This window comes from Stenotrophomonas maltophilia group sp. SKK55 (genome assembly GCF_057179845.1).
Genome location: NZ_JBXUHP010000004.1, coordinates 1 through 57,671 on the forward strand (window position 1 = coordinate 1; position 57,671 = coordinate 57,671).

Genomic DNA, 57,671 nt, shown 5'->3' on the forward strand with positions numbered 1-57,671 from the left:
AGCTGCGCCGATGGTAGTGTGGCTCAAGCCATGCGAGAGTAGGTCATCGCCAGGGTTTACACCCAAAACCCCGCTGCTGACGCAGCGGGGTTTTTCTTTGTGCGCAGGAAACGTGGGTAGTGCCGACCGCTGGCCGGCAACCCGATGGCGTTACATCGCCCGGTAGATCCACGCCATGCGTGGATGCCGTCCACGAGGAAGCATTGCGCCAACCAAGGTTGGCCGCTACCAATCGATTGCCGGCCAGCGGCCGGCATTACCGGTAGATCCACGCCGTGTGTGGATGCGGCGCCAAGCAGGGCTGGCCGCTCCTCACGGCAGGTCCGGAAGCGGACTTTTCCTGACCCATCACGCAAAAGCAGGCAAAAAAACGGCGCCCTGCGGGCGCCGTCTTGACCGGGATCGCATTGCAGGCCCGGATCAGGCGGCCCGCGGGACCTCGTGCGGTTCCTGCTGGCGGAACACCGATACCGCCTCGGTAAGCGTCCCCGCCTGCGACTGCAGCTCGCGTGCGGCCGCGGTGGCTTCTTCCACCAGCGCCGCGTTCTGCTGCGTGGCCTGATCCATCTGCACCACGGTCTGGTTGATCTGCTCGATGCCGGTCGACTGCTCCTGCGAGGCCGCCGAGATCTCACGCATCAGATGGCTGACATTCTCCACGCCGCCGACAATGCCCTGCATCCGCTTGCCGGCGTCGGCCACCAGCTGGGCACCTTCGCCCACCTGCCGGCTTGCCTCATCGATCAGCTTCTTGATTTCCTGTGCAGCGGCGGCGGAGCGCTGCGCCAACACGCGCACCTCGCTGGCCACCACGGCGAAGCCACGACCCTGTTCACCGGCACGCGCGGCTTCCACCGCCGCATTGAGCGCGAGGATATTGGTCTGGAAGGCGATCCCGTCGATCACGCCGGTGATGTCGCCGATCCGCTTCGAGGCGCCTTCAATCGCCTGCATGGTGTCGACAACCCGCTGCATCGCGGTGTTGCCATCACTGGCGGCGCTCTGCGTGGACGCAGCCAGCTCACTGGCCTCGCGCGCATGCGCAGCATTCTGGCGCACGGTGGCGGTCAGCTCCTCCATCGAGGCTGCGGTTTCCTGCAGGTGCGCCGCCTGGCGCTCGCTGCGCTCGGACAGCGCACCATTGCCTGCAGCGATCTCGCTGGCGGCGGTACTGATCGAGGCTGCGCACTGCTGGATGCGGCCCACCATGCGCGCCAGCTGACCGGCGGTGGCGTTGGCATCGCGCTGGATCGCGGCGAAGGCACCGTGGTACTCACCGCGCATGCGCCGATCGAGATCGCCGTTGGCCAGCGCCGAAAGCATCTGCCGTACTTCATCGACGGTGCTGCCCAGCGTATCGAGCAGCTGGTTGATGCCACCGGTCAGGCCATCGAGGAAGCTGGCGCCTTCGGTCGCCTGCAGGCGCTGGCCCAGATCGCCGGCAGCGGCAGCAGCGACGATGCCGGCCACGGCGTTCTCAAGCGCCAGCTCCTGGGTACGGTCATGCCATTCCACGGCGAAGCCGAGGCGCATGCCCTGTGCATCGAACACCGGGGTGACCACCTGGGCGAAGTGCACCGGGCCGATCTGTACCTTGCCGTTGTGACTGGCCTGCAGGCCATTGAGGATGGCGCGGATGCGGTCCGGGTTGGCATGGAAGCGATGGATGCTGCTGCCGACCAGGCGTTCGGCATCGAAGTCAGGGAAGGCCTGGCGCAGTGTCGCCTGCTGGTTGCGCAGCAGAGCCACCACCGAGCGGTTCACATAGCGGATCACGTGATCATTGTCGGCGATCATCATCGCGGTGCGCGAGGCATCCAGCGCCTGGCGGATCTGCGCATTCTCGGCATGCACCGCCGCCTCGAGACCATGCTGGGCCTGCACGTGGCGTGCAGTGTCGGCCAGGGCGTGGGCGAGTGAACCCGGTGCATAGGCGCTGGTGTCGGCATGTGCACCAAGATCGGCACCGGTGGCAATGTCGCGTGCCAGCGCGGCAAGCCGACGCGGGCCGTGGCCAAGGGCCTCGGTCTGCTGCCGAAGGCGCAGTGCGACCTGGCCGAGGAACAAGGTCAGGCCCGCGAACATGCCGGCCTGCAGCAGCGTTGGCCACGCGGCAGCGCCCGCCTGCAGCGGTGCCAGCAGCGCGAGCGTGCCGACGCCACCGGCCAGCCACACCGGAAGGCGATCGCGGTGGCCCAGCAGCACGCCCAGCAGCAGGGCAATCGGCAACGCCGGTGACAGGCCGGCGATCGCGCACAACACGGCCAGCTGCAGCGACAACAGCAATGCCAAGCCGTTGCGGGCGACGGCCCGGCCCGCCTGCGGTCCGCCGAACCACGCGGCTGGCAGCACGGCGACGGCCACCAACGCGGCGGCCTGCAGCTGCGGACCCCGCAGGGCCAGCACCAGGCCGGCCACCGCCAGTGCCGCACTGCCGATCAGCAATCGGCGGTCAGCGCGGTGGGCGAGCTGCTGCAGATGCGGCAGGCAGGCGGTATCGGGGGGACGAGTGGATGCAGCGGACATCGACGACTCCTGGATCAGCAGACGGCTACGGCCACACGGTGGCGCACGCACGAGTGCGTGGCCAGGGCATGGACCGGGAATTCGGGGAATGCGACGCAATCAGCGTCGCGCAGACAGGGCGCCGTGACCACATCCTGTGGGTGACGGAGCAATGGAGCGGGCATGCGGACTTCCTTGCAGGACCAGACACACGCCGCAGGCCCGACCGGGCCCACGTGCTGCGGACGCAGTGGCCCGCAACCGATGTATCGGCCGCAACTGCGCAGAATGAAGTGCGCGGACGCTGCGACTCAGTCGGCGTTGTCGTTGCTGAAGAAGCGCAGGATCACCCCGGCGATGCGTGCCGGGTCTTCCATATGCAGGTGGTGGTTGCCGGGAAACACGGCCAGCCGTCCATCACGCAGGTGCTGCAGGCGATCGCTGCGCATCGGCTCGGGATAGTAGGACTGTGCCGGCGTGGCATAGATCACCTGCGTCGGGCAGGCGATGGCCTGCAGCAGGTTGTCGATCTGGCCTTCGCTGAGGCGGATCGCGGTGGGCAGCATCAGGCGCGGGTCGCTGCACCAGCGGTAGCCACCTTCGACCGGTTCCACGCCGCGCTCGACCAGCAGCCGTGCGCAGGGTTCGCTGAGCTGGTTGGTCATCATCCGCGCGCGGATCGGCGCTGCCAGATCGGGAAACACGCGCAGCTGCTTGCGTGCCAACGCCCGCGTGGCGTTCACATGCTCGCGCAGGCGATGCGCCGTTTCTTCCTCGGGACCGCGCAGGCCGCCGAGTGCTTCGATCGCCACCAGCCGATCGACACGGTCGCTGACCGAGGCGGTAAGGCTGGCAATGCCGGCACCCATTGAATGGCCGAGCAGGCTGAATCGGTCCCAGCCCAGCGCGTCGGCGACATCGAGTACGTGGCAGATCGCGGCGGCCGTGGTGTAGCTGGCACCCGCCGGCAGGTGTGCGCTGTGACCATGCCCGGGCAGGTCGATGGCCACCAGCTGCAACGGCGACAGGTGCGGCGCCAGCGGCACGAAGCTGGCGGCGTTGTCGAGCCAGCCATGCAGGGCCAACACGCGCGGGCCGTCGCCGTGGTTGCGCAAGCCGGCGACGCGTGCGCCCCCGACCTGGAATTCAAACGGTTGCAGGCTCATGCCAGCGAGGACACGGCCAGCCGTGCCAGGGCGCGTGCATGCTCCGGCTCGGCGTTGAGGCAGGGGATGTAGCGCATCGTCGCACCGCGCTCGGCCAGTGTTTCGGTGAAGCCCAGCGCAACCTCTTCCAGTGTCTCCAGGCAGTCGGTGGCGAATCCGGGGCAGACCACGTCGATCTGCTTCACGCCGGATTCGGCCAGCGCCCACAGGCTGGGCTCGGCATACGGCTGCAACCAGCGCTCGCGGCCGAAGCGCGACTGGTAACCCATCTGCCAGTCGTCCTTGTCCAGGCCCAGTGCATTGGCGATGGCCTGCGCACTGGCCTCGCAGCGCTGCGGATACGGGTCGCCCGCGTCGGCCAGGCGCTGCGGGATACCATGGAAGGAGAACATCAGTTTCTGACCGCGACCGTGCTGTTCCCAGTAGCGGCGGATCGATCCGGCTACGGCCTCGACCCAGCCGGGATCGACCGAGTAGTCGCGCACCAGGCTCACGGTCACGCCCGGGTTGCGGCGCTGCCACGCATCGACCCGGTCTTCGACCGAGGCGGTGGTGGTGGTGGAGTACTGCGGGTACAGCGGCAGCACCACGATCCGGCGCGCGCCGTCGGCGGCCAGACGGTCGAGCTCGCCCGCCAGCGCCGGTTCGCCGTAACGCATCGCATGGCGCACCGTCAGGGTCGGCAGCAGGGCCTGCATGGCCTGCGCCAGCTGGCGCGTATGCACCATCAGCGGTGAGCCGTCGGGCAGCCAGACCTGGGCGTACTTGGCCGCCGACCGGCCGCTTCGCAGCGGCAGGATCAGCCCGCGCAGCAGCGGCTGCCAGAGCAGTGCCGGAATCGCGACCACGCGCGGGTCGGACAGGAATTCGGCCAGGTAACGGCGTACGGCGGGGGCCGTCGGCGTCTCGGGCGTGCCTAGGTTGACCGCCAGCACGGCGGTATCGGGTGCGTCGAGCATGGGCGGTATTGTCGCCTATCCGGCGCCGCACCGGGATGCAGGGTTCGGATTGCAGGCATAGCGCGCATCAATGCGGGCAGGGAACGCTCATTGGGGATTCATGGCAACACCACTAATTTCAGTCACTTGCTATATCTTCCTATGGACTGACTTCTGGAGCCTGCCATGCGTCGCCCGATCCAAGCCCTGCTGATCGCCGCCAGCCTGCTGTCCAGCCAGGCCATGGCCGGACCGCAGGAAGACCAGCGCGCCCGCAACGCCGTGCGCGTGCTGGCTGAAATCCAGGAAATTCCTGAACAGGGCATTCCGGATAAATTGCTCGACGAAGGCCGCGCGGTCATCGTCATTCCCGACACGATCAAGGCCGGTCTTGTTATTGGCGGTCGTCGTGGCCACGGCCTGATGTCGGTGCGCATGCCCAATGGCGCATGGTCCAACCCGGTGTTCGTGAAGCTAACCGGTGGCAGCATCGGCTTCCAGGCCGGCGTGCAATCTTCGGATGTGGTGCTGGTGTTCCGCAACGACCGCAGCCTGGACAATCTGGTCAACGGCAAGTTCACGCTCGGCGCCGATGCCGGCGTTGCCGCCGGTCCGGTCGGCCGCAATGCCGCCGCCGCCACCGACGGCCAGCTGAAGGCCGAGATCTGGTCCTGGTCGCGTGCCCGTGGGCTGTTCGCGGGCGTCGCGCTGGATGGTGCGGTGCTGCAGATCGACGATGCCGCCAACCTTGACGCCTACGGCAGCAACACCACGCCGCGCATGATCTTCGAAGGTCGCGCCGCCGGTGCGCCGTCGATGGACGTGGTCGCCTTCCGTGATCGTCTGGAAGAGGCCACCTACGCCGCCCGCAACAACCGCAACGGCAACGGTGGCAGTGCACCGCGTCCGGCGGCGACCCCGGCGGTTGCGCCGGCGCCTGTTCAGGCAGCGCCGGCCGCCCCAACCGAAGCCACCACCGCGCCGCTGCAGAACGTGCCGCAGAACCCGCCGCCGCAGCAGCAGGGCTTCCAGCCGGTCAACGACGGCGAAATCCGCACGGAAACGCTGGGCGGAAACTGACTTTCGTCACGCGCGCCGGCTAACACCCGGTGCGCTATGCTCGACAGCCTGATCACTAACGTAACGAGCGTCTTTATGGGCAGTTTCAGCATCTGGCATTGGTTGGTCGTGCTGGCCATCGTCCTGCTGGTGTTCGGCACCAAGCGCCTGACCAGTGGCGCCAAGGACCTCGGCTCGGCGGTCAAGGAATTCAAGAAGGGCATGCGCGACGAAGACAAGCCGAACGCGCAGCTGGGCGATGAGTCGCGCAGCCAGGACGCCTCGCGCACCGCGCAGGACGAGCACGACCGTAACGCTCGCTGATCCGGAGCGGTTGCGGTGTTCGATATCGGCTTCAGCGAACTGCTGGTGATCGCGGTGGTCGCCCTGGTGGTGCTCGGTCCCGAGCGCCTGCCCAAGGCGGCCCGCTTCGCCGGCCTGTGGGTGCGCCGTGCCCGCAATCAGTGGGATTCGGTGAAACAGGAACTGGAGCGCGAACTGCAGGCCGAGGACATCAAGCGGCAGATGCAGGACGTGCGCCAAGGCATGCAGGACACCGAGAACCAGCTGCGCGCCAGCGGTGAAGCGATCCGTCGCGAAGCGCAGCAGGCGCAGCAGCAGGGCGATACGCTGGCGCAGGAGGTTCGCGCACCGGCGCCTGCGGATCTGCCGCCGCATATGAGCGCTGCGCCCGATGCCGATGCGCCGGCACAGGAGAGCGTTGCTCCCGAGCCTACGCCGGCGACACCCCCTGAAGCCGGTGCTCCGACGCCGCAGCGCACGGAGCGCCAGCCATGAGTGAACAGGATTTCGGCGAAAGCTCGCTGGTCGAACATCTGGTGGAGCTGCGCGGCCGCCTGGTGCGCGCACTGCTGGGCCTGGGCGTGGTGCTGCTGGCGCTGCTGCCATTTACCCAGAAGCTGTACAACGCGCTGGCCGAACCGCTGGTCTCGCAGCTGCCCAACGGGCAGACGATGATCGCGACCAATCCGGCCGGAGCCTTCTTCGCGCCATTGAAGCTGACCTTCTTCGTGGCCCTGTTCGTGGCGGTGCCGTGGCTGCTGTACCAGCTGTGGGCCTTCGTCGCCCCGGGGCTGTACGCGCGTGAGAAGCGCCTGGCGGTGCCGCTGCTGGTGTCTTCGGTACTGCTGTTCTACACCGGCTGTGCCTTCGCTTACTTCCTGGTGCTGCCGGCGGTGTTCCATTTCCTGACCACCTTCAGCCCGGACGTGATCGCGATCACCCCGGATGCGAATGCCTACCTGGATTTCGTGCTGGCGATCTTCTTCGCCTTCGGTGGCAGTTTCGAACTGCCGGTGGCGATGGTGATCCTGGTCCTGCTGGGCTGGGTGACGCCGCAGCAGTTCAAGGAAGGCCGTGGTTACGCGATCGTCGGCATCTTCGTGCTGGCGGCGGTGCTGACCCCGCCGGACGTGGTTTCGCAGCTGATGCTGGCGATCCCGATGTGCCTGCTCTACGAGCTGGGCATCCACGCCGCACGCTGGCTGGTGCCATCGTCGGCGGTGAAGAAACCCGCCGCCTGATGCGGTAGCGCCGGGCCATGCCCGGCGTGCCGGGTTCGATGTGATGCCACCGCCGGGCATGGCCCGGCGCTACCGGTGGGGCCGGTCAGGCGTGGAACACGTCGCTCGAGGTCGGCGTGGTCGGGACCGGCGGTGCGGCGCGGCTGCCACGGTGCACGAACATCTGCTTCCACGCGGCGTAGACCGCGCCGACATACAGCGGCATCAGCACCGTGGTCAGCACCAGCTGGGCGATGAAGGCGGCAGCCAGCGGGCCTCCGATCAGCATCGCGATCTGGATCACGATCACGAACAGGATGTAGATGCAGAACGCAGCGATCAGGCCGAGCACGGCGAACACGATCATCGCGCCGATGTTCTCGATGCAGCCCTGCAGGCTCAGGCGCAGCGCGTGCATGCCGCTCTGCTTGTCGAACACCACCAGCGCCGGCTGGGTGAACATCGCCAGCGAGAGCGCCACCGCGCTCAGGAACACCAGCAGCATCCACAGCGCGATGCGCTTGGCCGGCAGGTTGGCGACCAGCGCCGCGGCATCGTCCGGCTTGATCTGCTGGCCACTGCGGCTGATCTCTTCCATCTTGGTCATGACGTCGCTGAAGGCGGTGAAGCCTTCGCGGCCGATCATCATGAACAGCAACGCGCCCAGCAGCAGCACCGCCAGCACCTGGATCGCCAGCGGCACCAGCAGGTGGCTGACGCGGTGGTCGCGGATCGGCTGCAGCAGGTGCGAGGACAGGCCCGGGCGGCCTTCGTCGATCTCACCCACGGCGTAGAGCATGCCGCCGAACATGATCGGCGAGATGGCCAGGGTCATCAGCTGCACGGCCATGCCGGCGGCGCCGGGAATCAGCGTCGACAACAGGGTGACCACCCAGCTCACCAGCAGCCAGGCCAGGCCGATCCGGGCCAGCTGCAGCGGCGCACGCCGATACAGCGAGAACGTATCCAGCAACCACTGGGCGCCCGCCGAGGCCGGCAGCTTGCGAATCTCTTTCATGGACATCCGGGAAGGACAGGAGGGGACGGGCGGTTGCCCGTGCCGCTGATTATCCCTGTTTTGCCACCGGCTGGGCTGAAGACAGCCGCGCCTGTCGGACGAAGCGGCGCAGCAGCTGGCGGGCCAGCGGTGCGGCGCTGACTGCGCGCTCGATGCTGCGCGCGCAGCCGCCGTGGCGGCCGATGCAGTCGGCGCGGGCGCGCACGTAGCCGCGCATGTGGTGGGTGGCGAATTCGGGGTGGAACTGCACGCCCCACGCCTGGCGCCCCCAGCGGAACGCGTGGCAGCCATCCAGCGGCGAGCGTGCCAGCACCTCGGCACCGTCGGGCGCGCGCAGCACGGTCTGCAGGTGGGTGGCGTGGGCGGCAAAGTGCTGCGGCAGGCCCTGGAACAGCGGATCCTGTGCCGCCTGTGGCTGCAGCTCCAGCTCGATCGTGCCGGACTCGCGGCCGGCCGGGTTGTAGGCCACCTCACCGCCCAGCGCATGCGCCAGCAGCTGGTGGCCGTAGCAGATGCCGAACACCGGCAGGCCGGCGTGGACGGTCTGGCGCAGCCACGCCGCGCTGCGCTCGCTCCAGTCGGCGTGGTCAGTAACGAAGGCGGCCGAGCCGGTCACCAGTACGCCGGCAAAACCGTGCGGATCGGGCAGGGCGCCACCGTGTTCGACGTCGACCACCACCGTCTCATGCTCTTCCAGCCCGGCGGCGACGCGGATCCAGTGCGGAAAGCGCCCGTAGCGGCGCAGCGACGGTACCGGGCGGCCGGTTTCAAGGATCAGGAAGGGGGCTGGGTTCATCCGGGGGCGGCAGCACTGACAGGACTTCCTCGATTGTAGTCAGCCCCTGCGCCACCTTTTCAAGCCCGGCCTGGCGCAGGGTTCGCAGCCCTTCAGCGCGCGCGGCACGGGTGAAACCGGCCAGATCCATGTCGGCGCGGATCTGCCCGCGCAGCCGCGAGCCCAATGGCAGCAACTCATACAGGCCGATGCGGCCGAGGAATCCGGTGCGCCGGCACTCCAGGCAACCGACCGGACGACAGGGCGTGGCGGCATCTGGATATGCAGCCTGGCTATCAGCGAGCACCGCCCAGTCGGCTGCACCAAGGGTGTGCGGCTGCTTGCAGTGCGGGCACAGCGTGCGCACCAAGCGCTGGGCGAGGATGCCGTTGAGGGTGCTGGCCAGCAGGTAGTGCGGCACGCCCAGGTCGAGCAGGCGGGTGACCGCCGACGGTGCATCGTTGGTGTGCAGGGTGGACAGCACCAGATGGCCGGTCAGCGACGCCTGCACCGCCATCTGCGCGGTCTCCAGATCGCGGATCTCGCCGATCATGATGATGTCCGGATCCTGCCGCAGCAGGGTGCGCACGCCGCTGGCGAAGTCCAGGTCGATGTTGGCCTGCACCTGCATCTGGTTGAACTCGGGCGCGATCATCTCGATCGGGTCCTCCACCGTGCACACGTTCACGTCCGGCGTGGCCAGCCGCTTCAGCGTGGAATACAGGGTGGTGGTCTTGCCCGAGCCGGTCGGGCCGGTGACCAGCACGATGCCGTGCGGGCGCTCAACCAGTGCATTCCAGCCAGCGGCCTCCTGCGGGCTGAAACCGAGCTGGTCGATGCTCTTGAAGGCGGCATCGGGGTCGAAGATGCGCATCACGCACTTCTCGCCGAACGCGGTGGGCATGGTCGACAGGCGCATCTCGACCTCGCGGCCACCCGGCGAGCGGGTCTTGATGCGGCCGTCCTGCGGGCGCCGGCGCTCGGCCAGGTCCATTCGGCCGAGTACCTTGATGCGGCTGACCACCGCGGTCATCACCGCCGGCGGCACCTCGAACACCTTGTGCAGCACGCCGTCGATGCGGAAGCGCATGCGTCCCATCTCGCGGCGCGGTTCCAGGTGGATGTCCGAGGCGCGCTGCTCATAGGCGTACTGCAGCAGCCAGTCGACGATGTGCACGATGTGCTGGTCGTCGGCATTGACGTCGCCGGTGCGGCCCAGCTCGACCAGCTGCTCGAAGCTGGGCAGGGTGGTGTTGGCCTCGCCGCGGACGTCGCCGCGCGCGCCACGCACCGAACGGGTCACCCCGTAGAACTCCATGGTGTAGCGGTGCAGGTCGAGCGGATTGACCACCGCCAGCTCGATGCGGCGGCGGGTCAGGTGCTGCAGGTCGCGGCGCCATTCCTGCACCAGCGGCTCGCTGGTGGCCACCAGCACCCGTTCGGCATCCACTGCCAGCGGCAGGAAGCGGTGGCGACGGGCATAGGCGTGGGAGACCAGCGCGGTGACCGCAGCGACGTCGACCCGGGTCGGATCGATGCGCAGGTAGCGGCTGCCGGTGCGTTGGGCCAGCCATTCGGTCAGGCGTTCCAGGGTCAGTTCGCCGCCGTCGCGGGTGGCCAGCTTGAGGTTGGACAGCAGCACCAGCGGGTGCACTTCACTGGCATTGCGCGCGCCCTGTGCGGAAAACCGCATGCGCTCGCCCTCGTGCTCGGCAACCAGGCCGTCGGCCAGCAGCGCCGCACCGACCTGCTCGAAATGCAGGCGGCCCCACGGCAGCGGGACGCCGCCTGGCTCGCCGGGCGTGCCCACCGGCAGCCGATGTTCCATCTGCCTGCTCCTCCCGGGTACGGAATGCCCCGCAGGTCGGCCGTTATACTAGCGCACCCCCTTGCCGGCCAAGACTCGTACGCATGTCCGCGACCCCGACCGTTCCGATCACCTTCCAGGGCCTGATCCAGACCCTGAACCAGTTCTGGGCCCAGCAGGGCTGCGTGCTCATCCAGCCGCTCGACCTGGAGGTGGGCGCCGGTACCTTCCACCCGGCCACCTTCCTGCGTGCGATCGGTCCGGAAAGCTGGAACGCGGCCTATGTGCAGCCGTCGCGGCGCCCGACCGACGGCCGCTACGGCGAGAACCCGAACCGCCTGCAGCGCTACTACCAGTACCAGGTGGCGATGAAGCCGGCGCCGGACAACATCCAGCAGCTGTACCTGGATTCGCTGAAGGCACTGGGCATCGATCCGCTGGTGCACGACCTGCGCTTCGTCGAGGACAACTGGGAATCGCCGACGCTGGGCGCGTGGGGCCTGGGCTGGGAAGTCTGGCTCAACGGCATGGAAGTGACCCAGTTCACCTACTTCCAGCAGGCCGGTGGCCTGGAGTGCCGCCCGGTGCTGGGCGAGATCACCTACGGTCTCGAGCGCCTGTGCATGTACCTGCAGAACTGCGACAACGTCTATGACCTGGTCTGGACCTACGGCCCGGACGGCCAGCCGGTGACCTACGGCGACGTCTACCACCAGAACGAGGTGGAGCAGAGCACCTACAACTTCGAATACGCCGACGTGGACGAAATGTTCCACCGCTTCGATGCCTGCGAGCGTGAAGCGCAGAAGCTGGTGGAAGTGGGCCTGCCGCTGCCGGCCTACGAGCAGGTGATGAAGGCCAGCCATACCTTCAACCTGCTCGATGCGCGCCGCGCGATCAGCGTGACCGAGCGCCAGCGCTACATCCTGCGCGTGCGCGCGCTGGCCCAGGCGGTGGCCAAGGCGTATTACGAGCAGCGCGAGAAGCTGGGCTTCCCGGGCGCGAAGAAGGCCTGACCGCCTTCCTGCACCGTCCCGCTTTTCATCAACTACCCGGGGCGCCGGACGCGTTGCGCGCTGCGCCCCCACCACAGGATCGAACCGATGAGCCAATTGTCCCCCCTGCTGATCGAACTGGGCACCGAGGAGCTGCCGGTCAAGGCGCTGCCGGGCCTGGCCCAGGCGTTCTTCGACGGTGTTGTCGAAGGCCTGCGCAAGCGTGGCGTCGCGCTGGAGCTGGGCGATGCCCGCCCGCTGTCGACCCCGCGCCGGCTGGCCGTGCTGCTGCCGGGCGTCGGCCTGGAACAGCCGGAACAGCACAGCGAAGTGCTGGGCCCGTACCTGAACATCGCGCTGGACGCCGAAGGCCAGCCGACCAAGGCCCTGCAGGGCTTCGCCGCCAAGGCCGGGATCGACTGGACCGCGCTGGAGAAGACCACCGACAACAAGGGTGAGCGCTTCGTGCACCGCGCGGTGACCCCGGGCGCGAGCACCGCCAGCCTGTTGCCGGACATCCTGCGCGAGGCGATCGCGGCGATGCCGATTCCCAAGCCGATGCGCTGGGGCGATCACGCCTGGGGCTTCGCCCGCCCGGCACACTGGCTGGTGCTGCTGCACGGCGCCAATGTGGTCGAGGCCGAACTGTTCGGCCTGCAGGCCGGCCGCGCCAGCCGTGGCCATCGTTTCCACCACGACCAGGCCGTGTCGCTGGCGCAGCCGCAGGACTACGTTGAAGCGCTGCGCGCCGCGTTCGTGCTGGTCGACCCGAGCGAGCGCCGCGCGCGCATCGTCGCCGAGGTCGAGGCCGCCGCAGCCGGGGCCGGTGGCAGCGCCCGCATCACCGAAGACAACCTGGAGCAGGTGGTTAACCTGGTCGAATGGCCGTCGGCGGTGCTGTGCAGCTTCGAGCGCGCGTTCCTGGCGGTGCCGCAGGAAGCGCTGATCGAGACAATGGAGATCAACCAGAAGTTCTTCCCGGTGCTGGATGCCGCCGGCACGCTGACCGAGAAGTTCATCGGCATCGCCAACATCGAATCGAAGGACGTGGCCGAAGTGGCCAAGGGCTACGAGCGGGTGATCCGGCCGCGCTTCGCCGATGCCAAGTTCTTCTTCGACGAGGACCTGAAGCAGGGCCTGGTGTCGATGGGCGACGGCCTGAAGACGGTGACCTACCAGGCCAAGCTGGGCAGCGTGGCCGACAAGGTGGCGCGCGTGGCCGCACTGGCCGAAGTGATCGCAGCCCAGGTCGGTGCCGATCCGGCGCAGGCCAAGCGGGCTGCCGAGCTGGCCAAGAACGACCTGCAGTCGCGCATGGTCAACGAATTCCCGGAATTGCAGGGCATCGCCGGCCGCCACTACGCCGTGGCCGGTGGCGAATCGGCCGACGTGGCGCTGGCCATCGACGAGGCCTACCAGCCACGCTTCGGTGGTGACGACATCGCGCTGTCGCCGCTGGGCAAGGTGCTGGCCATCGCCGAACGCGTGGATACGCTGGCCGGTGGTTTCGCTGCAGGCCTGAAGCCGACCGGCAACAAGGACCCGTTCGCGCTGCGCCGCAACGCGCTGGGCCTGGCCCGCACGATCATCGAAAGCGGCTTCGAACTGGACCTGCGCGTGCTGATGGCCAGCGCCAATGCCGGCCTGGCCGCGCGCAACGTGCAGGCCGATGTCGGCGAGCTGTACGACTTCATCCTCGACCGCCTGAAGGGCTACTACGGCGACAAGGGCGTGCCGGCCACGCACTTCAATGCGGTGGCCGAGTTGAAGCCAGCCTCGCTGTACGACTTCGATCGCCGCCTGGATGCGATCGGCACCTTCGCCGCGCTGCCGGAGGCAGAGGCGCTGGCCGCGGCCAACAAGCGCATCCGCAACATCCTGCGCAAGGCCGAGGGCGAGATTCCGGCGCAGATCGACGCGGCACTGCTGCAGGAAGATGCCGAGCGCGCGCTGGCCGAAGCGGTGACCGCCGCCATCGATGACACCGGCGCCAGCCTGCACCAGAAGGATTATGTGGCGGTGCTGGCACGCCTGGCGCGCCTGCGTCCGCAGGTCGATGCGTTCTTCGATGGCGTGATGGTCAACGCGGAAGATCCGGCACTGCGTGGCAACCGCCTGGCGCTGCTGACGATGCTGGGCGAGCGCTTGGGCAAGGTGGCGGCGATCGAGCATCTGTCGAGCTGACGCCCGTATCGGTAGTGCCGGCCGCTGGCCGGCATTGCCCCCGATCTGTGGGTTGCCGGCCAGCGGCCGGCACTGCCGGAGCATCGCCGGCGGATGTCTATCGGGGTCATTGCCGACATCGTGGACGATGCCGGCATCCTGATTGGTCGATTGCGACAATCGACGCCTTGCGGTGTATTTTGACCGCCACTTAACAACCGATTCCCAATGACGTGATGCATTTCGCATCGTCACCTCCGGTCGGTATGCTGTGCCGCATGCAGCCAAAGAAATACGCCCTGCCGCTGATGGTCCTGTCGCTGGCCGCCACTTCCGTGGTCCATGCGCGCGGCACCATCGACAAGGTGGACATCAAGGGATTGGACAAGGGCGACGACGCCGCAATCATCGAGAACATCCAGGAATCGCTGTCGCTGTACGACACGATCGGCAAGGAGCAGGGCGAATCGCGCCTGGAGTACCTGCTGTCGCAGGCCAAGCGGCAGACCCGCCAGGCGCTGGAGCCATTCGGGTACTACAACCCGGTGATCAAGGTCGAGGCGCCGCGCGAGGATGAGCACGTGCGCGTGCTGATCCATGTCGACAAGGGCGCCCCGGTGACCGTGCGCCGCGAGCACATCGACATCACCGGCCCGGCGATGTACGACCAGTACCTGCAGGACGACCTGGCCGCCTTCAAGCCGCGCAAGGGCCAGCGCTTCGAGCACACCCAGTACGAAGCCAGCAAGATCACCATCACCCGGCGCCTGGCCGAGCGTGGCTACTTCGATGCCGACTACACCCAGCGCCAGGTGCAGATCACCCGCGCCGACAACGCCGCCGACATCGACCTGACCTGGGACAGCGGCCGCCGCTACAACATGGGCCCGGTGCGCTTCGAGCAGGATTACTTCGTCGACAAGCTGTTCGATCCACTGGTGTACTGGGACCAGGGCAGCTACTACCACGAGGGCAAGCTGGACCGGCTGCGCGAGTCGCTGACCAAGCTGGACTACTTCAGCGTGATCGACATCCAGCCGCGCCCGGACCAGGCCGATGAAAACGGCGAAGTGCCGGTGGACGTGAAGCTGACCCGGGCCAAGCGCACCATCTACACCGCAGGCCTGAGCTACGGCAGCGAGAGCGGCCCGGGTGTGCGCGGTGGCATCGAGCGGCGGTTCCTGAACAACCGCGGCCACAAGATGAACACGCAGCTGGACTATGCGCAGAAGCGCAAGAGCCTGGTCACCAGTTACCGCATTCCGGCCTTCAACTGGCTCGACGGCTGGTACACCTTCGCCGCCAGCGCGTACGACGAGCAGACCGACTACATCGATCTGCGCAACTTCAAGCTGATCGCCAGCCGCAGCGGCGAGATCAACGAGCACTGGACCGCGATCGCCTCGGTCAATGCGCTACGCGAGCGCTGGCGCTATGCCTCCGGCACCGAATTCACCGACGCCGTCTACAACACCTCGACGCTGGTGTACCCGCAGATGGTTGCCGACTACGTCAACGTCGACGACGAGATGTTCCCGCGCAAGGGCATCAGCGGCGCGGCGACGGTGCGTGCCGGCGTGGAAGGCGCCGGCTCGGATACCAGCTTCGTGCAGGCCAACGCCGTGTTGCGCTGGTACATCCCGGTGGGTGAAAGCAATCGCCTGATCCTGCGCGGCGAGGGCGGCACCACCTGGACCAGCGATCTGGTGGCGATGCCGCCGAGCCTGCGCTATTTCGCCGGTGGTGACCGCAGCATCCGCGGCTACGCCTACCGTGAGGTCGGCCCGCGTACGCCGAAGCCGGACAAGTACGCGCTGGGTGCCAAGAACCTGGTGATCGGCTCGGCCGAGTACGAGCACTACTTCAACGGTGGCCCCTGGGGTGCGGCGGTGTTCGTCGATACCGGCAGTGCCTTCGACAACACCATCGACCTGCATACCGGCGTCGGCTTCGGCGTGCGCTGGAAATCGCCGGTGGGCCCGGTGCGCATCGACGTGGCGCACGGCCTGAACAACCCGGATTCGCAGTTCCAGCTGTACCTGAACATCGGAGCGGACCTGTGAGCACGCCCGCACCGACCCCGAACACCCCGCCGCCACGCGTGCGTTTCTATCGCCGTCGCCGCTTCTGGGCATGGTCCGGCGCCGGCGTGATCGGCCTGGTGCTGCTGGCCCTGCTGGCGGTGTACTGGCTGCTGCAGACCGTGGCCGGCCGTGACGTACTGCTGGCCCAGGTGGTGGCGCGGCTGCCGGTGGGTGCCAGCTTCACCTGGGACAAGGTGGAGGGTCCGGTGGCCGGACCGCTGACCCTGTACAACGTCGACTTCCGCTATGACGACATCCATTTCCACGCCGAGCGTGCGCACCTGGAGCCGGACCTGCGCCCGCTGCTGGGCCGCAAGCTGCTGCTGGACAAGCTGGAGCTCACCAACGCGACGTTGAACCTGGCCAAGAGCGATGAGCCGTTCAAGCTGCCGTCCTGGCCCGATTCCCTGCCGCAGATCGAGATGCCGCTGGCGATCCAGGCCGATGCCATCGCCATCGATGGCTTCCGCATCAGCCAGGCCAACGAACCGGTGATCGACATCAGCCGCGTGCGTGGTGGCATCGAGATCGCCAACGGCGAGTTCCAGGCGCACAAGCTGGTGGTGGACAGTGACATGGGCAACTTCACTGCCCAAGGCCATTACATCCCGGCCAAGGACTACGACACCGACGTGACGGTGACGGCGGTGTTGCCGGCACCGCGTGGGCGCACGGCCGCTACCGTCGGCCTGGTCGCCCGCGGTGACCTGTCGCACATGGAAGTGGCGGTGGCCGGGCGTGCACCGAAGCCGCTGCACGCGATGCTGGTGTTCGATGGCCGCACCGACCCGACGTGGAATGCCAGCGTGCGCAGCGACGAGCTGGATCTGGCGCTGCTGTCGTCGGCATTGGCGAGCTCGGCGATCACACCGTTGTCGCTGGATTTCACTGCTGCTGGCAAGGGCGGCAATGCCAGCCTGCGTGGCAAGGTGAAGCAGGGCGAGCAGGAACTGGAACTGGCACCGTCCGTGGTGTCATTGCAGGACCAGGTGCTGAAGGTTTCGCCGCTGCTGCTGAAGGGTCTCGGTGGCGAAGCCCGCCTGGAGGGTACCGCCGATTTCAGCCAGGAAGACCAGCAGAAGCTCAACTTCTCGGTGGTCGCGCGTGACCTGACGTATGTACCGGCGCCTGATCCGAACACCGCCGGCAGCGCGCCGGTGCCGGTCACTCTGAAGGAAGCACGCTTCGGCCTGGCCGGTACCCTGAAGGCCTGGGCGGCGATCGGCCGCGCCGAGGTCGAACGCGAAAAGCAGAAGGCGCAGCTGCACTTCGATGTGCGTGGCAATGACCAGGCCGCGTCGATCCACCAGCTGCAGGCGCAGACGCCCGGTGGCCAGCTGCAGGTGGAAGGCCAGGTGGCCTGGGCGCCGCAGCTGGACTGGGACGCCAAGGCCACGCTGAAGGACTTCGACCCCGGCTATTTCGTGCCAGGCTGGAATGGCCGCCTGTCCGGCAACCTGGCCTCCAAGGGCCGCCAGCTGCCGCCGCCGGCCAATGCCGCACCGGGCACCGCCGGTACGCTGGAAGCCACGGTGGACCTGCCCTCGCTGAAGGGCATGCTGCGCCAGCGCAATCTCGACGCACAGGGCAAGTTCGCGCTGCAGGGCGCGCAGGGCCAGGGTGACCTGAAACTGGCGTTGGGCAGCAGCCGGGTGACCGCGTCGGGCAAGGTCGGCGACCGCCTCGACATCGATGCGCGTTTCGAGCCATTGCAGTTGAGCGACCTGCTGCCGGGCGCAGACGGTGGCCTGCGTGGCCAGGTACAGGTGAAGGGCCCGCGCGATGCGCCGGACATCACCGCCGACCTGGTCGGCAACAACCTCAACTGGGATGGCTACGGCGCCGAGAGCGTGAGCATCAAGGGCCGCCTGCCGTGGCGCGGCGACAGCGGCACGCTGGCGGTGCAGGGCCAGCAGGTCAACGCGGGCATGCTGCTGGAGCGGCTGAACATCGACGCGCAGGGCAGTGTGTCCAACCTGCGCCTGGCTGCGCAGACCCGCAACGAGATGGGTGCGATCGAGCTGCAGGGCAGCGTGCGCCAGCAGGGCACGCAGTGGCGTGGCGAGCTGGCGTCGCTGCGCATCGCACCGGTGAAGGGTGATGCCTGGGCGCTGCGTGCACCGGCGGCGTTCGCGATCAACGGCAGCACCTACACGCTGTCCGAAGCCTGCCTGGCCGCGGCCAGCAGCGGCGCGCTGTGCGCACAGGCCAACTGGCCGCGCGAAGGCCTGGTGGTGCGCAGCGACGCGCTGCCACTGGCGCTGGTGCAGCCGTGGTTGCCGCCGCAGTCCGGCCGCCGCATCTACCTTCGCGGCGATGTCAGCCTGGACGCGCACATCCGCCCGCGCGGCAACGCCTGGGAAGGCCATGTGGAAGTGCGCTCGAAGGAAGGCGGCGTGCGCCTGGGCGAGAACCGCAACACTGTGGGCGATACCACCCGCGGCGAGCTGGTGCGCTATGACCAGTTCTCGCTGAAGCTCGACATGACCCCGGCCAGCATCAAGGGCTACCTGGGCATGGGCTTCCAGGGCAATGGCTTCGTCGACGCCAAGATGCAGACCGGCTGGGAAGCCAGTGCGCCGCTGAATGGTGAGCTCTACCTCAACATGTCGCGGCTGTACTGGCTGGAGCTGTTCTCGCCGGACATCGTGCGACCGACCGGCCTGATCGAAGGCCACGTCAGCCTGCGCGGGACGCGAGGCCAGCCGTCGCTGGGTGGCGACGCACAGCTGAGCAACTTCAAGGGTGAATTCCCGGCGCTCGGCCTGACCTTCGACCAGGGCAAGGGCAGCTTCGTGGCCCAGCCCGATGGTTCGGCCAAGATCACCGCGCAGGCCAACTCCGGCCAGGGCACGCTGTACGTGGATGGTGGCCTGTCGTGGTTCGGCGATGCGCAGCCGCTGCAGCTGAAGATCCATGGCGAGAACGTGCTGCTGTCCAGCACCAGCGAACTGCGCATCGTCGCCAACCCCAACCTCGACTTCACGTTGGCCAAGGCAGCGATGGAGCTGCGTGGCACCGTGCACGTGCCCGAGGCCGACATCGACCTGGAACGCCTGGACCGCGGCACCTCGGTATCCGAAGACGTGGTGGTGCTCGACCCGGCCGATCCGGAAGAGTCGCGCACCTCGCCGCTGGACATGGACCTGACCGTCAGCCTCGGCGACAAGGTGAAGATGACCGGGTTCGGCCTGAAGGGCGCGCTGACCGGCAAGATGCAGGTCTGGGCCAAGCCCGGCCGCGAGATGACAGCCAATGGCGGCCTGGAAGTGAGCGGCCGCTACAAGGCTTACGGGCAGGACCTGACCATCACCCGCGGCAACCTCAACTGGAACTACAACGCGGTGTCCGACCCGCGCATCAACATCCGCGCCGAGCGCCGCATCGGTGATGTCACCGCCGGCATCGACGTGACCGGGCGTGCCCAGCAACCGCGTGCCGACGTGTGGTCCGATCCGGCGATGTCGCAGTCCGAGGCACTGGCCTACCTGGTGCTGGGACGCAGCCTGACCGGCGCCAGCAGCGACCAGGCGCAGCAGGTCAACGCGGCCTCGGCGGCGCTCTCGGCTGGCAGTGGCCTGCTCGCCTCGCAGCTGGGTGCCAAGCTGGGCCTGGATGATGCCGGCGTAAGCCAGTCGCGCGCGCTGGGTGGTTCGGTGATCGGCGTCGGCAAGTACATCTCACCCAAGCTTTACGTGGGTTACGGCGTGTCGCTGGTGGGCGCCGGTTCGGTGATCACGCTGAAGTACCTGCTGCGCCGCGGGTTTGATGTGGAAGTGGAATCGAGCACGGTGGAAAACCGTGGTTCGATCAACTGGCGGCGGGAGAAGTAACCCGCCGTGGCATCCCTGTAGAGCCGAGCCATGCTCGGCTTCTGCGCGCGGCGCGGGTTGAAGGAAGAGCAGCCGAGCATGGGCTCGGCTCTACCCGTCGGGTCCCCAACCATCGGCCGTTGCCCCATCCGGCCCCAGCGGCTATGGTCCCGGGCTGTTCTGTCGTACCGGATTGCCTCATGTCGCCACGCAAAGCCCTTCCCACCGCCCTGGCCCTGGGCCTGACCCTCGCCGCCGGTGCCCACGCCGATGAAGGCATGTGGATGCCGACCCAGCTGCCGGACCTGGCCAAGCCGCTGCAGGCCGCTGGCTTCAAGGGCAATCCGGCCGACCTGGCCAATGTCACCGCGCCGCCGCTGAGCGCGGTGGTGCGCGCGGGCGGCGGCACCGGCTCGTTCGTGTCCAGCGACGGCCTGCTGCTGACCAATCACCACGTGGCGATGGGCGTGATCCAGTACAACAGCTCGCCAGAGCACGACCTGATCAACGGTGGCTTCATCGCCAGGGACCGTGCCGACGAGCGCCCGGCCAACCCCGACTTCCGCGTGCTGGTCACCGTTGGCTTCGACAAGGTGACCGATCAGGTGCTGGCGCAGGCCCGCGGCAAGACCGGCCGTGCCTACTTCGATGCCGTCGATGCGGCCAGCAAGCAGATCGTGGCCGAGTGCGAGAAGGATGGCAGCGTGCGCTGCTCGGTGGCCAACATGTACTACGGCACCGACTTCTACCGCATCGCCCAGCTGGAACTGAGCGACGTGCGCCTGGTGTACGCGCCGCCGCGTGCGATCGGCAACTATGGCGATGAGATCGACAATTTCATGTGGCCGCGCCACACCGGCGACTTCACCCTGCTGCGCGCCTATGTGGGCAAGGACGGCAAGCCGGCCGCCTACAGCAAGGACAACGTGCCCTACCAGGCGCCGGCACACCTGCAGATGTCGGTAGAGGGCCCGAAGGAGGGCGACTACGCGATGCTGGCCGGTTATCCGGGCATCACCTACCGCCACCGTACTGCGGCAGAATTCGCCGGCCAGATCGACACCGTGCTGCCGCGCCGCGTTTCGGTGTTCCAGCAGATGATCGACACCATCGAGGCGGCAACCGCCAAGGACGCGCAGGCACGTACCCGTTACGCTTCGCAGCTGCAGTCGCTGAAGAACAACCGCAAGCGCGCCGCCGGTGAGCTGGAAGGCCTGCTGCGCAGCGATGCCAAGGCCCAGCGTGCCGCCGACGAGACCGCGATGCTGGCCGCCACCGACCGCAGGTACCAGGGCGACATCAAGGCGCTGCTGGCCAACCTGTCACAGGGCGCGGCGGTGGGCGAGCGTGACCTGCTGCTGGACCAGATGGCCGCACAGAGCCAGTTGCTGCGCTCGGCGCTGCTGCTGGAGCGCCTGCGCATCGAATCGGCCAAACCGGACGCGCAGCGCGAGAGCGGTTACCAGCAGCGCGACCAGGCGATGATCGAAGGCGTGCTCAAGCAGGTCCAGCGCCGCTACGCACCGGAGGTCGAGAAGGCCCTGCTGACCACCCTGCTGACCCGTTACCAGCAGCTGCCGGACGCGCAGCGCGTGGCCGAGTTCGACGCCGCCTTCGGCCGTACCCCGCAGCAGTTGGCCAAGGCACTGGACACCCTGTACGCCGGCACCCAGCTGGGTGACGAGGCGCAGCGCCTGTCGCGCTTCGCGGCCGCGCGCGAAGGCAAGGCCCTGGCCGCCGATCCGTTGATCGCTGTGGCCGGCCCGCTGGTGGCCGCGCAGCTGCGCATCGAGAACGAAAGCAAGACCCGCGAGGGCGAGCAGCTGCGCCTGCGCCCGGCCTACATGCAGGCGCTGTTCGCCTGGCGTGCCAAGCAGGGCCGCGCCGTGTACCCGGATGCCAACCGCACCCTGCGCATCAGCTACGGCAGGGTCGAGGCACTGCACCCGCGCGATGGCGTGACCTACTCGCCGGTGACCACCGTGGCCGGCATCGTCGAGAAGAACACCAACGCCTATCCGTTCGACGCACCCAAGCCGCTGCTGGCCGCGATCGCCAAAGGTGACTTCGGCAGCACCGCCGATCCGGCACTGAACACCCAGACGGTCAATTTCCTGACCAACCTGGATACCACCGGCGGCAACTCCGGCTCGCCGGTGCTCAACGCCAAGGGCGAACTGATCGGCCTGAACTTCGACAGCAACTGGGAGTCGGTCAGCGCCAGCTGGTGGTTCGACCCGCGCTACAAGCGCGCCGTGCACGTGGACATGCGCTACCTGCGCTGGCTGCTGGCCAAGGTCTACCCGGCGCCGGAACTGCTGAAGGAAATGGGCGTGCCGGCCCAGTAAGAAGCCGGCCACGACCCACGGTCGTGGCCCGCACCGCGTAGGCCCCCACCTGGGTGGGGGTGGTTGCCCCCAACGCGCCCGCACCCCCGGCCACGCCTGGCCTACACTGCGGGTTCTTCCCACGGAAACGCACGCGTGGTCTCCAGCTGGATCCTGCTGCTGGTCTCGGTTGCCTATGCCGCGCTGCTGTTCGGCGTGGCGTGGTGGGGCGACCGTCGGCCGATGTACCCCGACCGGCCGTGGCTGCGGCCGGTGGTCTACAGCCTGGCGCTGGCCGTGTACTGCTCCTCGTGGACGTTCTACGGCGCGGTGGGTACCGCCGTGCGCAATGGCGTGGGCTACCTGCCGATCTACATCGGCCCGCTGCTGCTGCTGTTGTTCGGCTGGCGCATCATCGAGCGCCTGGCGCTGATCGCACGCAGCCAGAACGTGGTCTCCATCGCCGATTTCATCTCCTCGCGCTTCGGTCGCTCGCGGCGGCTGGCGGCGCTGGTGGCGATCATCGCGCTGATCGGCATCATTCCGTACCTGGCGTTGCAGTACAAGGCGGTGGCGATGAGCCTGCAGGTGCTGACCGGCAACACCGGCCCCACCGGCTTCTTCACCGACCCGGCGCTGTACGTGGCGCTGCTGATGGCGCTGTTCGCCACCCTGTTCGGCACCCGCCAGGTCGATGCCACCGAGCACCACCACGGCATGATGCTGGCGATCGCCTTCGAATCGGTGATCAAGCTGCTGGCGATGCTGGCGGTGGGCGTGTTCGCCTACCTGTGGCTGAGCAACCGCACCGACGCGGTGGTCGAGTCGGTGCATACGCTGTTCACCGGCCTGCCGCCGGTCGGCTTCATCTCGCAGACCCTGCTCAGTTTCCTCGCCATCATCTGCCTGCCGCGCCAGTTCCACGTGGCCGTGGTCGAGTGCGGCGATGTGCGCGACGTGCGCCGCGCGCGCTGGATGTTCGGCGGTTACCTGGTGCTGATCTCGGGCATGGTGCTGCCGATCGCCACCGCCGGTGTCACCCTGTTCGGCACCGGCGGCAGCGTTGCCGACGATTCGATGGTGCTGGCGCTGCCGTTGGCCGAAGGCCGCAATGCGCTGGCGCTGATCGCCTACGTGGGCGGCTTCTCGGCGGCCACCGGTATGGTCATCGTCTCGTCCATCGCGCTGGCGACCATGGTCAGCAATGATCTGGTGATGCCGGTGCTGCTGCGTCGGAGCGGTGACCACCAGGAAGCCGCCGACGTCGCCTCGCGCGTGTTGTGGATCCGCCGCCTGGCGATCCTGCTGCTGGCGCTGATGGCCTACAGCTACTACCGCACCAGCAGCAACGACAGCACGCTGGCCTCGTACGGCCTGATGGCGTTCGCAGCGGTGGCGCAGTTCGCGCCCGGCCTGATCGGCGGCCTGTACTGGCGCGGCGCCAGCCGGCGCGGCGTCGAAGTGGGCATGCTGCTGGGCTTCGCCACCTGGCTGTACACACTGCTGCTGCCGGCGATGACCATGGCCGGCTGGGTCGACGCCGGCTGGGTGCAGCACGGCCCGTTCGGCATCGAGTGGCTGCGTCCGCAGCAGCTGTTCGGCATGTCCGGCTGGGATCCGCTGACCCACGGCACGTTCTGGTCGCTGCTGGTCAATGCGGCCACGATGATGCTGGTGTCCGCACGCTGGCGGCCCGGCGTCGACGAGCGCCTGCGTGCGGCACCGTTCCTCGACCCGTATGCCGAGCGCCCGTCGGTGGCCGGCGGCTGGCCCGGCCACGTGCATGTGGGCGACCTGCTGGCACTGGCCTCGCGCGTGGTCGGCGAACGTCATGCGCGGCGTTCGTTCTTCGAGCAGGCGCAGTCACTGGGCCGTGAACTGCAATCCTCCGCGCCTGCAGACCGCCCGTGGGTGCAGTTCACCGAACGCCTGCTGGCCGCGTCGATCGGCGCGGCGTCCGCACGCCTGCTGCTGACCAGCCTGCTGCGTGGCTCGGGCATGGACCTGGGTGAAGTGGTGGCGGTACTGGACGAAGCCGGGCAGGAACTGCGCTTCAACCGCGAGATCCTGTCGACCACGCTGGAGAACATCAGCGCCGGGGTCAGCGTGGTCGATCCGGACATGCGCCTGACCGCATGGAACCGCCGCTACCAGGACATGTTCGGCTACCCCGACGGCATGCTCTACGTGGGCCGCCCGGTGGCCGACCTGATCCGCTACAACGCCGAGCGCGGCGAGCTGGGCGAGGGCGATATCGAAGTGCAGATCAACCGCCGCATCGGTTACATGCGCGCCGGTTCGCCGCACGTGTTCGAGCGCACCCGCAGCGACGGCAAGGTGATCGAGATGCGCGGCCAGGCGCTGCCGGGCGGCGGCTACGTGACCAGCTACAACGACATCACCGACTACAAGCACGCTGAAAGGGCGCTGCTTGAAGCCAACGAGACGCTGGAACAGCGCGTGGCCGAGCGCTCGCATGAGGCCGAGGTCGCGCAGCAGTCGAAGACCCGTTTCCTGGCGGCGATCAGCCATGACGTGCTGCAGCCGTTGAATGCGGCGCGCCTGTTTGCGTCCGCGCTGCGCGACAGCGATCACGTGAGCGACGAACAAAAGCATCTGGCCGAACGCGTGGACGCGTCGCTGCGCGCAGCCGAAGAACTGCTTGATGGCCTGCTGGACGTGTCGCGGCTGGATGCCGGTGGCCTGCACCCGGTGATCGGCGAGTTCGATGTGAGTGCGTTGATGCGCGAGCTGGCCGCGCAGTACACGCCGGTCGCCGCAGGCCGTGGCCTGCGCCTGGATCTGTTCGCACGCGCGGCCTGGGTACGCAGCGATCGCCGCCTGCTGCGCCGCGTACTGCAGAACTTCCTGGCCAATGCGCTGCGCTACACGCGCCAGGGGCGCATCGTGCTGGCCGTGCGCCAGCGCGGCGACGAGGTGGAACTGCAGGTGTGGGACACCGGCCCGGGCATTCCCGAACACCACATGCGGCAGATCTTCGACGAGTTCCACCGCTACCAGCAGCCGTTCGACTGGGGCGAGCAGGGGTTGGGCCTGGGCCTGTCGATCTGCCAGCGCATCTCGCGCCTGCTCGACCATCGTCTCAATGCACGCAGCCGCGTTGGCAGTGGCTCGATGTTCTCGATCATCCTGCCGCGGGTTGCGCCCTTGCCCGGCTACACCGAGCCTGCCAAGGCGACCCAGGCCGTGGCCACACCGGTGCGCAGCGATTCGCTGGCGGGCCTGCGGGTGCTGTGCGTGGACAACGACGAGGAAATCCTCGACGGCATGCGCGCACTGCTCGGCCGCTGGCAGGTGCAGGTGATCACCGCCGCCACCGTCGACCAGGCGCTGGAGAAGATTGCCGAGCGTCCGCAGGTGATGCTGGTGGACTACCACCTGCACGATCGCATGGATGGCCTTGATGCCCTGGTGGCGCTGCGCGAGGCCGCCGGCTACCCGCTGCCGGGTGCGCTGCTGACCGCCGATGGCCGCGATGAGTTGAAGCGGATGGCACGCGAGCGTGGCTACCGCGTGCTGACCAAGCCGATCAAACCGGCTTCGCTGCGCGCCTTCCTCGGCGCGCTGCGCGATGCCGGCAACAGCGATGCCTGATGGCAATGTAGAGCCGAGTCCGCACTCGGCTGCTGCGCGGGGCATGGTGTTCCGTGGCCCGGCCGAACAGCAGCCGAGCATTGGCTCGGCTCTACAAAAATCCAGTTGCGGGGGCCCTCTGTAGAGCCGAGCCCGCGCGCAGCGACGTGCTGATATAGCCATCGCTATACAAACCAGCCCTGCCTGCGCGTTTCGCTGCAAATGCACCACGCGCGAATCGCGATGCTAAGCTTCGCGTCCCCTTGGGGAGTAGCCGGATTCCTTCGCAGGAATCGTCCACGTCAACATACTCGGCCAGTGCGCCGTGGCGTGGACAACCATGATGGTTGGCGAGACCAGCGGCCCGCGCGCGCAACGTCAGGTTGGGCGCGAGCGCCGGCCGTGCGTCCGTCCTAGCCCGACCTTCAGCAGTCGCCAATGTCCCCCATCTCGATCCTCTTGATCGGCTTTGCCATGTCCACCGATGCCTTCGCAGCCGCGATCGGCAAAGGTGCCGCCATGCGCAAACCGGTGTTCCGTGACGCGCTGCGCGCCGGCATCATCTTCGGTGTCATCGAGGCGATCACGCCCATCATCGGCTGGCTGCTCGGCCGTGCCGCACTGCAGTACGTGGAAGCTTTCGACCACTGGATCGCCTTCGGCCTGCTCGGCGCGCTGGGCATCCACATGATTTACAACGGCCTGTGCCCGGACAGTGGCGAAGATGATGAAGACCCTTCGCAGCACCACGGCTTCTGGAAGCTGGCGCTGACCGGTTTCGCCACCAGCATCGACGCAATGGCCGTGGGCATCGGCCTGGCCTTCATGGACGTGCATATCGGCGTGATGGCTGCGGTCATCGGTCTGTGCACGCTGACCATGGTGACCGTCGGCATCATGCTCGGCCGCGTGCTGGGCAGCATGGTCGGCAAGCGTGCCGAGATCATCGGCGGCGTGATCCTGGTGATCATCGGCGCGACGATCCTGTACGAACACCTGCACGGAGTGGGGTGAGCAGGGAAACCTGTAGAGCCGAGCCCACGCTCGGCTGCTTTGCATGGCAGCCGAGCATGGGCTCGGCTCTACATCAGGGTGTTGGCTGACAAGCATTGCGGTGTTGCACTGATGGAGAGACTGGCATGCGTGCCATAGCCTCTTCGCATGGCCAGTCCCGCACTCCGTTATGGTCGTTGGTCGCATACCGGCAACGTCTATGCACTTACCACCGTGACGCATGCGCGTCGTCCCTGGTTCAGTGACAAGGCCAACGTCGATCTGCTGATCGAAGCCCTGCGGACCGTAGAGCGGACGGGGCGGACCTCCTCCCTCGCCTGGGTGGTCATGCCGGATCATCTGCATTCGCTGTTCGAACTCCGTACCGGCACGCTTGCCGGCTGCATGCAGATCCTCAAATCACGGAGCGGGCGTTCCATCGGCAGGCGCGCTGAGGCCAACGCGCCGATCTGGCAGCCGGGATACTACGATCATGCGCTGCGCGGCGATGAGTGCCTGCGCACGCAGGCGATGTACATCGCGGCCAATCCCGTGCGTGCTGGGCTGGCCACGCGCATCGGGGAATACCCCTATGTGTGGAGTCGATGGCCGCTTGAGGAGTGATTGGTATTGAGGCAAAGAGCAGCCGAGCATGGGCTCGGCTCTACAGGGGCATCATGACGTCTGTAGAGCCGAGCCCATGCTCGGCTCCATAGTCGGTCACAATCAGTCTTCTTCCGGCGGCAGCACGATGGCGTCGTCGTCGATCGCCAGCTTGCCGGCCATCAGCACGGCCTGGGTGCGGTTGGTCACGCCCAGCTTGCGCAGGATGGCGGTGACGTGGGCCTTGATCGTCGCTTCGGAGACGTTGAGGTCGTAGGCGATCTGCTTGTTCAAGCGGCCGGCGCCGAGCATCTGCAGCACGCGGAACTGCTGCGGGGTCAGCTCGCGCAGGCGCTGGCCGACTTCGCGTTCTTCGCTGCCGGTGGGCGGTACGTTGTGCGCTTCCGGCGGTGCCCAGGTCTCGCCATCGAGAATGGTGCCCAGTGCATGGCCGATGGTGTCCGAATCCGCAGACTTCGGAATGAAACCCAGCGCGCCGTGGTCGAGCGCGCGGCGCATCACCGTGGCTTCTTCGCGTGCGGACACCACCACCACCGGCAGGTGCGGGTGCAGCGAGCGCATGTGCACCAGCGCGTTGAAACCCTGTGCGCCAGGCATATTGAGGTCCATCAGGACCAGGTCGGCGTCGTTGTGCTGGTCGGCCAGTGCATACAACGCTTCCACGCTGTCGGCCTCGAACAGCTGCACGCCGGGGATGACCCGCTGCACGGCCCCACGCAGGGCTTCGCGGAACAGCGGGTGGTCATCGGCAATCAGGAGGGTGGTCATGGTCGGGGGGAACCGTGGGGGAAAGCAGATGGGGTCAGAGCCCTTTCCTTGAGGAAAGGGATCCGACCCCGGGTCGTACGTCATCGCACCTTGCGCTCGTCCACCAGCGACGCTACCACCGACGGGTCGGCCAGGGTCGAGGTGTCGCCGAGCTGGTCCGGTGCGTTTTCGGCGATCTTGCGCAGGATGCGGCGCATGATCTTGCCCGAGCGGGTCTTCGGCAGGCCCGGCGCCCACTGCAGGTGGTCCGGTGTGGCGATCGGGCCGATCTCCTTGCGCACCCAGGCGATCAGTTCCTTGTGCAGTTCATCGCTCGGTGCCTCTTCGGCCACCAGGGTGACGTAGGCGTAGATGCCCTGGCCCTTGACGTCGTGCGGGAAGCCCACGACCGCCGCTTCGGCCACCTTCGGGTGCGAGACCAGCGCGCTTTCCACTTCGGCGGTGCCGATGCGGTGGCCGGACACGTTGATCACATCGTCGACGCGGCCGGTGATCCAGTAGTAGCCGTCCTCGTCGCGGCGGCACCCGTCGCCGGTGAAGTAGCTGCCCGGGTAGGTGCGGAAATACGTATCGATGAAACGCTGGTGGTCGCCGTACACCGTGCGCATCTGGCCCGGCCAGGAGTCACGGATGATCAGGTTGCCCTCGGTCGGGCCGTCCTGGATCTCGCCATCGGCATTGACCAGCGCCGGCTGCACGCCGAAGAAGGGCAGGGTGGCCGACCCCGGCTTGAGGTCCATCGCACCGGCCAGCGGCGAGATCAGGATGCCGCCGGTTTCGGTCTGCCACCAGGTATCGACGATCGGGCAGCGGCTGTCGCCGACCACCTCGTAGTACCAGCGCCAGGCTTCCGGGTTGATCGGCTCGCCGACGCTGCCGAGCAGGCGCAGCGACGCGCGCGAGGTCTTCTTCACCGGCTCCTCGCCCTCGCGCATCAGTGCACGGATGGCGGTCGGGGCGGTGTAGAAGATCGTCACCTTGTGCTTGTCGATGACATTCCAGAAGCGCGAGGTGTCCGGATAGTTCGGCACGCCTTCGAACATCAGCGAGGTCGCGCCGTTGGCCAGCGGGCCGTACACGATGTAGCTGTGGCCGGTGACCCAGCCGACGTCGGCGGTGCACCAGTAGATGTCGTCCTCGCGCAGGTCGAACACCGCTTCATGGGTGTAGGCCGCATACAGCAGGTAACCGCCGGTGGTGTGCAGCACACCCTTCGGCTTGCCGGTGGAACCGGAGGTGTAGAGGATGAACAACGGGTCTTCCGCGTTCATGCGTTCCGGTTCGCAGGTGGACGGCTGGCTGTCCACCACGTCGTGGAACCAGCGGTCGCGCGGGGCCTGCATGTCCACCGCGCCGCCGGTGTGGCGCACCACCAGCACGGTTTCAACCGTGTTCGTGCCCGGCAGCTTCAGCGCGGCATCGACGTTGGCCTTCAGCGGAATCCTGCGGCCACCACGCAGGCCTTCGTCGGCGGTGATGATCAGCTTGCTCTGGCAGTCGCTGACGCGGTCGGCGATCGAGTTCGGCGCGAAGCCACCGAACACCACCGAGTGGATCGCACCGATGCGCGCGCAGGCCAGCATGGCCACCGCGGCGTCGACGATCATCGGCAGGTAGATGGTGACGCGGTCGCCCTTTTTGACCCCGAGGTTGCGCAGCGCATTGCCGAGGCGGCAGGTGCGCTCATACAGCTCGCGATAGGTCACGTGCTGGGCCGGTGCATCCGGGCCGTCCGGCTCGAACAGCAGGGCGGTCTTGTCGCCGCGCGTTTCCAGCTGGCGATCCAGGCAGTTCACGCTGGCATTGAGCTCGCCATCCTCGAACCACTTGATGCGGAAGTCGGACAGGTCATAGCTGACGTTCTTGATCTTCGTCGGCTTGCGCATCCATTGCAGGCGCTCGGCGGCCTTGCCCCAGAATCCATCCGGATCGGCCACCGACGCCTGGTACTGCTGTTCATAGGTCTTCTTGTCGATGCGTGCCTTGGCGGCGAACTGCGGATCGACGGGGTAGATATCAGCCATGGCACCCTCACTTGCACGTTGACTTTGTATGTGCGGTCGCAGCATCGCAACGACCGATCCCCCTCAGTTTGCCCCATCCACCCCCGGCCGCGTCACCACCCTGGTTAGACCATGGTCGAAAGTGAGCGCCTTGCAGGGCCGGGTTCGACCAATGGCGAATAGCCGCTATACATAATCGCCCCGCAGTCTCGGTTCGACCGTGCCCCACGCGCGGCATCACCTTGCCACTTGGGAGAGAGGGCAACATGAGCCACCGTACGTTGAAAGCCGTGCGCACACCTTTGGCGGCCTGCCTGCTGGTCGCCCTGGTCGCACCGGGCATGGCGTTCGCAGAGACCGCCAAAGAGAAGGCACTGGAAGCACGCGTTGCCGAACTGGAACGCCAGGTCCAGCTGCTGCTGTCTTCGCAGCAACAACAACAGACCCAGATCAGCCAGACCCAGCAGGCGGTAACCGAAGTGCGCACGGTGCAGGCCGGGCAGAAACCGGTCGCACAGGTGCCGGCCGGCAAGCAGCCGATCCAGGTCACCACCCTCACCCCGGGCGCGGCACCGGGCACCACGGTCAAGATCGGCGGCTTCATCAAGGCCGACTTCCTGGCCACCCAGACCAGCGATGGCCAGCTGGCCGACGACGCCACCGGCCGTTCGCTGTATCTGCCGGGCCAGACCCCGGTGGAAGGCGCCGGCGGCAGCGGCAAGCGCTCGGGCACCGATTTCAACGCCCATGCCAAGTTCTCGCGCTTCAACCTGGGCATCGACAACGTCAGCGAATCGGGCAACAAGGCCGGTGCGTTCTTCGAGATGGACTTCTTCGGCAACTCGCTGGGCAACCAGACCGCCACCAACACCTACGGCGTGACCCTGCGCCACGCCTACATGTACTGGAACAACTGGCTGGCCGGCCAGACCTGGTCCAACTTCATGGACGCGGCCGCACTGCCGGAAGCGGTCGACTTCGTCGGCCCCACCGACGGCGTGATCTTCGTGCGCCAGGCGCAGGTGCGCTACACCCAGGGCGGCTTCAGTGTCGCACTGGAGAACCCGGAAACCACCACCCTCACCGGCACCCGCAACCCGGTCACCGGTGCCTGGACCAACGCCAGCGCCAACTCCGACCGTGGCAGCCTGCCCGACCTGACCCTGCGCTATGGCTGGAAGGGCGACTGGGGCACCTTCGGCGTCGGCGGCATCGTCCGTCAGTTGAAGGTCGACAACCAGGCGACCGGCGCGAAGGCCGACAAGGTGGCCGGCGGCCTGACCCTGGGCGGCAAGTGGGTGATGGGTGACAGCGATTCGCTGCATTACCAGTTGACCGGCGGCGAAGGCATCGCCCGCTACATCGGCCTGGGCATCACCGCCGACAGCGCCTACGACGTGGCCCGCGATGAGCTCAACCCGACCGGCGTGCTGGCCGGCTACGTGGGCTGGCGGCATGCGTTCTCGCCGAAGCTGCGCACCAACCTGATCTACGCGCGCAGCGACTACGACAACGACAGCATCCTCGGCCCGCTGGTGACCAAGAGCGTGCAGAGCGTCCGCGGCAACATCTTCTATTCACCGCTGCCCAAGGTCGATATCGGCGCCGAGCTGATGTATGGCCGTCGCGAAGTGGAGAACGGCAACAAGGGTGACATCACCCGGTTGCAGTTCACTACGAAGTACAGCTTCTAGGAGCGTGCCGGCCAGCGGCCGGCACCTACCGAGATGGGGTGCCGGCCAAGGTCGGCATCTACCGAATTGAGTGCCGACCAACGGTCGGCACCCACCAACAACGATTGCTTCGGAGGGGAAGCGTCCCATGTCCAGTACACCCAGCACCGCACATAAAGCGGGCACCCTGACCAAGGGCCACAAGAAGGTCATCTTCGCGTCGAGCCTCGGCACGGTGTTCGAGTGGTATGACTTCTTCCTGTACGGCTCGCTCGCGGCCATCATCGCCAAGCAGTTCTTCAGTGGCGTCAATGAAACCACGGGCATGATCTTCGCCCTGCTGGCGTTCGCCGCCGGCTTCTTCGTGCGTCCGTTCGGCGCGGCCTTCTTCGGCAGCCTCGGCGACCGCATCGGCCGCAAGTACACCTTCCTGGTCACCATCCTGATCATGGGCATCTCGACCTTCCTGGTCGGCGTGCTGCCCAACTACGCTTCGATCGGTTTCGCCGCTCCGGTGATCCTGATCATCCTGCGTCTGGCCCAGGGCCTGGCGATGGGCGGTGAGTACGGCGGTGCCGCCACCTATGTGGCCGAGCACGCGCCGGACGACAAGCGCGGCCTGTACACCAGCTTCATCCAGTGCACCGCCACGCTGGGCCTGTTCCTGTCGCTGCTGATCATCCTGGCCTGCCGCATGACGCTGGGCAACGAGGCCTTCGAAGCCTGGGGCTGGCGCATCCCGTTCCTGGTCTCGATCCTGCTGCTGGGCATTTCGGTATGGATTCGCCTGCAGCTGAGCGAATCGCCGCTGTTCCAGCAGATGAAGGCTGAAGGCAAGGGCTCCAAGACCCCGTTCCGCGACAGCCTGAAGGGCGGCAACCTGAAGCTGATGTTGCTGGTCCTGCTCGGTGCAGCGGCTGGCCAGGCCGTGGTCTGGTACGGCGGCCAGTTCTACGCGCTGTTCTTCCTCAGCAGCATGCTGAAGGTCGATGCCACCACCTCTTACCTGCTGATCGCCGCAGCGCTGGCACTGGGCACGCCGTTCTTCATCTTCTTCGGCTGGCTGTCCGACCGCATCGGCCGCAAGAAGATCATCCTGGCCGGCTGCCTGCTGGCGGCCATCACCTACATCCCGATCTTCAAGGGCCTGACCCACTTCGCCAACCCGGCCATCGAAGAAGCGCGCAGCAGCTCCCCGGCACTGGTCGTCGCCGACCCGGCCACCTGCTCGTTCCAGTTCGATCCGGTGGGCCTGCGCAAGTTCACCAGCTCCTGCGACGTGGCGACCGCCGCGTTGACCAAGGCCGGTGTGCCGTACGACGTGCAGCCCGCCGCCGCCGGTTCGCTGGCGATGGTGAACGTGGGCAGTGCCAGCGTCACCTCGTATGAGGCCGCCGGCCTGACCAAGGAAGAAGGCAAGGCCAAGGCCGATGCGTTCGGCGCGGAACTGAAGACCGCCCTGACCTCTGCCGGCTACCCGGCCAAGGCCGATGGTGCGCGCATCAACATCGCCGGCACCATTTTCATGCTGTGGCTGCTGGTGCTGTACGTGACCATGGTCTACGGCCCGATCGCCGCCTACCTGGTGGAACTGTTCCCGACCCGCATCCGCTACACCTCGATGTCGCTGCCGTACCACATCGGCAACGGCTGGTTCGGTGGCTTCCTGCCGGCGATCTCCTTCGCGCTGGTGGCCGGTACCGGCAACCTGTACTACGGCCTGTGGTACCCGATTGCGATCGCCCTGATGTCGGTGGTGATCGGCGGCCTGTTCCTGCGCGAGACCAAGAACGTGGATATCACCAAGTAAGAATGATGTTCATCGGATAAAGGAGAGGCCGTGGTGCAGACCACGGCCTTTTCGTTGCCCTGTAGCGCCGAGCCATGCTCGGCGGCCGCGCAACGCGCGGCACAAAACTCCGCAGACGCGAAAAGACAGAACTCAATGCCGCCATCGCGGTTGACAGGCATCCGAAGCCGCAGGCCCTCTCGCGCCCGGGGTCAGATCCCTTTCGCGCGCGGAAGGGATCTGACCCCATCCAAACGTGCAGCACCCCGTATAGTCGGCCCATGACGACCACCGCCCCAGCCGACCTTCCCGCCCTCCTGCACACCCTGCGCAGTACCTGGCAGGCCCAGCGCCCTTCGCTGGACCAGCGCGAAGCCGACCTGCGCCGCCTCCGCGAAGCGCTGAAGCCACGCCTGGACGAAATGGCCACGGCCATCGCCGAAGACTTCGGCCATCGCGCCCACGTTGAATCGAAACTGGCCGATGGCATGAGCGTGCTGTCGGCCATCGACCACCTGCGCCGCCACCTGCGGCGCTGGTCGAAGCCGCAGCGCGCAACGGCCGGCTGGAAGCTGTGGCCGGCGCGTGCGCAGCTGCGGCCGACGCCGCTGGGCGTGGTCGGGGTGATTTCGCCCTGGAACTACCCGGTCACGCTGGCACTGGTGCCTTTGGCCACCGCCATCGCCGCTGGCAACCACGTGCTGCTGAAGCCCTCTGAACACACGCCGCGCACCAGCGCGTTCCTGGCCGATCTGCTGGCCAGCGTGTTTCCGCCCGATCGGGTGGCGGTGGTGCAGGGCGGGGCGGACGTGGCGGCGGCGGTGTCCTCGCTGCCGCTGGACCATCTGCTGTTCACCGGCTCGACGGCGGTTGGCCGCAAGGTAATGGCTGCTGCCGCGGAGCATCTGGTGCCGGTCACGCTGGAACTGGGCGGGAAGTCGCCGGCCATCGTCTGCCGTGATTTCCCGCTGGACAAAGCCGCCGCGCGGCTGGCCACCGGCAAGTGGTTCAACGCGGGCCAGACCTGCATCGCGCCGGATTATGTGCTGATCGATACCGTTCGCCAGCGCGAATTCGTACAGGCGCTGCAGCAGCAGGTGCGCGAGCGCTATGGCGACTTCAGCAATGCCGACGACTACACCCGCATCATCAACGAGGGCCAGTACCAGCGCCTGCAGGGCTACCTGGCACAGGCGCGCGAGCGCGGGGTGCCGGTGATTCCGCTGGCGCAGGTGGATGACGCGCGCGCCGACCGCGAGCGCCTGCTGGTGCCGACCGTGGTGCTGGACCCGCCGGACGACCTCGACCTGATGCGCGAGGAGATCTTCGGCCCGATCCTGCCGGTGCGGGCCTACCCGGATCTGGAGGCGGCGCTGGCCGACGTGCTGTCCCGTGACCGGCCGCTGGCGCTGTATCCCTTCAGCCACGACACGGCGACGGTGGAGCGCATCCTCGGCCAGGTGGTGGCCGGTGGGGTGACAGTGAATGACACGCTGCTGCACTTCGCCGCCGATGGCCTGCCGTTTGGCGGGGTAGGGGCCAGCGGCATGGGCGCGTACCACGGCCGGGCCGGGTTCGATGCGATGAGCAAGCGGCTGCCGGTGCTGTGGCAGTCGCGCTGGGCGGCCAGCGACCGGCTGCGGCCGCCGTATTCGAAGATTGCGGGGTTGTTGAAGCTGCTGCTGCGGTGAACCCAGGCAGGGCGTGGCACTACTGAATCAGGGCCCGATTCTTCTGTAGAGCCGAGCCCACGCTCGGCTGCTCCTGGCTGGGTGCCTGGTCAATGCAGCCGAGCGTGGGCTCGGCTCTACACGGGAATCCGGCCCGAGCCCCATCCCGGCCACCCGGGTAGAATGCCCGCATGAAGATCGCCTCGTGGAACGTCAATTCGCTCAATGTCCGCCTGCCGCACCTGGAGCAGTGGCTCAAGGAGTTCGGCCCGGACATCGTCGGTATCCAGGAAACCAAGCTGGAGGACCACAAGTTCCCCGACTCTGCGCTGATCGCGGCGGGCTACCGCAGCGTGTTCGCCGGCCAGAAGACCTACAACGGCGTGGCGCTGCTGTCGCGTGAACCGGCGCAGGACGTGCAGATCGGCATTCCCGGCTTCGAGGACGAGCAGAAGCGTGTCATCGCCGGTACCTTCGGCGACCTGCGGGTGATCAACCTGTATGTGGTCAACGGCCAGGACATCGGCACCGACAAGTACGAGTACAAATTGCGCTGGCTTGAGGCGGTGCATGCCTGGATCGCCGAAGAACTGCAGCGGCACCCGAAGCTGATCGTGATGGGCGATTTCAACATCGCCCCGGACGCACGCGACGTGCACGACCCGGAGGTGTGGAACGACAACCACATCCTCACTTCCACCGCCGAGCGCGGCGCGCTCAACAAGCTGCTGCAGCTGGGGCTGCACGATGGCTTCCGCCTGCACAACGACGAGGCGGGCACCTTCAGCTGGTGGGATTACCGCGCCGCCGGCTTCCGTCGCAACCTGGGCCTGCGCATCGACCTGACCCTGGTCTCCGATGCGCTGAAGAGCGGTGCGGTGGCTTCGGGCATCGACCGCGAGCCGCGCACCTGGGAACGTCCGAGCGACCATGCGCCGGCGTGGGTACAGTTGGGTTGAGTTGAGGTAGCGCCGGGCCATGCCCGGCGAGCGCAGCGGCGGCAGGGTGACGCCGGGCATGGCCCGGCGCTACCCCCCAGATCACCGTATGCTCTTGCGGGTGAACAGGTTGACGATCGCCAGCAGGATCACCGCACCGATCAGCGAGAACAGGAAGGTGCGGATGGTGATCGCTTCATTGATTCCGCCGCCGAACAGCCAGCCGGAAATCAGCGCGCCGACGATGCCGACCACGATGTTGAGGATGATGCCCTGCTGGGCATCGCGCTTCATGATGATGCTGGCCAGCCAGCCTACGATGCCGCCGACGATCAGCCAGATGATGATGCCCATGATCGAACCTCCGGTGGGGAACTGTGACCAGTTGACGCGCACGGCCGTGAACCCGTCGTGCAATTGCGTGATGGGCGCGTGCGGATGAGCCTGCCAGCCACCCTCGATGGCCCGTGGCGCTTCGGTCCGGTGACGGTCTGGCGGCGCCCGCACGTGCCCGGCCATCGCGGCGAACCGCAGGCACGCCAGGTGCTGGCGCAGGCCCTCGGGGCCGATCCGGAGACGCTGCCGCTGGTCCGCGATGACAAGGGCCGGCCGGAGCTGAGCGGCGCATTGGCCCACTACGGCACCGGCTGGAGCCATAGCGGTGAGGTGCTGCTGGTGGCGCTGGGCGAAGGCGTGCGGCTGGGCGTGGACCTGGAACTGCTGCGGCCGCGCGCCCGCCTGCTGGAGATCGTGCAGCGCTTCTTCCACCCGGAGGAGGTGGCGTGGCTGGAAAGCCTGGACCAGGCCGACCGCGAACACTGGTTCTTCCGCGTGTGGTGCGCCAAGGAAGCGATGCTGAAGGCGCACGGCCAGGGCATTTCGTTCGGCCTGCACCGCCTGCAGCTGGCGCCGGGGGCCGATGGCGCCCTGCACCTGCGCTGGTGCGACCCGGAACTGGGCGAGGCCGCGCGCTGGCACCTGCACGAATGGCAGGCCACCGGTCAGTTCCGGGCGGCGTTGGCCTGGTATCCGCACTGAGGCGGGGAATCAGCGCGCAAAACCGGCGATAATGCCGGCATGAGCGAACACCCACTTCCCGCCAGCGTGGCTGCCACGCTGGAACAGGGCCTGGCCAGCATGGGCCTGGATGCCGCGCTGGCGCCGCCGCTGCTGCGCTACCTGGCCCTGCTGCACCGCTGGAACGGCACCTACAACCTCACCGCCATCCGCGACCCGCAGGAGATGGTCACCCGCCACCTGCTCGACTCGCTGGCGATGCAGCCGTTCGTGGCCGATGGCAGCCTGGCCGACCTCGGCACCGGGCCCGGGCTGCCCGGCATCCCGCTGGCGATCGCCTGCCCGGGCCTGCAGGTCACCCTGGTCGAGAGCAACGGCAAGAAGGCGCGCTTCATGCGCGAGGCCGTGCGCCAGCTCGGCCTGGACAATGCCCGCGTGGCCGAATCGCGCGCCGAGGCGCTGGACGAGGCCGGCCGCTACGACCAGCTGACCGCCCGTGCCATGGATACCCTCGCCGGCATCGTCCGCGTCGGTGGCCACCTGCTGCGGCCGGGGGGCGTGCTGCTGGCCATGAAGGGCGTCTACCCGCATGAGGAGATCGCGGACCTGCCGGCGGGCTGGCAGGTGCGCGAGGTGACCCCGCTGAGCGTGCCCGGCCTGGCCGGCGAACGCCACCTGGTCACTGTTACAGGCCCTTGATTCCCGCCGCCAGCCCCTTGTGCAACAACGGGTTGGCGATCCACGATTTCCGCAAGGGGCCGGTTGTACGCATAATGACCGGTCCCAGCACACGTCGACGAGGCACACCCGCATGGCCCGCATCATCGCCATCGCCAACCAGAAGGGTGGCGTCGGCAAGACCACGACCGCCGTCAACCTGGCCGCTTCCCTGGCCAACGCACCCAAGCGCGTGCTGCTGGTCGACCTGGATTCGCAGGGCAACGCGACCATGGGCAGTGGCGTGGACAAGCGTGAGCTGGCCGCCTCCACCTACGATCTGCTGCTGGGCGAGTCCAGCGCCGCCGATGTACGCGTGCAGACCGCCGAAGGCTACGACCTGCTGCCCGGCAACATCGACCTGACCGCCGCCGAGATCCAGCTGATGGCGCAGAGCGAGCGCGAGCAGCGGCTGAAGCGCGCGCTGGCACCGATCCGCGACGAGTACGACTACATCCTGATCGACTGCCCGCCGGCGCTGTCGCTGCTGACGCTCAACGCGCTGGCCGCCGCCGATTCGGTGATCGTGCCGATGCAGTGCGAGTACTACGCCCTGGAAGGCCTGAGCGCGCTGGTGGAAACCATCGAAGCGCTGCGTGCCAACCTCAATCCGGCGCTGGAGATCGAAGGCGTGCTGCGCACCATGTTCGACGTGCGCAACAACCTGGCCAACGCGGTGTCGGCCGAGCTCACCGAGCACTTCGGCGATCGCGTGTTCCGCACCATCGTGCCGCGCAACGTGCGCCTGGCCGAGGCACCCAGCCATGGCCAGAGCATCGTCGGCTACGACCGCGCCTCGCGCGGTGGCGTGGCCTACCTGGGCCTGGCCGGCGAGATCATCCGCCGCAACAACGAACGCAACAAGGCCACCAAGGCCGTGGAGACCGTCTGATGACCAGCAGCAAGCCGGCAGCCAAGAAGCGAGGCCTCGGCCGTGGCCTGGACGCGCTGCTGGGCCCGAAGGGGGCGGTCAGCCAGGTGCAGGCCACCACGGCGGTGATCGAGCCGCTGCCGGGGGAAGTGCTGCGCAAGTTGCCGGTCGGCCAGCTGCAGCCGGGCAAGTACCAGCCGCGCCGCGAGATGGACGAGGGCAAGCTGTCCGAGCTGGCCGACTCGATCAAGTCGCAGGGCGTGATCCAGCCGATCCTGGTGCGCCAGCTGCCGGCGGGCAACTACGAAATCGTCGCCGGTGAACGCCGCTGGCGCGCATCGCAGCTGGCCGGGCTGGACGAAGTGCCGGTGGTGGTGCGCGAGCTGGAAGACCGCACCGTCATCGCGATGGCGCTGATCGAGAACATCCAGCGCGAAGACCTCAACCCGCTGGAGGAAGCCGAAGCGCTGCAGCGCCTGATCAGCGAGTTCACCCTCACCCATGCCGAGGCCGCCGAGGCCGTCGGCCGCTCGCGCGCGGCGGTGTCCAACCTGCTGCGCCTGCTGGAACTGCCGGTGGCGATCCGCCTGCTGCTGGAAACCCGCCGCCTGGAAATGGGGCATGCCCGTGCGCTGCTGACCCTGGCCCCCGAACTGGCCGGCAAGCTGGCCCAGGAAGCGGCCGACGAAGGCTGGTCGGTGCGCGAGGTCGAGCGGCGCGCGCAGGCTTTCGCCGCCGGCAAGGTGCCGAGCAGCCGTCCGGTGGCCACGCCGAAGGTGCAGCAGGCCGACATCGCCTCGCTGGAAACCGAGCTGTCCGAAGCGCTCGGCGCCAAGGTGGCGATCAGCCACGGCCGTGGCGGCAAGGGCAAGCTGATCATCCACTACACCGACCTGGACACCCTGGACGGCGTGCTGGAAAAACTGCGCACGCGCCAGGGCTGAGCCCGGCGCCGCGTCGGGGGGCGGCCTGTTCCTGCCGCCCCGCGAATGACAGGGAACGCACCGCCACGCGCACCGGGAATGCACTGACCTCCCGCCGTGGCCTCATCCAGGGAGCAGGACATGAGCAACGACTACGAGGACGTCAGCCCGGACGGCACCCAGATACTGGTACATCGCCGTGAGAAGGACTTCGTGCTCGCCATCGGCGAAGAACGGCACATCGAGGCGATCAGCGCCCACATCGAACGCCATCTGGGCCCGGTGTCCGGTGTCTTCCATGAAATCATCTCCGACCTGGTGCACATCGACGTGCACGTGGTGCCGGCCAATGACCACTGCCCGTACCTGCGCCTGGTCACCTCCGGCATGAGCGACCTGCCGATGACCGTGCCCGCCGAGGTGGATGCGGACGTGCCGCGCTACATGGAACTGATGGTGACCCTGCCGGCCGACTGGCCGATCTCCCAAGGCGCCTTCGAGGATGAGCGCAATTACTGGCCGGTGCGCCTGCTGAAGGGCATGGCGCGGTTGCCGCACGAGTACGACACGTGGCTGGGCTTCGGCCACACCATTCCCAACGGCCATCCCAGCGAGCCCTATGCGCCGGGCGTGGGTTTCGACGGTGCCATCGTGCTGCCGCCGGTGACCGCCCCGGAGGACTTCGCCACGCTGGAGCTGGAGGATGGCAATACCATCAGCTTCATGAGCCTGGTTCCGCTGTACCCCGAAGAGATGGACCTGAAGCTGAAGAAGGGCGCCGACGCCCTGCTCGACCGCTTCGACGCGAAGAAGATCCAGGATGTAATCGAACCCGGCCGCACCAACGTGGCGAAGAAGCGTTTCGGTTTGTTCTGAGACCGGTAACATCAGGGGCCTGAACTTCGTTTCCAGGCCCCTGCCATGACCATCCTGCTCACCGGCGCTGCCGGCTTCATCGGTGCCTACACCGCCCGCGCGCTGCTGGAGGCCGGCCAGGCCGTGGTCGGCCTGGACAACTTCAACGATTACTACGACCCGCAGATCAAGCGTGACCGCGTGGCCGCGCTGTGTCCGGCGCTGGACCTGCGCACGCTGGACCTGACCGACCAGCAGGGCTTGGCCGCGCTGTTCGACGAGGTGCAGCCGACCGCGGTGATCCACCTGGCCGCGCAGGCCGGCGTGCGCTATTCGCTGGAAAACCCCCATGCCTACGTCGACAGCAACCTGGTCGGCTTCGTCAACATGCTCGAGCTGTGCCGCCACCGTGGCGTGCAGCACCTGGTGTACGCCTCCAGCAGTTCGGTCTACGGCGATTCGGCCACGCCGCCGTTCTCCGAAGACCAGCGCGTGGACCAGCCGCGCTCGCTGTATGCGGCGACCAAGGCGGCCAACGAGCTGATGGCCTACACCTACGCGCAGCTGTACGGCCTGCATGCCACCGGCCTGCGCTTCTTCACCGTGTACGGCCCGTGGGGCCGGCCGGACATGGCACCGCTGCTGTTCTCGCGCGCGGTGCTGGCCGGGCGGCCGATCGACGTGTTCAACGAAGGCCGCATGCAGCGCGATTTCACACATGTCTCCGACATCGTCTCCGGTATCCTCGGCGCCCTCGCGCATCCGGCCGACGGTCCGGTGCCGCACCGGGTGTTCAACCTCGGCAACCATACGCCGGTCGAGCTGGAGCGCTTCATCAGCGTGATCGAGCAGGCCGCCGGCCGCCCCGCGCAGAAGGTCTACAAGCCCATGCAGCCCGGCGACATGGTGCGCACGATGGCCGATACCCGGCGCGCACATGACGCTTTCGGCTTCGATGCGGTGACCCCGATCGAACAAGGCCTGCCGCCTGTGGTGCAGTGGTGCCGCGAGTATTTTGGCGATCGCGCCTGAGGACGGATCCTCACGCCGCCGGGTTCATCTTCGGATAACCTCGGTTTCGGAGAATGCGCGGTCTTTGTCCCCCCTTTGGCCGAGTGCCTTATGAGCCAACCCGAGCTTTCCGTTGTCGTCCCGGTGTTCAACGAGCGCGACAATGTTGCCCCGCTGGTCGCCGAAATCACCGCTGCGCTGCGTGGCCGGCTGCCGTTCGAGATCGTCTACATCGACGATCACTCGCGCGATGACACCCTGGCGGTGCTGCAGGGATTGAAGGCAACCACCCCGGAACTGCGCGTGCTGCACCATGTGAACCAGAGCGGGCAGAGCACGGCGGTGCGCACCGGCGTCAAGCACGCGCGCGCGCCGTGGATCGCCACCCTGGATGGCGATGGCCAGAACGATCCGGCCGATATTCCCAAGCTGCTCGCCGCACGCGACGCCGCCGACGCGCAGGTGAAGCTGTTCGCCGGCTGGCGCGTCAACCGCCAGGACAGCGGCAGCAAGCGCTGGGCCAGCAAGTGGGCCAACGCCATCCGTGCGCGCATGCTGCGCGACGACACGCCCGACACCGGTTGCGGCATCAAGCTGTTCGAACGCAGCGCGTTCCTCGACCTGCCGTACTTCGACCACATGCACCGTTACCTGCCGGCGCTGATGCAGCGTGCCGGCTGGAAGACCACCAGCGTGCCGGTCAACCACCGCCACCGTACCGCCGGCGTGTCCAAGTACAACAACCTCGGCCGCGCGCTGGTCGGCATCCGCGACCTGCGTGGCGTGGCCTGGCTGATCACCCGAAGCAAGCGCACCGCGGTGGAGGAGCGCTGATGGATCTGGAGCTGCACTGGCTGGATCAGCCCCTGACCTGGCTGTACTGGACCGGCCTGCATGTGACCGGCTGGAAGCTGATCGGCTACACCGGCGCACTGATGTTCGGCGGCCGCTGGCTGGTCCAGTTCATCGCCTCCAAGCGCGCCGGCAAGCCGGTCATCCCGCGCCTGTTCTGGTACATGAGCGTGATCGGCAGCCTGATGACCCTGAGCTACTTCCTGTTCTCGGCCAAGCAGGACTCGGTGGGCGTGCTGCAGAACCTGTTCCCGGCGTTCACCGCCCTGTACAGCCTGCACCTGGATATCAAGCACCGCGGCTGGAAGCGCGACAGGGCCAGCCACTGAGGGCGCGGGGTGCCTGCCATGGGTAGAGTCGACTGTCAGTCGACTTTCGCGCGGAGCGCGGGCTTTGCTACGTCTGGCGGAAGAGCAGCCGACTAACAGTCGGCTCTACCCAGTCGGCTCTACCACGCGCCTCCGGCGCTGGGGGCCCAACTTGCGGCCGGTTCCCGGTCCTGCCTGCGCTGCAAGCAGGACCTTCGTCCCATGCCATGGGCCGTGGGCGGTGCCATCATCGGAGCCTGCCTTCCCGGGAACCTGTGCTCGTGAAAACCCGTCTTGCCGTTGCCCTGCTGCTCGCCATGTCCGCCCCCACCGTGGCCTTGGCCGCTGCGCCCACCGCCGCCGCCGCGCCCGCCAGCGTGGCCACCGAATCGCCCGCAGATGCCGCCTTCCGCGCGCTGTACGAGAAGGAATGGAAGTGGCGCCAGCAGGGCGGTGGTGAAGCCAGCGAGGACGAAGACGCGCCCGCCAACGCCACCCGCATGCCCGACGTCGGCCCGGCCGCGCAGCAGGCACGCCTGAAGGTGTGGGACGAGACCCTGGCCGCGCTGAAGAAGATCGACCCGAAGACCCTGTCGCCGGACAACCAGGTCAACTACGCGATCTATCGCGACCAGGTGTTCAACCTGGCCGAAGAGACGCGCCTGCGCGGCTACGAAATGCCGTTCAACGCCGATTCCTCGTTCTGGTCCAACCTGTCCTTCATGGCCCGGCGCGAGATGAAGACCGTGCAGGATTACCAGAACTACATCGCACGGCTGAACGACGTGCCGCGTTACTTCGGCCAGCAGACCGAGAACATGCGCGCCGGCCTGAAGCGCGGCTTCAGCGTGCCGCGTGCGGTGCTGGATGGCCGCGAAGTGTCCATCGCCACCGTCGCCGAGCTGAAGGACCCGACCGAATCGCCGCTGTACGCGCCGTTCAAGAAGCTGCCCAACACCATCCCGGCCGCCGAACAGGCCAGGCTGCAGGCGCAGGCGCGTGAAGCGATCAGCGGCAAGGTGGTGCCGGCGTTCCAGCAGCTGCGCGCCTTCTTCGTCAACGAGTACGTGCCGCAGGCGCGTACCACCCTGGCCGCCGAAGCGATGCCCGATGGCAAGGCGTACTACCGGCAGCAGATCCACGAATACACCACGCTGGACCTGTCGCCGGACGAGATCCACCGCATCGGCCTGGATGAAGTCGCACGCATCCAGAAGGAAATGAACGACATCATCAAGCAGGTGAAGTTCAAGGGCAGCTTCGCCGAGTTCCTGACCTTCCTGCGTACCGATCCGCAGTTCTATGCGAAGACGCCGGAAGAGCTGCTGTCGCGCGCCGCGGGGATCTCCAAGCGCGCCGATGGCCAGCTGGGCAAGTACATGACGTTGCCGCGCGCGCGCTTCACCATCGTGCCGGTGCCGCCGGACATCGCACCGTTCTGGACCGCCGGCCGCGGTGGCATGGGTACCTACTGGCTCAACACCTACAACCTGCCGTCGCGCCCGCTGTACAACCTGCCGGCGCTGACCCTGCACGAGTCCGATCCGGGCCACGCGCTGCAGGGTGCCATCGCCGCCGAACAGAAGAACCTGCCCGAGTTCCGCCGCAACGCCTACATCTCCGCCTATGGCGAAGGCTGGGCGCTGTACTGCGAGAAGCTGGGCGTGGAGATGGGCATCTACGAAACCCCGTATGAGGATTTCGGTCGGCTGACCTACGAGATGTGGCGCGCCGCGCGCCTGGTGATCGACACCGGCGTGCACAGCAAGGGCTGGACCCGCGAGCAGGCGCTGGCCTACCTGCGTGACCACACCGCGCTGAGCGAGCATGAAGTGACCACCGAAGTGGACCGCTACATTTCCTGGCCGGGCCAGGCGCTGAGCTACAAGCTGGGCGAGATCGCCATCGTGCGCCTGCGTGCGCAGGCCGAGAAGGAGCTGGGCGACAAGTTCGACATCAAGGGCTTCCATGACACCCTGCTCAAGCAGGGCTCGGTGCCGCTGCCGGTGCTGGAACAGCAGATCCAGGCCTACATCGCCGAACGCAAGAAGGCCTGACCGTCGTGTGATCGGGTCAGAGCCCCGCCCGAAGGGCGGGGATCCGACCCTGTCACGGGGTCGGATCCCTTTCCTGTGGAAAGGGCTCCGACCCCCAACCTCACCCCACCGCCCGCGGCTTGGCCACGCGTGCCGCAAACGTCGGCAGCACCAGCAGGGTCAGCACAGTGGCGGTGATCAGACCACCGATCACGACCGTCGCCAGCGGCTTCTGCACTTCCGCACCGGAGCCGCTGGCGATCGCCATCGGGATGAAGCCGACGATGGCCACCAGTGCCGTGGTCAGCACCGCGCGGATGCGGCTGGACGCACCGTTGATCGCTGCCTGCAGCGGCAGGTCACCGGCATCCAGGCGCTCGCGGATCGCCTGCATCAGCACCAGGCCGTTCAACGTGGCCACGCCGGAGACGGCGATGAAGCCGACCGCCGCCGACACCGAGAACGGCATGCCCCGCAGCAGCAGTGCGAGGATGCCGCCGACCAGCGCCAACGGCACGCAGCTGAACACCAGAATGGCTTCCTTGCCGCTGCGAAGGGCCATGAACAGCAGGCTGCCGATCAGCAGGAACACTACCGGTACCACCGTCGCCAGCCGCTTTTCCGCGCGCTGCAGGTTCTCGAACTGGCCACCCCAGGTCAGGTAGGCACCCGGCGGCAGTGCCACGTCGGCTACCGCGGCCTGCGCTTCGCCGACGAAGCCGCCCAGGTCGCGGCCACGCACGTTGGCCTGCACCACCACGCGGCGGCTGCCGTTGTTGCGGCTGATCTGGTTCGGCCCTTCGCTGACCGTGATGCGCGCAACCGACGACAGCGGAATCACCAACCCCGACGGCGTGGCGATCGGCAGCGAGGCCAGCTGGTCCGGATCGTTGCGCGCGGCATCGTCCAGGCGCACCACCACGTTGAAGCGGCGGTCGCCTTCGAAGATCTTGCCGGCGGCGGTACCGCCGATGCCGGTGGAAAGCGCATCACTCACATCCGCCGCAGTCAGCCCGTACTGCGCCGCCGCCACATGATCGATCGCCACGTTCAGCGTGGGCAGGCCGGAGATCTGCTCCACCCGCACGTCGGCGGCGCCGTTCACCGCACGCAGCTTCAACGCCACCTGGTCGGCCACCTTCTGCAGCTGGCCGAAGTCATCGCCAAAGATCATTACGGCCAGGTCGGTACGCACGCCGGAAATCAGCTCGTTGAAGCGCAGTTCGATCGGCTGGCTGAACTCGAAGCTGTTGCCCAGCTGCTGCCCGGCCAGCTTTTCGAAACGGGCCACCAGCGCGTCCTTGGCCAACTTCGGATCGGGCCAGTCCTTGCGCGGCTTCAGCACGATCACGCTGTCGGAGATGTTGGTCGGCATCGGATCGATCGCCGCCTCGGCGGTACCGGTACGCGAGAACACGGTCTCCACTTCCGGCTGCGTGGCAATCACCTTTTCCAACGCCAGTTGCATGGCCAGTGACTGCTCCAGCGACGTCGACGGCACGCGCAACGCCTGCATCGCCACGTTGCCTTCGTCCAGCGTCGGCATGAACTCGCGGCCCAGCAGCGAGAACGAGCCGATGCCCACCACCATCATCATCACCGCACTGGCCACTACCGTGCGCGGATGCGCCACGGCCTTGCGGATCACCGGCTCGATGCGCGCACGCAGCACGCGTATCAGCCTGGTCTCGTGCTCGCCGTCGTCCGCATGTGCATCGCCGTCCTTCAGCTTCGGCTCGCGCACAAGCAGCGCCGTCATCGCCGGCACGAAAGTGAAGGAGAACAGGAAGGCACCGACCAGAGCCAGCATGAAGGTCGCCGCCATCGGGTGGAACGTCTTGCCCTCCACACCTTCCAGGGTGAGGATCGGCGCGAACACCAGCAGGATGATCAGCTGGCCGAACGCCGCCGGGCGCGCCATCTTCAGCGCAGAATCGGCGGCCACGCGCAGCCGTTCCATCGCGGTCAGCGCACGGCCCAGTTCGGCGCGGCGCTGGCCCAGCATCAGCAGCGTCGACTCGACCACGATCACCGCACCGTCCACCAGGATGCCGAAGTCCAGTGCACCCAGGCTCATCAGGTTGCCGCTGATGCCGAAGCGGTTCATGCCGATCACCGCGAACAGGAACGACAGCGGAATCACCAGCGCGGTGATGGTGGCCGCGCGCAGGTTGCCCAGCAGCAGGAACAGCACCACCACCACCAGCAGCGCGCCCTCGGTGAGGTTCCTGGCCACGGTCTTGATGGTGGAATTGACCAGCACACTGCGGTCCAGCACCGGTGCCGCCACGATGTCGGCCGGCAGCGACGTGTTCACCTGTTCCAGACGCGCGGCCGCGGCCTGCGCCACGGTGCGGCTGTTGCCACCGGCAATCATCAGCGCGGTGCCCAGCACAGCCTCGTGGCCGTTGCGGCTGGCTGCACCCAGGCGCGGCGCGCGGCTCAGTTCCACGGTGGCCACATCGGCCACGCGTACCACCACGCCATTGCGGGTGGCCACCGGCGCCTGTGCAAGATCCTCGGTGGTCAGCGCCAGGCCATCGGCACGCACCACGAGGCCTTCGCCGGCACGCTGCACGAAGCCGGCGCCGGCCTGCACGTTGGAACGCTGCAGGGCAGTGACCAGGTCGGCCAGGCCGAGGCCATGCGCGGCCAGTTTGGCGCTGTCCGGATGCACGCCGTATTCCTTGACGTAGCCGCCGACCGTATCGACCCCGGCCAGCCCCGGGCTGGAGCGCATCTGCGGCGCGATGATCCAGTCCTGCACGGTGCGCAGGTAGGTCGCGCGCTCTTCCGGCGTGCGCAGCAGGTTGCCTTCCGGCGTGCGGTAGACCTCGCCGGCCTGCCAGCCGGCTTCACCGGGCTTGGCCAGCCTGGCCGGATTGAACGCGGTGAAGTCCACCGTCCACATCAGCACCTCGCCGAGGCCGGTGGTGACCGGCGACAGCATCGGCGACGCGCCATCGGGCAGGTCTTCCGATGCCTCGCGCATGCGTTCGGCCACCTGCTGGCGGGCGAAGTAGATGTCGGTGGCATCGGTGAAGATCGCAGTGACCTGCGAGAAGCCATTGCGCGACAGCGAACGCGTGGTGGTCAGGCCGGGAATGCCGGCCAGCGCGGTTTCCAGCGGATAGGTCACCTGCCGCTCGATCTGCTCCGGGGTCAGTGCTGGCGCCACCGTGTTGATCTGTACCTGGCGATTGGTGATGTCCGGCACCGCGTCGATCGGCAGCTTGCCGAGCTGGAACAGGCCCACGGCGGCGATCAGCGCGGCCATGAACACCACCAGCCAGCGGTGGCGCACCGCTGTTTCAATGATCAGCTTGAACATGGTCGCCTCCTCAGTGGCCGTGCTCGGCTTCGCCCTTGGCCAGTTCGGCCTTGAGCAGGAAGGCGTTGGCACCGACGATGCGCTCGTTGCCGGTCAGCCCACCGAGGATCTCGATACGGTCGCCGGCGCGACGCCCGGCCAGTACCGGCTGCGCCTTGAAGCCGCCTTCGACGGCGACGAACACCGCGCTGCTGCCATCGACGTTCTGCACCGCATCGGCGGGCACGCTGAGCGAGCCGTCCTGGCCTTCGGTGACCACCACGGCCGATACCGGCGAACCGGCTGGCGGCAGCGACGCATCCAGCGGCGCGGCGCGGATCACTGCGACGCCGCCCTGCTGCCGTACATCGGCGGCCGAACCGGTGACGGTAGCGGTGAAGCTGCCACCCGGCACGCTCACTTCCAGCGTCATGCCGGGCATGACCTGCGCAGCCAGCGCTGGCGGTGCGGTGAACACCAGCTCGTTCATCGACGGGTCGGCGACGTCGGCCACCGCGCTGCCGGCGGCGACCACACCGCCCGGAGTGACCTGCACGTTGCCGACGATGCCGGCCACCGGGCTGGTGATGCGCACGCGTCCACTGGCGTCGGGCGCGCCGTTGGCGGCGGCCTGGGCCTGTGCGGCAGCGGCCTGGGCCTGTGCCGCCAGCGAACGCGCACGCGAGGCTTCCAGCTCCTGGCGGGCGACCACGCCCTGCTCGACCAGGGCCTTGTCGCGGCCATAGGCCAGGCGTGCGGCCTCGGCTTCGGCGGATGCGGCCAGCGCATTGGCGCGGAACACCGCCGCTTCGCCACTGACCACGATGGCCAGGGCCTGGTTCTGCTTCACTGCGGTGCCCGGTGCGACCAGCACGCGTTCGACGCGGCCGGTCACGGTCGAGGCCACCGAGGCACGGGCACCGACCGAGGGTTCCACCCGACCGGCGAGACGGGTGGAACCGCCACCGCCGCGACCGACGGCAACCACTTCGATACCGGACGCCTTGATCTGCTCGGGCGTCAGCTGCACCACGCCTTCGTCGGCGTCAGCAGGCGCCTTCGCGATTTCTGCCTTGGCTTCCTTGCTGCTGGCGGCGTGGCCATGGCCATCGTCGGTGCCGGCCTTGGCCGCAGCGGGGTCTTCATTGGCAGGCGTCTGCGCGTTGCCGGCGCAGCCGGCCAGCAGCACAGTCAGCAGCATGCCGCCGATCAGCGGAAAAGTACGGGAGAGAGTCATGGGGCCTCCACAAAGGGTGCGCGCCCTTCAAGGCGGGCAAGATCGATTTCCGCGCCGACGCGCGACAGGCGCGCATCCACGGCGGCGGCGCGGGCGGCGATAAGAGCGCTGCGCGTGCTGCGCAGTTCCAGCTGCGAGATGCGTCCGGCGTCGAAGCCGATGCGGGCCAGGCGATACGCCTCTTCGGCGGCGACCACGCTTTCATCGGCGGCGCGGGTTCGGCTGCCGGCGGCCTTCAAACCGGCCACGGCCGAGAGGCGTGCCGCCTCGCTGTCGCGGCGCTGCTGGTCCAGGCGCGCCTCGGCCGCGCGCTGGTCGGCATTGGCGGCGCGGATGCCACCGCGGTTGCGGTCGAACAGCGGGATGCTGATGCTGACGCCGAGGTTGTAGGCACGCTCGCCGCCTTCGCGGAAGCGGGTCTGTGCGGCGGTGACGCTGAGGTCGGGCAGGGCGCGCTTGCGCTCCACGTCGACCAGCTTGCTCGCCGCATCGGCTTCGGCTTCGGCAATGCGCACTGCCAGTGCGGTATCGGTGGCACCGCGCGGCAGCGGCGGTGCGCGGTCGAGCAGGCTGTTGTCGATCGACTGCACCGGCGCATCCAGCAGCGCGGTGCCGGCCAGGCGGGCCAGCGCGGCATCGCGGAAGGCCTGCGCTTCATCCAGCGCGGCGTTGGCGTTGGCCACTTCGCTCTGCGCCTGCACCGCGCGCAGTTGCGGTTCGCGGCCCTGCTTGACCATCGCGTTGACGGCGTTGGCGTCATCGCGGGTGAGGCTCAGTGCCTCTTCGGCCAGGGTGTAGCGGCGCAGTGCACTTTCCGCCTGTGCGTAGACCACCGCCAGCTGGCTGGCCACATCGCTGCGGCTTTGCGTGCCACGCAGGTTGGCCGCCTGTGCCTCGGCGCGGGCCGCACGGACGCGCGCGCCGCGCTGGCCCCAGACCTCCAATGGCTGGGACAGGGTAAGCACGCTGTCGGCCTTGCCCATGCCGCCATAGGAGCCGGTACCCCAGGCGTTCTCGGCGGAGTAGGAGAGTGAAGGGTTGGGCAACGCACGGGCTTGGTCGGCGCGCGCATCGGCGGCCTCGGCCAGCGCCGCACCGACGCGGGTGCCGGGCAGCTGGTCCAGGCGTTCAAGCAGGGTGTCATAGGAAGGGGCGGCTTGCGCCATCACCGCTGCCGCTGGGGCCAGGCCCAGCAACACGGCGACGACCCGCCCGGCCGCACGCAGCGACCGAGGTGTCAGGATCGACATAGGGGGATTCCGGTTGTGAGTGAAACGGGAGCCCGCAATCGCGGGACGCGCTCAACTCACGCCCGGGGGGGACGCGTCAATTCATCCTGGGCGACCGCATAGGTCGCCGCGTCGCCGGCATTCATCCAGCGCGCCGGCAGTGGCGCACCGAAGGCGGCGAGGGTGCTGGCCGGAAGGCTCAGGTTGGAGTGGTGGCAGTGGTTGTGGCTGCAGGCACCGGCGTGCTTGCTGTCACTGTCACCCTCGGCATCGTTGGTGTTGCTTTCCACGTGCACCGCAGTGGTGTCGTGCGGTTCGACCGCGCAGGCCAGCACGTCGGCCACCGGCACGACCACGAATGCCGCCATCAGCAGCATCAGCAGGTACGAGCGAAGGTGGCGGGAGATCCGGCGCATGGACGGGAGGCTAGCAAGCGGTTTTCGCCGGATACAATATCAATGGCCGCTTCGGGAATTCGTCGGAATCTCCCGTTCAGGTGGACCGGGCACGCCTTTCGGCCCACCGGGCTGCGCTTCTGTAGAGCCGAGCCCATGCTCGGCTGCTGTCGCACGATCAGCCGAGCATGGGCTCGGCTCTACAACGAAGGTCACGGCAGCTTCGCGATCACCTTGATCTCGAACTGGAACCCGTACAGCCAGGTCACGCCGATACCGGTCAGGGTCGGGTGCGGCGCCTGGCCCCAATACTCGGGCACGATCGCCCAGGCCTTCTCGAAGTTCTTCTCCGGATCGACCAGGAACACGGTCACGTCGATCACGTCATCGAACGTGCAGCCTGCGGCAGCCAACACCGCATTGAGATTCTCGAAGGCGCGGCGCACCTGCATTTCGAAGTCCGGCTCGGGCGAGCCGTCCTCACGGCTGCCGACCTGGCCGGAGACGAACAGGAAACCGTTGGATCGGATCGCCGGTGAGTAGCGGTTGCGCTCGTACAGCGCTTGGCGGCCGGCGGGGAAAACGACATCACGCTGTGACATGGGGAAGATCCCGTGGGAGAGGACGCCATCCTCCCCGCCAGCGGTGTCTGGATAAACCGCGATGATCGACCTAGATTGATTGCCAATTCCAAACAATCACGGCCAGCCATGGACCGTTTCGAGGCGATGCGGGCGTTTGCCCGGGTGGTGGAGACTGGCAGCTTCACCCGTGCGGCGCAGACCCTGCAGATCAGCCGCACCACGGCCACCCAGCTGGTGCAGCAGCTGGAGGCACACCTGCGGCTGCGCCTGCTCAACCGCACCACGCGCCGGGTCAGCGTCACCGCCGACGGCGCGGCCTACTACCCGCGCATCGCCCGCCTGCTGGCCGAGCTGGAAGAGGTGGAGGGCGGGCTGGGTGACGCAGCCAGCCAACCGCGCGGCCGCCTGCGGGTGGATGTGCCGGGGCCTTACGCGCGGCTGCGGCTGGTACCGGCGCTGCCGGAGTTTCAGGCGCGCTACCCGGAGATCCAGCTGGATATCGGCGTCAGTGACCGCGAGGTCGACGTCATCGCCGACAACGTCGACTGCGTGATCCGCGGCGGCACCCCGGCCGACCCGGCACTGGTGGCGCGGCCGCTGGCGGCGCTGCCGATCGGCTTCCACGCCAGCCCCGGCTATGTGCAGCGTTTCGGCCTGCCGACCGATCCGCGCGCGCTGGAAGGGCCCGATCACCACATGGTCGGCTTCCTCAGCCCGCGTAGTGGCCGCGCACGCGTGTTCGTTGCACAGCGCGGCGATGAGCGCATCGAGGTGCAGGGCTGCTACACGGTCGGTTTTGACGACGGCAATGCCTATCTGGCCGCAGCGCTGGCGGGGTTGGGCGTGGTGGCGCTGCCCAGCTACATGGCCGAGCCGCACGTGGCGCGCGGCGAGCTGTTGCCGGTGTTGCCGGACTGGCAGCTGCCGCCGATGCCGATGCATGTGATGTTCCCGCCGAACCGGCACATGAGCCAGCGGCTGCGGGTGTTCATCGATTGGGTGGTGGAAGCGCTGGGGTGATCGCGCGCGCGCATCTGTAGAGCCGAGCCCACGCTCGGCTGCTTCTGTCACCAGCGCTCAAGGCCCGCGCTTCGCGCGTGAGCCGAGCGCGGGCTCGGCTCTACAGAGGGAGCTTCCTGCTGCAAGCATGCGAAAATCATCGCGGCACGCAACAGGAAACATCGCCACGCATGAATCGCATCGTCGCACTGGATACCGAAACCACCGGCATCTCCCACCGCCTGGGACACCGGGTGATCGAAATCGGTGCCGTCGAACTGATCGATGGTCAGCTCACCGGCCGCCAGTTCCACACCTACCTGCAGCCGCAGCGCAAGGTGGACTGGGGCGCACAGCGCGTGCACGGCATCAGCGATGCGATGCTGGTGGGCAAGCCATTGTTCTCCAGCAAGGCTGCTGAACTGCTCGACTTCCTGCGCGGCAGCGAGATGGTCGCGCACAACGCCACCTTCGATGTGGGCTTCCTGGACAACGAGCTGCGTCTGTCCGGTATTCCTGGCACGCTGGCCCAGCATTGCCGCATCACCTGCAGCCTGAAGCTGGCGCGCGGGCGCTGGCCCGGCCAGGGCAACAAGCTGGATGATGTGCTGCAGCGCCTGCGCATTCCCAGCCAGCGCGGCCTGCACGGCGCGTTGAAGGATGCCCATCTTCTCGCCCAGGTGATTCCGCACCTGCGTTGAGCCGGCCCGGTCATTGTTGTAGAGCCGAGCCCACGCTCGGCTCAGGCGTTCCGGGACGCAGCAGCCGAGCGTGGGCTCGGCTCTACAGGGGGCGATCGCCGCATTCAGCCCCCGCCTGTGGGTAACTTGCGCAAGTGCTTGAACCCGTGCATAATGCGCGGCTCGCTGTGTCCGGTTTTCTACCGGGCGGCGCCCCCGGGAGCACGTCCCCGGCCGCCCAACGCCAGCGTAACCCTTTGATTCTCTTGACGTGTGGTGGGCAACCATCGAGGCCGCCGTCTCCCGGGCTACGGGCTGACAACTACTACTATCGAGGTGCGCAATGTCCCGCGTATGCCAGGTTTCCGGCAAGCGAGTGCAGACGGGTAACAACGTCTCGCACGCCAACAACAAGACCCGTCGTCGTTTCCTGCCGAATCTGCACGAGCGCCGTTTCTGGGTGGCCAGCGAGAACCGCTGGGTCAAGCTTCGTGTTTCCGCGCATGCACTGCGCACCATCGACAAGAACGGCATCGATTCCGTTCTGGCTGAGCTGCGTGCGCGCGGCGAAAAGGTCTGAGGAGTAAAGCATCATGGCAGGCAAGCGCGATAAGGTCCGTATGATTTCCTCGGCCGGTACCGGCCACTTCTACACCACGGACAAGAACAAGAAGAACACCCCGGGGAAGATGGAATTCCTGAAGTACGATCCGGTCGTGCGCAAGCACGTCCTGTACAAGGAAGGCAAGATCAAGTAATCCGCACGGATTGCTGGTCCCCGCGAAGAAACCCGCCCTTGTGGCGGGTTTTTTCATGCCTGGCATCCAGATGTGGGTGCCGAACGTTCGGCCATTGCCTGCATGGCGCTCAACGGCCGCCGTCATGCCGAATCGGTGCGGCAGCTGTGCGAGGTGCCGGTGCGGCATTGATCCATCCTGTAGAGCCGAGCCCACGCTCGGCTGCTCCGCTGTCGGGCCGAAAGGCAGTCGAGCATGGCTCGACTCTGCAAATCCTGCTGGGCAGAATGGCCCATCACCTCCCGACGGGCGACACGATGCTGTTCGAGTGGTTGCTGGGTTCCTACCTGCTGCTGATCGACTGGCTGATCCGGCTGGTCGCGCTGTGCTGGATTCCCACCCGCACCACGCCGGGGGCGGCGCGCAGCTGGCTGCTGCTGGTCGGCTTCGTGCCGCTGCTGGGCCTGCCGCTGTACCTGCTGTTCGGCCACCCGTGGCTGTCGCGCGAGCGCATCCGCCGCCAGGCCGAGGCCTCGCAGGTCATCCGCGAGGAACAGGCGCTGCAGCATCGCCTGCGCTGGACACCGCAGCCGGACACCGCCTGCGCCGAGATCGTGCCGCTGGTGCAGCGCCAGGGCGACTTCATGCCCGTGCACGGCAACGCCGTCGACCTGCTGACCGACTACGACGAATCGCTGCACACGCTGATCGCCGATATCGACCAGGCCGAAGACCGCGTGCACCTGCTGTACTACCTGATGTTCGACGACGCGGTGGGCGAGGCGATCGTCGAGGCCCTGCAGCGTGCGGCTGCACGTGGCGTGCAATGCCGCGTGCTGCTCGACGCGGTGGGCGCCAAGCGCGGCCTGCGTGCCTATCGCAAGCGCCTGCAGGCGCGCGACATCGAGGTACGCGCGATGCTGCCCGGTGGCCTGCGCTGGCGCCGCAGCGGGCGCATGGATCTGCGCAACCATCGCAAGATCGCGGTGATCGACAACGAAGTGGCCTATGTCGGTTCGCAGAACCTGGCCGGCCCGCAGTTCGTGCCCGGCCACCCGAACCGCGAGCTGGTGGCGCGCGTGCGTGGCCCGGCCGTGGCGCACCTGGAAGCGGTCTTCGCCAGCGACTGGTACATGGAAACCGGCCAGCGCCTGGACGTGATCGCCGATGTGCCCGAGTGCAGCGACGACATCGCCACCCAGCTGCTGCCCAGCGGCCCGGCCTATCCCTACAGCAACGCACGCGATGCGGTGGCGGCGCTGATCCACCTGGCGCGGCGACGGCTGGTGATGGTCACCCCGTATTTCGTGCCTGACGAAGCCACGCTCAGTGCGTTGCGCATTGCGGCCTTGTCCGGTGTGCAGGTGCAGCTGATCCTCTCGGCCAGCAACAACCAGCGGCTGACGTCGTGGGCGCAGGAGGCCTACTACGACGAGCTGCTGCGCTGTGGCGTGCGCATCGCGCTGTACGAGCCGCAGTTCCTGCATGCCAAGCACATGAGCGTGGACGAGGACATCGCCGTGCTCGGCTCGATCAACATGGACATCCGCTCATTCGCGCTGAATGCCGAAATCGGCCTGGTCTGCTACGACCGCGCGCTGGTGCAGCAGCTGTGCGCGATCGAGGATGGCTACCTGCGCGAGTCGCGGCAGCTGGACCTGCAGCAGTGGCGCAGCCGCCCCACGTGGCGGCGCAGCCGAGAAGGCATCGCACGTCTGGCCGATGCGTTGATGTGAGATGGCGGCAATCGCCCGCTTCGGCAACCCGGCCCGTCATCGCCGATGGCCTACAATCGGCGCATGACTGATTCACCGCGTAATGGCGAACTGGACCTGGCAATCATCGGTGGTGGTGCGGCCGGGGTGCTGGTGGCGATCCAGGTGCTGCGCCAAGCCAAGGCGCCACTGGCGTTGGCCATTCTCGAACCGGCTTCGCAGCTGGCCCAGGGCATCGCCTATGCCACGCCGTGGCCGGAGCACCTGCTGAACGTGCCGGCGGCGAAGATGAGTGCGTTTGCCGACCAGCCCGGCGATTTCCTCGACTACCTGATGGCCGCCAACGCCTACCCGGGCCAGGCGCGCGAGGTGCTGGGCGAGCGTTACGTATGCCGCCACTACTTTGCGGCCTACCTGCAGCAGCGCCTGCAGGAGGCCGCTGCGGCCAGCCCGGCGCAGCTGCAGGTGATCGCGCAGCCGGTGCTGGGCCTGCAGCTGGATGACCATGGCTACCGGCTGACACTTGGCGATGCCCAGACGCTGCACGCCGTGCAGGCGGTGCTTGCCACCGGCAACAGCATGCGGCCGATGCCGGTGGCCGGTGCCGAGGCACTGCCCGCCGATGATGTGATCGAGGCCTGGGACTACGACGGCGTGCGTACCCTGGCCGGTGAGCAGGCCGTGGCCATCGTCGGCTCCGGCCTGAGCATGGCCGACACCGTGCTGGCGCTGGTTGCCGCCGGCCACACCGGCCCGCTGCACGTGATCTCGCGCCATGGCCTGTTGCCGCTGCCGCATGCGCATGGCGGCCTGCCCACGTTCGACCCGGCCACGCTGCTGCAGATGAACCTGCGCCAGCGCCTGCGCGCGTTGCGTGGGTTTGCGCGCCAGGCGCAGGCCGACGGGCTGCCGTGGCAGGGCGTGATGGACCGCATCCGTCCGCACGGGCAGGCGCTGTGGTGCAGCCTCGACGCGGCCGACCAGCGTCGCTTCCTGCGCCATGTGGTGCGCTACTGGGACGTGCATCGCCACCGCATCGCCGAAGAGGTCGACGCACAGCTGCAGGCGCTGATCGAAAGCGGCCAACTGCGCATTCACCGGTCCCGCCTGCAATCCGTCGGCCGCGAAGGCGATGCCCTGCGGCTGTCGGGTCGCGATGCCAACGGCAATGAACAGCACTGGACGATCGGCGGTGTGGTCAACGCCACCGGCGTGGAAACCCGCGCCAGTGCGTTGCGCAATCCGTTGCTGCAGCAGCTGCAGGCCGATGGCCTCGCTCGCCCCGGCCCGCATGGGCTGGGCCTGGACAGCACGGTGCCGGGCGACCGCCTGCGCAGCGCCAGTGGCCAGCCGCAGGCACGGCTGGGCGTGCTCGGCAGCCTGCGCATCGGCAGCCTGTGGGAAAGCCTGGCGGTGCCTGAACTGCGTCAGCAGGCGCAGGCGCTGGCCACCCAGGTGGTCGCAGGAGCCGCGACGGCGATGCCGTAAAATGGGGGCATGGATGTCTCCCACCTGCTTGATGGCCTGAACCCGGCCCAGCGCGAAGCCGTCTCCGCTCCCCCCGGCCACCACCTGGTGCTGGCCGGTGCCGGTTCCGGCAAGACCCGCGTACTCACCCACCGCATCGCCTGGCTGCATGAAGTCGATGGCGTGCCGACCCACGGCATTTTCGCGGTGACCTTCACCAACAAGGCGGCCGGCGAAATGCGCCACCGCATCGACGCCCAGCTGCCCCATGGCAGCCGTGGCATGTGGATCGGTACCTTCCACGGCCTGGCCAACCGCCTGCTGCGCCTGCACTGGCAGGACGCCAAGCTGCCAGAAGGCTTCCAGGTGATGGACTCGGACGACCAGCTGCGGCTGGTCAAGCGCGTGGTGCAGGCGCTGGAGCTGGACGACGGCAAGTACCCGCCCAAGCAGATCGCGTGGTGGATCAACGCGCAGAAGGACGAGGGCCGCCGCCCGCAGCAC

The 57,671-nt window shown here is 67.6% G+C and carries 46 protein-coding genes and 1 riboswitch (1 of these 47 running past the window's edge); of the genes, 32 read left to right on the forward strand and 14 right to left on the reverse strand.

Going from position 1 to position 57,671, the window contains the following annotated elements:
* Positions 1 to 420: 420 nt before the first annotated feature.
* The 3 genes from AC2A1N_RS02075 to hemH all read right to left on the reverse strand — a co-directional run bounded on the left by AC2A1N_RS02075 (position 421) and on the right by hemH (position 4,630).
* Positions 421 to 2,526 (reverse strand): methyl-accepting chemotaxis protein, encoded by a 2,106-nt coding sequence (locus AC2A1N_RS02075; protein ID WP_242894443.1) that lies wholly within the window; start codon positions 2,524 to 2,526, stop codon positions 421 to 423.
* A 290-nt stretch (positions 2,527 to 2,816) separates the two neighbouring features.
* Positions 2,817 to 3,671, reverse strand: a complete 855-nt coding sequence (locus AC2A1N_RS02080) for an alpha/beta fold hydrolase (RefSeq protein ID WP_242894441.1) — start codon at positions 3,669 to 3,671, stop codon at positions 2,817 to 2,819.
* Positions 3,668 to 4,630 (reverse strand): ferrochelatase, encoded by a 963-nt coding sequence (gene hemH / locus AC2A1N_RS02085; RefSeq protein ID WP_049411985.1) that lies wholly within the window; start codon positions 4,628 to 4,630, stop codon positions 3,668 to 3,670. The genes AC2A1N_RS02080 and hemH overlap by 4 nt, the downstream gene beginning before the upstream one ends.
* A gap of 165 nt (positions 4,631 to 4,795) precedes the next feature.
* On the opposite strand from hemH, the gene AC2A1N_RS02090 reads away from it, so the two are divergent.
* The 4 genes from AC2A1N_RS02090 (at position 4,796) to tatC (ending at position 7,212) form a co-directional block, all read left to right on the forward strand.
* A complete protein-coding gene (locus AC2A1N_RS02090) occupies positions 4,796 to 5,689 on the forward strand; it encodes a lipid-binding SYLF domain-containing protein (protein WP_061480672.1) in 894 nt (297 codons plus the stop codon).
* A 75-nt stretch (positions 5,690 to 5,764) separates the two neighbouring features.
* Complete coding sequence (gene tatA / locus AC2A1N_RS02095; RefSeq protein ID WP_005420453.1) at positions 5,765 to 5,992, forward strand: Sec-independent protein translocase subunit TatA; 228 nt, start codon at positions 5,765 to 5,767, stop codon at positions 5,990 to 5,992.
* 15 nt (positions 5,993 to 6,007) lie between these two features.
* On the forward strand, positions 6,008 to 6,466 hold the full coding sequence (gene tatB, locus AC2A1N_RS02100; protein ID WP_061480671.1) for a Sec-independent protein translocase protein TatB: 459 nt from the start codon (positions 6,008 to 6,010) through the stop codon (positions 6,464 to 6,466).
* Positions 6,463 to 7,212, forward strand: a complete 750-nt coding sequence (gene tatC / locus AC2A1N_RS02105; RefSeq protein ID WP_005420449.1) for a twin-arginine translocase subunit TatC — start codon at positions 6,463 to 6,465, stop codon at positions 7,210 to 7,212. Before tatB ends, tatC begins: the two co-directional genes overlap by 4 nt.
* Before the next feature lie 85 nt (positions 7,213 to 7,297).
* Here the strand turns inward: tatC and AC2A1N_RS02110 are convergent, their stop codons facing one another.
* Genes AC2A1N_RS02110 through AC2A1N_RS02120 form a run of 3 tightly spaced genes read right to left on the reverse strand, consistent with a single transcriptional unit; the run spans position 7,298 to position 10,812 of the window.
* Positions 7,298 to 8,209, reverse strand: a complete 912-nt coding sequence (locus AC2A1N_RS02110) for a BPSS1780 family membrane protein (protein ID WP_061480670.1) — start codon at positions 8,207 to 8,209, stop codon at positions 7,298 to 7,300.
* Positions 8,210 to 8,258: 49 nt separating this feature from the next.
* Positions 8,259 to 9,005: a glutamine amidotransferase gene (locus AC2A1N_RS02115; RefSeq protein WP_242893969.1), complete on the reverse strand. Its 747-nt coding sequence runs from the start codon at positions 9,003 to 9,005 to the stop codon at positions 8,259 to 8,261.
* Entirely contained in the window at positions 8,977 to 10,812 is a 1,836-nt protein-coding gene (locus AC2A1N_RS02120) for a GspE/PulE family protein (RefSeq protein WP_134968351.1), read from the reverse strand. The genes AC2A1N_RS02115 and AC2A1N_RS02120 overlap by 29 nt, the downstream gene beginning before the upstream one ends.
* Positions 10,813 to 10,895: 83 nt before the next feature.
* Between AC2A1N_RS02120 and glyQ the strand changes: the two genes are divergently transcribed.
* The 8 genes from glyQ (at position 10,896) to AC2A1N_RS02160 (ending at position 27,383) form a co-directional block, all read left to right on the forward strand.
* Positions 10,896 to 11,807 carry a glycine--tRNA ligase subunit alpha gene (gene glyQ / locus AC2A1N_RS02125; RefSeq protein ID WP_049412007.1) on the forward strand — a complete coding sequence of 304 codons (912 nt, stop codon included), beginning with the start codon at positions 10,896 to 10,898 and terminating at the stop codon, positions 11,805 to 11,807.
* An 87-nt stretch (positions 11,808 to 11,894) separates the two neighbouring features.
* Positions 11,895 to 13,970 (forward strand): glycine--tRNA ligase subunit beta, encoded by a 2,076-nt coding sequence (glyS, locus tag AC2A1N_RS02130; RefSeq protein ID WP_242893972.1) that lies wholly within the window; start codon positions 11,895 to 11,897, stop codon positions 13,968 to 13,970.
* A 245-nt stretch (positions 13,971 to 14,215) separates the two neighbouring features.
* Entirely contained in the window at positions 14,216 to 16,012 is a 1,797-nt protein-coding gene (locus tag AC2A1N_RS02135) for an autotransporter assembly complex protein TamA (protein WP_242893991.1), read from the forward strand.
* Positions 16,009 to 19,866: a translocation/assembly module TamB domain-containing protein gene (locus AC2A1N_RS02140; RefSeq protein WP_242893975.1), complete on the forward strand. Its 3,858-nt coding sequence runs from the start codon at positions 16,009 to 16,011 to the stop codon at positions 19,864 to 19,866. The genes AC2A1N_RS02135 and AC2A1N_RS02140 overlap by 4 nt, the downstream gene beginning before the upstream one ends.
* Before the next feature lie 179 nt (positions 19,867 to 20,045).
* Positions 20,046 to 22,193, forward strand: a complete 2,148-nt coding sequence (locus AC2A1N_RS02145; RefSeq protein WP_154351657.1) for a S46 family peptidase — start codon at positions 20,046 to 20,048, stop codon at positions 22,191 to 22,193.
* Between the two features lie 135 nt (positions 22,194 to 22,328).
* Positions 22,329 to 25,787, forward strand: a complete 3,459-nt coding sequence (locus AC2A1N_RS02150) for a hybrid sensor histidine kinase/response regulator (protein ID WP_061480441.1) — start codon at positions 22,329 to 22,331, stop codon at positions 25,785 to 25,787.
* 238 nt (positions 25,788 to 26,025) lie between these two features.
* A riboswitch (yybP-ykoY riboswitch) is annotated at positions 26,026 to 26,115 on the forward strand.
* An 89-nt stretch (positions 26,116 to 26,204) separates the two neighbouring features.
* Entirely contained in the window at positions 26,205 to 26,780 is a 576-nt protein-coding gene (locus AC2A1N_RS02155; protein ID WP_242893979.1) for a manganese efflux pump MntP, read from the forward strand.
* A 147-nt stretch (positions 26,781 to 26,927) separates the two neighbouring features.
* Positions 26,928 to 27,383 (forward strand): REP-associated tyrosine transposase, encoded by a 456-nt coding sequence (locus AC2A1N_RS02160; protein ID WP_242893982.1) that lies wholly within the window; start codon positions 26,928 to 26,930, stop codon positions 27,381 to 27,383.
* Between the two features lie 102 nt (positions 27,384 to 27,485).
* Here the strand turns inward: AC2A1N_RS02160 and AC2A1N_RS02165 are convergent, their stop codons facing one another.
* Together AC2A1N_RS02165 and acs are read right to left on the reverse strand one after the other, a co-directional pair.
* The gene (locus AC2A1N_RS02165) at positions 27,486 to 28,151 is read right to left on the reverse strand and encodes a response regulator transcription factor (RefSeq protein WP_006477308.1); all 666 of its coding nucleotides are present in this window, start codon (positions 28,149 to 28,151) and stop codon (positions 27,486 to 27,488) included.
* A gap of 80 nt (positions 28,152 to 28,231) precedes the next feature.
* On the reverse strand, positions 28,232 to 30,175 hold the full coding sequence (acs, locus tag AC2A1N_RS02170; RefSeq protein WP_242893985.1) for an acetate--CoA ligase: 1,944 nt from the start codon (positions 30,173 to 30,175) through the stop codon (positions 28,232 to 28,234).
* 245 nt (positions 30,176 to 30,420) lie between these two features.
* On the opposite strand from acs, the gene AC2A1N_RS02175 reads away from it, so the two are divergent.
* The 4 genes from AC2A1N_RS02175 to xth all read left to right on the forward strand — a co-directional run bounded on the left by AC2A1N_RS02175 (position 30,421) and on the right by xth (position 36,245).
* Entirely contained in the window at positions 30,421 to 31,848 is a 1,428-nt protein-coding gene (locus AC2A1N_RS02175; protein WP_019661755.1) for a DcaP family trimeric outer membrane transporter, read from the forward strand.
* Between the two features lie 127 nt (positions 31,849 to 31,975).
* Complete coding sequence (locus tag AC2A1N_RS02180; RefSeq protein WP_005420402.1) at positions 31,976 to 33,637, forward strand: MFS transporter; 1,662 nt, start codon at positions 31,976 to 31,978, stop codon at positions 33,635 to 33,637.
* A gap of 260 nt (positions 33,638 to 33,897) precedes the next feature.
* On the forward strand, positions 33,898 to 35,307 hold the full coding sequence (locus AC2A1N_RS02185) for a coniferyl aldehyde dehydrogenase (RefSeq protein WP_484371387.1): 1,410 nt from the start codon (positions 33,898 to 33,900) through the stop codon (positions 35,305 to 35,307).
* 170 nt (positions 35,308 to 35,477) lie between these two features.
* On the forward strand, positions 35,478 to 36,245 hold the full coding sequence (gene xth / locus AC2A1N_RS02190; RefSeq protein ID WP_053498796.1) for an exodeoxyribonuclease III: 768 nt from the start codon (positions 35,478 to 35,480) through the stop codon (positions 36,243 to 36,245).
* Between the two features lie 81 nt (positions 36,246 to 36,326).
* On the opposite strand, the gene AC2A1N_RS02195 is transcribed toward xth, so the two are convergent.
* On the reverse strand, positions 36,327 to 36,578 hold the full coding sequence (locus AC2A1N_RS02195; protein WP_005411656.1) for a GlsB/YeaQ/YmgE family stress response membrane protein: 252 nt from the start codon (positions 36,576 to 36,578) through the stop codon (positions 36,327 to 36,329).
* Positions 36,579 to 36,662: 84 nt separating this feature from the next.
* On the opposite strand from AC2A1N_RS02195, the gene AC2A1N_RS02200 reads away from it, so the two are divergent.
* From AC2A1N_RS02200 to AC2A1N_RS02240, 9 genes are all read left to right on the forward strand, one after another.
* Entirely contained in the window at positions 36,663 to 37,262 is a 600-nt protein-coding gene (locus AC2A1N_RS02200) for a 4'-phosphopantetheinyl transferase family protein (RefSeq protein ID WP_061480448.1), read from the forward strand.
* A gap of 39 nt (positions 37,263 to 37,301) precedes the next feature.
* Positions 37,302 to 37,940 carry a 16S rRNA (guanine(527)-N(7))-methyltransferase RsmG gene (gene rsmG / locus AC2A1N_RS02205; RefSeq protein WP_049436024.1) on the forward strand — a complete coding sequence of 213 codons (639 nt, stop codon included), beginning with the start codon at positions 37,302 to 37,304 and terminating at the stop codon, positions 37,938 to 37,940.
* 112 nt (positions 37,941 to 38,052) lie between these two features.
* The gene (locus tag AC2A1N_RS02210) at positions 38,053 to 38,850 is read left to right on the forward strand and encodes a ParA family protein (RefSeq protein WP_005420387.1); all 798 of its coding nucleotides are present in this window, start codon (positions 38,053 to 38,055) and stop codon (positions 38,848 to 38,850) included.
* On the forward strand, positions 38,850 to 39,773 hold the full coding sequence (locus tag AC2A1N_RS02215; protein ID WP_049415931.1) for a ParB/RepB/Spo0J family partition protein: 924 nt from the start codon (positions 38,850 to 38,852) through the stop codon (positions 39,771 to 39,773). Before AC2A1N_RS02210 ends, AC2A1N_RS02215 begins: the two co-directional genes overlap by 1 nt.
* A gap of 120 nt (positions 39,774 to 39,893) precedes the next feature.
* Entirely contained in the window at positions 39,894 to 40,628 is a 735-nt protein-coding gene (locus tag AC2A1N_RS02220; RefSeq protein WP_061480449.1) for a suppressor of fused domain protein, read from the forward strand.
* Positions 40,629 to 40,673: 45 nt separating this feature from the next.
* A complete protein-coding gene (locus tag AC2A1N_RS02225) occupies positions 40,674 to 41,639 on the forward strand; it encodes an NAD-dependent epimerase/dehydratase family protein (RefSeq protein ID WP_061480450.1) in 966 nt (321 codons plus the stop codon).
* A gap of 90 nt (positions 41,640 to 41,729) precedes the next feature.
* The gene (locus tag AC2A1N_RS02230) at positions 41,730 to 42,452 is read left to right on the forward strand and encodes a glycosyltransferase family 2 protein (protein ID WP_049415938.1); all 723 of its coding nucleotides are present in this window, start codon (positions 41,730 to 41,732) and stop codon (positions 42,450 to 42,452) included.
* Entirely contained in the window at positions 42,452 to 42,799 is a 348-nt protein-coding gene (locus AC2A1N_RS02235; RefSeq protein WP_049415940.1) for a lipid-A-disaccharide synthase N-terminal domain-containing protein, read from the forward strand. Before AC2A1N_RS02230 ends, AC2A1N_RS02235 begins: the two co-directional genes overlap by 1 nt.
* A 260-nt stretch (positions 42,800 to 43,059) precedes the next feature.
* On the forward strand, positions 43,060 to 44,835 hold the full coding sequence (locus AC2A1N_RS02240; RefSeq protein WP_484371391.1) for a DUF885 domain-containing protein: 1,776 nt from the start codon (positions 43,060 to 43,062) through the stop codon (positions 44,833 to 44,835).
* Positions 44,836 to 44,935: 100 nt separating this feature from the next.
* Here the strand turns inward: AC2A1N_RS02240 and AC2A1N_RS02245 are convergent, their stop codons facing one another.
* From AC2A1N_RS02245 to AC2A1N_RS02265, 5 genes are all read right to left on the reverse strand, one after another.
* On the reverse strand, positions 44,936 to 48,145 hold the full coding sequence (locus AC2A1N_RS02245) for an efflux RND transporter permease subunit (RefSeq protein WP_061480529.1): 3,210 nt from the start codon (positions 48,143 to 48,145) through the stop codon (positions 44,936 to 44,938).
* Positions 48,146 to 48,155: 10 nt separating this feature from the next.
* Positions 48,156 to 49,361: an efflux RND transporter periplasmic adaptor subunit gene (locus AC2A1N_RS02250; protein ID WP_082783379.1), complete on the reverse strand. Its 1,206-nt coding sequence runs from the start codon at positions 49,359 to 49,361 to the stop codon at positions 48,156 to 48,158.
* Positions 49,358 to 50,611 (reverse strand): TolC family protein, encoded by a 1,254-nt coding sequence (locus tag AC2A1N_RS02255; RefSeq protein WP_061480531.1) that lies wholly within the window; start codon positions 50,609 to 50,611, stop codon positions 49,358 to 49,360. The genes AC2A1N_RS02250 and AC2A1N_RS02255 overlap by 4 nt, the downstream gene beginning before the upstream one ends.
* Positions 50,612 to 50,667: 56 nt before the next feature.
* Positions 50,668 to 51,006 carry a hypothetical protein gene (locus AC2A1N_RS02260; protein WP_061480532.1) on the reverse strand — a complete coding sequence of 113 codons (339 nt, stop codon included), beginning with the start codon at positions 51,004 to 51,006 and terminating at the stop codon, positions 50,668 to 50,670.
* Positions 51,007 to 51,197: 191 nt separating this feature from the next.
* Positions 51,198 to 51,587 (reverse strand): RidA family protein, encoded by a 390-nt coding sequence (locus AC2A1N_RS02265; protein WP_061480533.1) that lies wholly within the window; start codon positions 51,585 to 51,587, stop codon positions 51,198 to 51,200.
* A 108-nt stretch (positions 51,588 to 51,695) separates the two neighbouring features.
* Between AC2A1N_RS02265 and AC2A1N_RS02270 the strand changes: the two genes are divergently transcribed.
* The 7 genes from AC2A1N_RS02270 to uvrD all read left to right on the forward strand — a co-directional run.
* Positions 51,696 to 52,589, forward strand: coding sequence for a LysR family transcriptional regulator (locus AC2A1N_RS02270; RefSeq protein ID WP_061480534.1), 894 nt, complete (start codon positions 51,696 to 51,698; stop codon positions 52,587 to 52,589).
* 170 nt (positions 52,590 to 52,759) lie between these two features.
* Positions 52,760 to 53,269, forward strand: coding sequence for a DNA polymerase III subunit epsilon (dnaQ, locus tag AC2A1N_RS02275; RefSeq protein ID WP_061480535.1), 510 nt, complete (start codon positions 52,760 to 52,762; stop codon positions 53,267 to 53,269).
* 322 nt (positions 53,270 to 53,591) lie between these two features.
* The gene (gene rpmB / locus AC2A1N_RS02280) at positions 53,592 to 53,828 is read left to right on the forward strand and encodes a 50S ribosomal protein L28 (RefSeq protein WP_005411638.1); all 237 of its coding nucleotides are present in this window, start codon (positions 53,592 to 53,594) and stop codon (positions 53,826 to 53,828) included.
* A gap of 10 nt (positions 53,829 to 53,838) precedes the next feature.
* Positions 53,839 to 54,006 (forward strand): 50S ribosomal protein L33, encoded by a 168-nt coding sequence (gene rpmG / locus AC2A1N_RS02285; RefSeq protein ID WP_169411268.1) that lies wholly within the window; start codon positions 53,839 to 53,841, stop codon positions 54,004 to 54,006.
* Between the two features lie 296 nt (positions 54,007 to 54,302).
* Complete coding sequence (gene cls / locus AC2A1N_RS02290) at positions 54,303 to 55,721, forward strand: cardiolipin synthase (protein WP_061480536.1); 1,419 nt, start codon at positions 54,303 to 54,305, stop codon at positions 55,719 to 55,721.
* Between the two features lie 45 nt (positions 55,722 to 55,766).
* Positions 55,767 to 57,188, forward strand: coding sequence for an FAD/NAD(P)-binding protein (locus AC2A1N_RS02295; RefSeq protein WP_061480537.1), 1,422 nt, complete (start codon positions 55,767 to 55,769; stop codon positions 57,186 to 57,188).
* 9 nt (positions 57,189 to 57,197) lie between these two features.
* Positions 57,198 to 57,671, forward strand: the start of a protein-coding gene (uvrD, locus tag AC2A1N_RS02300; RefSeq protein WP_061480538.1) for a DNA helicase II. 1,719 nt of this gene lie beyond the right edge of the window; the window shows 474 of its 2,193 coding nt (coding positions 1–474); its start codon is at positions 57,198 to 57,200; the stop codon falls past the right edge of the window.

What these genes read in the sequence shown, in the direction of transcription:
- rpmB (WP_005411638.1), top strand. Translation starts at nt 53,592, where the DNA reads ATGTCCCGCGTATGCCAGGTTTCCGGCAAGCGAGTGCAGACGGGTAAC.
- AC2A1N_RS02235 (WP_049415940.1), top strand. Translation starts at nt 42,452, where the DNA reads ATGGATCTGGAGCTGCACTGGCTGGATCAGCCCCTGACCTGGCTGTAC.
- dnaQ (WP_061480535.1), top strand. Translation starts at nt 52,760, where the DNA reads ATGAATCGCATCGTCGCACTGGATACCGAAACCACCGGCATCTCCCAC.
- AC2A1N_RS02195 (WP_005411656.1), bottom strand. Translation starts at nt 36,578, where the DNA reads ATGGGCATCATCATCTGGCTGATCGTCGGCGGCATCGTAGGCTGGCTG.
- glyS (WP_242893972.1), top strand. Translation starts at nt 11,895, where the DNA reads ATGAGCCAATTGTCCCCCCTGCTGATCGAACTGGGCACCGAGGAGCTG.
- tatC (WP_005420449.1), top strand. Translation starts at nt 6,463, where the DNA reads ATGAGTGAACAGGATTTCGGCGAAAGCTCGCTGGTCGAACATCTGGTG.
- AC2A1N_RS02270 (WP_061480534.1), top strand. Translation starts at nt 51,696, where the DNA reads ATGGACCGTTTCGAGGCGATGCGGGCGTTTGCCCGGGTGGTGGAGACT.
- glyQ (WP_049412007.1), top strand. Translation starts at nt 10,896, where the DNA reads ATGTCCGCGACCCCGACCGTTCCGATCACCTTCCAGGGCCTGATCCAG.
- AC2A1N_RS02210 (WP_005420387.1), top strand. Translation starts at nt 38,053, where the DNA reads ATGGCCCGCATCATCGCCATCGCCAACCAGAAGGGTGGCGTCGGCAAG.
- AC2A1N_RS02220 (WP_061480449.1), top strand. Translation starts at nt 39,894, where the DNA reads ATGAGCAACGACTACGAGGACGTCAGCCCGGACGGCACCCAGATACTG.
- AC2A1N_RS02135 (WP_242893991.1), top strand. Translation starts at nt 14,216, where the DNA reads ATGCTGTGCCGCATGCAGCCAAAGAAATACGCCCTGCCGCTGATGGTC.
- AC2A1N_RS02145 (WP_154351657.1), top strand. Translation starts at nt 20,046, where the DNA reads ATGTCGCCACGCAAAGCCCTTCCCACCGCCCTGGCCCTGGGCCTGACC.
- AC2A1N_RS02255 (WP_061480531.1), bottom strand. Translation starts at nt 50,611, where the DNA reads ATGTCGATCCTGACACCTCGGTCGCTGCGTGCGGCCGGGCGGGTCGTC.
- AC2A1N_RS02245 (WP_061480529.1), bottom strand. Translation starts at nt 48,145, where the DNA reads ATGTTCAAGCTGATCATTGAAACAGCGGTGCGCCACCGCTGGCTGGTG.
- AC2A1N_RS02265 (WP_061480533.1), bottom strand. Translation starts at nt 51,587, where the DNA reads ATGTCACAGCGTGATGTCGTTTTCCCCGCCGGCCGCCAAGCGCTGTAC.
- AC2A1N_RS02180 (WP_005420402.1), top strand. Translation starts at nt 31,976, where the DNA reads ATGTCCAGTACACCCAGCACCGCACATAAAGCGGGCACCCTGACCAAG.
- AC2A1N_RS02200 (WP_061480448.1), top strand. Translation starts at nt 36,663, where the DNA reads ATGAGCCTGCCAGCCACCCTCGATGGCCCGTGGCGCTTCGGTCCGGTG.
- AC2A1N_RS02160 (WP_242893982.1), top strand. Translation starts at nt 26,928, where the DNA reads ATGGCCAGTCCCGCACTCCGTTATGGTCGTTGGTCGCATACCGGCAAC.
- AC2A1N_RS02230 (WP_049415938.1), top strand. Translation starts at nt 41,730, where the DNA reads ATGAGCCAACCCGAGCTTTCCGTTGTCGTCCCGGTGTTCAACGAGCGC.
- tatA (WP_005420453.1), top strand. Translation starts at nt 5,765, where the DNA reads ATGGGCAGTTTCAGCATCTGGCATTGGTTGGTCGTGCTGGCCATCGTC.
- AC2A1N_RS02075 (WP_242894443.1), bottom strand. Translation starts at nt 2,526, where the DNA reads ATGTCCGCTGCATCCACTCGTCCCCCCGATACCGCCTGCCTGCCGCAT.
- AC2A1N_RS02090 (WP_061480672.1), top strand. Translation starts at nt 4,796, where the DNA reads ATGCGTCGCCCGATCCAAGCCCTGCTGATCGCCGCCAGCCTGCTGTCC.
- AC2A1N_RS02165 (WP_006477308.1), bottom strand. Translation starts at nt 28,151, where the DNA reads ATGACCACCCTCCTGATTGCCGATGACCACCCGCTGTTCCGCGAAGCC.
- AC2A1N_RS02080 (WP_242894441.1), bottom strand. Translation starts at nt 3,671, where the DNA reads ATGAGCCTGCAACCGTTTGAATTCCAGGTCGGGGGCGCACGCGTCGCC.
- acs (WP_242893985.1), bottom strand. Translation starts at nt 30,175, where the DNA reads ATGGCTGATATCTACCCCGTCGATCCGCAGTTCGCCGCCAAGGCACGC.
- AC2A1N_RS02110 (WP_061480670.1), bottom strand. Translation starts at nt 8,209, where the DNA reads ATGAAAGAGATTCGCAAGCTGCCGGCCTCGGCGGGCGCCCAGTGGTTG.
- AC2A1N_RS02225 (WP_061480450.1), top strand. Translation starts at nt 40,674, where the DNA reads ATGACCATCCTGCTCACCGGCGCTGCCGGCTTCATCGGTGCCTACACC.
- AC2A1N_RS02185 (WP_484371387.1), top strand. Translation starts at nt 33,898, where the DNA reads ATGACGACCACCGCCCCAGCCGACCTTCCCGCCCTCCTGCACACCCTG.
- cls (WP_061480536.1), top strand. Translation starts at nt 54,303, where the DNA reads ATGCTGTTCGAGTGGTTGCTGGGTTCCTACCTGCTGCTGATCGACTGG.
- AC2A1N_RS02120 (WP_134968351.1), bottom strand. Translation starts at nt 10,812, where the DNA reads ATGGAACATCGGCTGCCGGTGGGCACGCCCGGCGAGCCAGGCGGCGTC.
- AC2A1N_RS02250 (WP_082783379.1), bottom strand. Translation starts at nt 49,361, where the DNA reads ATGACTCTCTCCCGTACTTTTCCGCTGATCGGCGGCATGCTGCTGACT.
- AC2A1N_RS02260 (WP_061480532.1), bottom strand. Translation starts at nt 51,006, where the DNA reads ATGCGCCGGATCTCCCGCCACCTTCGCTCGTACCTGCTGATGCTGCTG.
- AC2A1N_RS02215 (WP_049415931.1), top strand. Translation starts at nt 38,850, where the DNA reads ATGACCAGCAGCAAGCCGGCAGCCAAGAAGCGAGGCCTCGGCCGTGGC.
- xth (WP_053498796.1), top strand. Translation starts at nt 35,478, where the DNA reads ATGAAGATCGCCTCGTGGAACGTCAATTCGCTCAATGTCCGCCTGCCG.
- AC2A1N_RS02175 (WP_019661755.1), top strand. Translation starts at nt 30,421, where the DNA reads ATGAGCCACCGTACGTTGAAAGCCGTGCGCACACCTTTGGCGGCCTGC.
- AC2A1N_RS02295 (WP_061480537.1), top strand. Translation starts at nt 55,767, where the DNA reads ATGGCCTACAATCGGCGCATGACTGATTCACCGCGTAATGGCGAACTG.
- hemH (WP_049411985.1), bottom strand. Translation starts at nt 4,630, where the DNA reads ATGCTCGACGCACCCGATACCGCCGTGCTGGCGGTCAACCTAGGCACG.
- AC2A1N_RS02155 (WP_242893979.1), top strand. Translation starts at nt 26,205, where the DNA reads ATGTCCCCCATCTCGATCCTCTTGATCGGCTTTGCCATGTCCACCGAT.
- rsmG (WP_049436024.1), top strand. Translation starts at nt 37,302, where the DNA reads ATGAGCGAACACCCACTTCCCGCCAGCGTGGCTGCCACGCTGGAACAG.
- AC2A1N_RS02115 (WP_242893969.1), bottom strand. Translation starts at nt 9,005, where the DNA reads ATGAACCCAGCCCCCTTCCTGATCCTTGAAACCGGCCGCCCGGTACCG.